The organism is Burkholderia sp. GW821-FHT14F03, assembly GCF_058803765.1.
Map to the genome: position 1 here is coordinate 15,022 of NZ_JBXAPG010000026.1, position 56,426 is coordinate 71,447.

Annotated in this window: 47 protein-coding genes and 2 tRNA genes (1 of these 49 running past the window's edge); 35 read left to right on the forward strand and 14 right to left on the reverse strand. The window is 69.0% G+C overall.

Annotated features, from left to right (window positions below):
* On the reverse strand, positions 1-1,261 hold a 1,261-nt coding region (locus AC1RQF_RS18650), incomplete at its 3' end, for a collagen-like triple helix repeat-containing protein (RefSeq protein ID WP_492872667.1).
* Positions 1,262-1,895: 634 nt separating this feature from the next.
* Between AC1RQF_RS18650 and AC1RQF_RS18655 the strand changes: the two genes are divergently transcribed.
* From AC1RQF_RS18655 to AC1RQF_RS18720, 14 genes are all read left to right on the forward strand, one after another.
* Entirely contained in the window at positions 1,896-2,066 is a 171-nt protein-coding gene (locus AC1RQF_RS18655) for a Flp family type IVb pilin (protein WP_274003555.1), read from the forward strand.
* 82 nt (positions 2,067-2,148) lie between these two features.
* The gene (locus AC1RQF_RS18660; RefSeq protein ID WP_274003553.1) at positions 2,149-2,649 is read left to right on the forward strand and encodes an A24 family peptidase; all 501 of its coding nucleotides are present in this window, start codon (positions 2,149-2,151) and stop codon (positions 2,647-2,649) included.
* Entirely contained in the window at positions 2,646-3,116 is a 471-nt protein-coding gene (locus AC1RQF_RS18665; protein ID WP_274003551.1) for a TadE/TadG family type IV pilus assembly protein, read from the forward strand. The genes AC1RQF_RS18660 and AC1RQF_RS18665 overlap by 4 nt, the downstream gene beginning before the upstream one ends.
* Before the next feature lie 96 nt (positions 3,117-3,212).
* Positions 3,213-4,103: a Flp pilus assembly protein CpaB gene (cpaB, locus tag AC1RQF_RS18670; protein ID WP_274003549.1), complete on the forward strand. Its 891-nt coding sequence runs from the start codon at positions 3,213-3,215 to the stop codon at positions 4,101-4,103.
* A gap of 64 nt (positions 4,104-4,167) precedes the next feature.
* The gene (locus tag AC1RQF_RS18675) at positions 4,168-5,496 is read left to right on the forward strand and encodes a type II and III secretion system protein family protein (RefSeq protein ID WP_274003547.1); all 1,329 of its coding nucleotides are present in this window, start codon (positions 4,168-4,170) and stop codon (positions 5,494-5,496) included.
* A gap of 90 nt (positions 5,497-5,586) precedes the next feature.
* On the forward strand, positions 5,587-6,825 hold the full coding sequence (locus tag AC1RQF_RS18680; protein ID WP_274003546.1) for a fimbrial protein: 1,239 nt from the start codon (positions 5,587-5,589) through the stop codon (positions 6,823-6,825).
* A gap of 3 nt (positions 6,826-6,828) precedes the next feature.
* Complete coding sequence (locus AC1RQF_RS18685) at positions 6,829-8,181, forward strand: TadA family conjugal transfer-associated ATPase (protein WP_274003544.1); 1,353 nt, start codon at positions 6,829-6,831, stop codon at positions 8,179-8,181.
* Entirely contained in the window at positions 8,174-9,160 is a 987-nt protein-coding gene (locus tag AC1RQF_RS18690) for a type II secretion system F family protein (RefSeq protein WP_274003542.1), read from the forward strand. Before AC1RQF_RS18685 ends, AC1RQF_RS18690 begins: the two co-directional genes overlap by 8 nt.
* Before the next feature lie 5 nt (positions 9,161-9,165).
* Positions 9,166-10,179: a type II secretion system F family protein gene (locus tag AC1RQF_RS18695; protein WP_274003539.1), complete on the forward strand. Its 1,014-nt coding sequence runs from the start codon at positions 9,166-9,168 to the stop codon at positions 10,177-10,179.
* Positions 10,180-10,204: 25 nt separating this feature from the next.
* On the forward strand, positions 10,205-11,050 hold the full coding sequence (locus AC1RQF_RS18700) for a tetratricopeptide repeat protein (RefSeq protein WP_274003537.1): 846 nt from the start codon (positions 10,205-10,207) through the stop codon (positions 11,048-11,050).
* A gap of 91 nt (positions 11,051-11,141) precedes the next feature.
* Complete coding sequence (locus AC1RQF_RS18705; RefSeq protein ID WP_492872668.1) at positions 11,142-11,456, forward strand: DUF3613 domain-containing protein; 315 nt, start codon at positions 11,142-11,144, stop codon at positions 11,454-11,456.
* 7 nt (positions 11,457-11,463) lie between these two features.
* Positions 11,464-13,218 carry a TadG family pilus assembly protein gene (locus tag AC1RQF_RS18710; RefSeq protein WP_274003533.1) on the forward strand — a complete coding sequence of 585 codons (1,755 nt, stop codon included), beginning with the start codon at positions 11,464-11,466 and terminating at the stop codon, positions 13,216-13,218.
* A 15-nt stretch (positions 13,219-13,233) separates the two neighbouring features.
* The gene (locus AC1RQF_RS18715) at positions 13,234-14,625 is read left to right on the forward strand and encodes a sigma 54-interacting transcriptional regulator (RefSeq protein ID WP_274003531.1); all 1,392 of its coding nucleotides are present in this window, start codon (positions 13,234-13,236) and stop codon (positions 14,623-14,625) included.
* A 52-nt stretch (positions 14,626-14,677) separates the two neighbouring features.
* Positions 14,678-15,406: a DUF2968 domain-containing protein gene (locus AC1RQF_RS18720; protein ID WP_492872669.1), complete on the forward strand. Its 729-nt coding sequence runs from the start codon at positions 14,678-14,680 to the stop codon at positions 15,404-15,406.
* A gap of 125 nt (positions 15,407-15,531) precedes the next feature.
* Here AC1RQF_RS18720 and hfq read toward each other — a convergent pair whose 3' ends face one another.
* The 5 genes from hfq to AC1RQF_RS18745 all read right to left on the reverse strand — a co-directional run bounded on the left by hfq (position 15,532) and on the right by AC1RQF_RS18745 (position 21,510).
* Positions 15,532-16,092, reverse strand: a complete 561-nt coding sequence (hfq, locus tag AC1RQF_RS18725; RefSeq protein WP_274003526.1) for an RNA chaperone Hfq — start codon at positions 16,090-16,092, stop codon at positions 15,532-15,534.
* A gap of 382 nt (positions 16,093-16,474) precedes the next feature.
* Positions 16,475-17,398: a DUF1571 domain-containing protein gene (locus AC1RQF_RS18730; RefSeq protein WP_492872670.1), complete on the reverse strand. Its 924-nt coding sequence runs from the start codon at positions 17,396-17,398 to the stop codon at positions 16,475-16,477.
* 33 nt (positions 17,399-17,431) lie between these two features.
* Positions 17,432-19,183, reverse strand: coding sequence for an AMP-binding protein (locus AC1RQF_RS18735; protein ID WP_492872671.1), 1,752 nt, complete (start codon positions 19,181-19,183; stop codon positions 17,432-17,434).
* Positions 19,184-19,272: 89 nt separating this feature from the next.
* The gene (locus AC1RQF_RS18740) at positions 19,273-20,079 is read right to left on the reverse strand and encodes a TetR/AcrR family transcriptional regulator (protein ID WP_274003522.1); all 807 of its coding nucleotides are present in this window, start codon (positions 20,077-20,079) and stop codon (positions 19,273-19,275) included.
* Between the two features lie 213 nt (positions 20,080-20,292).
* Positions 20,293-21,510: an MFS transporter gene (locus tag AC1RQF_RS18745; RefSeq protein WP_274003520.1), complete on the reverse strand. Its 1,218-nt coding sequence runs from the start codon at positions 21,508-21,510 to the stop codon at positions 20,293-20,295.
* 270 nt (positions 21,511-21,780) lie between these two features.
* On the opposite strand from AC1RQF_RS18745, the gene AC1RQF_RS18750 reads away from it, so the two are divergent.
* The 4 genes from AC1RQF_RS18750 to AC1RQF_RS18765 all read left to right on the forward strand — a co-directional run bounded on the left by AC1RQF_RS18750 (position 21,781) and on the right by AC1RQF_RS18765 (position 25,747).
* A complete protein-coding gene (locus tag AC1RQF_RS18750; RefSeq protein WP_274003519.1) occupies positions 21,781-22,326 on the forward strand; it encodes a GNAT family N-acetyltransferase in 546 nt (181 codons plus the stop codon).
* 82 nt (positions 22,327-22,408) lie between these two features.
* Positions 22,409-23,035 (forward strand): ParB-like protein, encoded by a 627-nt coding sequence (locus tag AC1RQF_RS18755; protein ID WP_274003517.1) that lies wholly within the window; start codon positions 22,409-22,411, stop codon positions 23,033-23,035.
* Between the two features lie 33 nt (positions 23,036-23,068).
* A complete protein-coding gene (locus AC1RQF_RS18760) occupies positions 23,069-24,775 on the forward strand; it encodes a SulP family inorganic anion transporter (RefSeq protein WP_274003514.1) in 1,707 nt (568 codons plus the stop codon).
* A gap of 318 nt (positions 24,776-25,093) precedes the next feature.
* Positions 25,094-25,747 carry a ProQ/FinO family protein gene (locus AC1RQF_RS18765; protein WP_492872672.1) on the forward strand — a complete coding sequence of 218 codons (654 nt, stop codon included), beginning with the start codon at positions 25,094-25,096 and terminating at the stop codon, positions 25,745-25,747.
* 167 nt (positions 25,748-25,914) lie between these two features.
* Here AC1RQF_RS18765 and lhpI read toward each other — a convergent pair whose 3' ends face one another.
* Positions 25,915-26,832 carry a bifunctional Delta(1)-pyrroline-2-carboxylate/Delta(1)-piperideine-2-carboxylate reductase gene (lhpI, locus tag AC1RQF_RS18770; RefSeq protein ID WP_492872673.1) on the reverse strand — a complete coding sequence of 306 codons (918 nt, stop codon included), beginning with the start codon at positions 26,830-26,832 and terminating at the stop codon, positions 25,915-25,917.
* 310 nt (positions 26,833-27,142) lie between these two features.
* Between lhpI and AC1RQF_RS18775 the strand changes: the two genes are divergently transcribed.
* From AC1RQF_RS18775 to lhpH, 5 genes are all read left to right on the forward strand, one after another.
* Complete coding sequence (locus tag AC1RQF_RS18775; RefSeq protein WP_274003509.1) at positions 27,143-27,877, forward strand: FadR/GntR family transcriptional regulator; 735 nt, start codon at positions 27,143-27,145, stop codon at positions 27,875-27,877.
* Positions 27,878-28,144: 267 nt separating this feature from the next.
* A complete protein-coding gene (locus tag AC1RQF_RS18780; protein ID WP_492872674.1) occupies positions 28,145-29,404 on the forward strand; it encodes an aconitase X in 1,260 nt (419 codons plus the stop codon).
* Positions 29,385-29,858: an aconitase X swivel domain-containing protein gene (locus AC1RQF_RS18785; protein ID WP_274003505.1), complete on the forward strand. Its 474-nt coding sequence runs from the start codon at positions 29,385-29,387 to the stop codon at positions 29,856-29,858. The genes AC1RQF_RS18780 and AC1RQF_RS18785 overlap by 20 nt, the downstream gene beginning before the upstream one ends.
* 175 nt (positions 29,859-30,033) lie before the next feature.
* Positions 30,034-31,149, forward strand: a complete 1,116-nt coding sequence (locus tag AC1RQF_RS18790; protein WP_492872675.1) for a branched-chain amino acid ABC transporter substrate-binding protein — start codon at positions 30,034-30,036, stop codon at positions 31,147-31,149.
* 64 nt (positions 31,150-31,213) lie between these two features.
* Positions 31,214-32,212 (forward strand): trans-3-hydroxy-L-proline dehydratase, encoded by a 999-nt coding sequence (gene lhpH, locus AC1RQF_RS18795; protein ID WP_492872676.1) that lies wholly within the window; start codon positions 31,214-31,216, stop codon positions 32,210-32,212.
* Between the two features lie 100 nt (positions 32,213-32,312).
* Here lhpH and AC1RQF_RS18800 read toward each other — a convergent pair.
* Together AC1RQF_RS18800 and AC1RQF_RS18805 are read right to left on the reverse strand one after the other, a co-directional pair.
* Positions 32,313-32,399: transfer RNA gene (locus AC1RQF_RS18800), tRNA-Leu, on the reverse strand.
* 239 nt (positions 32,400-32,638) lie between these two features.
* Positions 32,639-33,271: a TetR/AcrR family transcriptional regulator gene (locus AC1RQF_RS18805; RefSeq protein WP_274003500.1), complete on the reverse strand. Its 633-nt coding sequence runs from the start codon at positions 33,269-33,271 to the stop codon at positions 32,639-32,641.
* Positions 33,272-33,329: 58 nt separating this feature from the next.
* On the opposite strand from AC1RQF_RS18805, the gene AC1RQF_RS18810 reads away from it, so the two are divergent.
* Positions 33,330-34,847: an FAD-dependent oxidoreductase gene (locus AC1RQF_RS18810; RefSeq protein WP_492872677.1), complete on the forward strand. Its 1,518-nt coding sequence runs from the start codon at positions 33,330-33,332 to the stop codon at positions 34,845-34,847.
* Between the two features lie 59 nt (positions 34,848-34,906).
* Here the strand turns inward: AC1RQF_RS18810 and AC1RQF_RS18815 are convergent, their stop codons facing one another.
* From AC1RQF_RS18815 to AC1RQF_RS18830, 4 genes are read right to left on the reverse strand one after another with little or no spacing between them, the layout of a single operon-like run.
* The gene (locus tag AC1RQF_RS18815) at positions 34,907-35,728 is read right to left on the reverse strand and encodes an ABC transporter ATP-binding protein (protein ID WP_492872678.1); all 822 of its coding nucleotides are present in this window, start codon (positions 35,726-35,728) and stop codon (positions 34,907-34,909) included.
* Positions 35,721-36,785, reverse strand: a complete 1,065-nt coding sequence (locus AC1RQF_RS18820; protein WP_274003493.1) for a FecCD family ABC transporter permease — start codon at positions 36,783-36,785, stop codon at positions 35,721-35,723. The genes AC1RQF_RS18815 and AC1RQF_RS18820 overlap by 8 nt, the downstream gene beginning before the upstream one ends.
* A complete protein-coding gene (locus AC1RQF_RS18825; RefSeq protein WP_492872679.1) occupies positions 36,782-37,723 on the reverse strand; it encodes an alpha/beta hydrolase in 942 nt (313 codons plus the stop codon). Before AC1RQF_RS18825 ends, AC1RQF_RS18820 begins: the two co-directional genes overlap by 4 nt.
* A 1-nt stretch (position 37,724) precedes the next feature.
* Entirely contained in the window at positions 37,725-38,822 is a 1,098-nt protein-coding gene (locus AC1RQF_RS18830) for an ABC transporter substrate-binding protein (protein ID WP_274004318.1), read from the reverse strand.
* A gap of 267 nt (positions 38,823-39,089) precedes the next feature.
* Between AC1RQF_RS18830 and AC1RQF_RS18835 the strand changes: the two genes are divergently transcribed.
* From AC1RQF_RS18835 to AC1RQF_RS18880, 10 genes are all read left to right on the forward strand, one after another.
* Positions 39,090-39,968, forward strand: coding sequence for a helix-turn-helix transcriptional regulator (locus tag AC1RQF_RS18835; RefSeq protein WP_274004317.1), 879 nt, complete (start codon positions 39,090-39,092; stop codon positions 39,966-39,968).
* 113 nt (positions 39,969-40,081) lie between these two features.
* Positions 40,082-42,190, forward strand: a complete 2,109-nt coding sequence (locus tag AC1RQF_RS18840; RefSeq protein ID WP_492872680.1) for a TonB-dependent receptor domain-containing protein — start codon at positions 40,082-40,084, stop codon at positions 42,188-42,190.
* 94 nt (positions 42,191-42,284) lie between these two features.
* Positions 42,285-43,469: an isochorismate synthase gene (locus AC1RQF_RS18845; protein ID WP_492872681.1), complete on the forward strand. Its 1,185-nt coding sequence runs from the start codon at positions 42,285-42,287 to the stop codon at positions 43,467-43,469.
* On the forward strand, positions 43,466-45,097 hold the full coding sequence (locus tag AC1RQF_RS18850) for a (2,3-dihydroxybenzoyl)adenylate synthase (RefSeq protein ID WP_274003486.1): 1,632 nt from the start codon (positions 43,466-43,468) through the stop codon (positions 45,095-45,097). Before AC1RQF_RS18845 ends, AC1RQF_RS18850 begins: the two co-directional genes overlap by 4 nt.
* A gap of 54 nt (positions 45,098-45,151) precedes the next feature.
* Positions 45,152-46,033, forward strand: a complete 882-nt coding sequence (locus AC1RQF_RS18855; protein WP_492872682.1) for an isochorismatase — start codon at positions 45,152-45,154, stop codon at positions 46,031-46,033.
* Positions 46,034-46,086: 53 nt separating this feature from the next.
* Entirely contained in the window at positions 46,087-46,371 is a 285-nt protein-coding gene (locus tag AC1RQF_RS18860) for a DUF2218 domain-containing protein (RefSeq protein WP_274003483.1), read from the forward strand.
* 48 nt (positions 46,372-46,419) lie between these two features.
* Positions 46,420-50,316, forward strand: coding sequence for an amino acid adenylation domain-containing protein (locus AC1RQF_RS18865; protein WP_492872683.1), 3,897 nt, complete (start codon positions 46,420-46,422; stop codon positions 50,314-50,316).
* 17 nt (positions 50,317-50,333) lie between these two features.
* Complete coding sequence (locus AC1RQF_RS18870) at positions 50,334-51,125, forward strand: 2,3-dihydro-2,3-dihydroxybenzoate dehydrogenase (protein ID WP_274003480.1); 792 nt, start codon at positions 50,334-50,336, stop codon at positions 51,123-51,125.
* 25 nt (positions 51,126-51,150) lie between these two features.
* Entirely contained in the window at positions 51,151-52,272 is a 1,122-nt protein-coding gene (locus AC1RQF_RS18875; protein WP_492872684.1) for a 3-deoxy-7-phosphoheptulonate synthase, read from the forward strand.
* 30 nt (positions 52,273-52,302) lie between these two features.
* Positions 52,303-53,541: an MFS transporter gene (locus tag AC1RQF_RS18880; RefSeq protein ID WP_492872685.1), complete on the forward strand. Its 1,239-nt coding sequence runs from the start codon at positions 52,303-52,305 to the stop codon at positions 53,539-53,541.
* A 172-nt stretch (positions 53,542-53,713) separates the two neighbouring features.
* Here AC1RQF_RS18880 and AC1RQF_RS18885 read toward each other — a convergent pair.
* Positions 53,714-53,800: transfer RNA gene (locus AC1RQF_RS18885), tRNA-Leu, on the reverse strand.
* A gap of 219 nt (positions 53,801-54,019) precedes the next feature.
* Here AC1RQF_RS18885 and rnr point away from each other — a divergent pair.
* Positions 54,020-56,426 carry the 5' portion of a ribonuclease R gene (gene rnr / locus AC1RQF_RS18890; RefSeq protein WP_274003473.1) on the forward strand. 41 nt of this gene lie beyond the right edge of the window, so only the first 2,407 of its 2,448 coding nucleotides appear in the window; its start codon is at positions 54,020-54,022; its stop codon lies off the right edge, out of view.

Here is a 56,426-nt window from a genome sequence, read left to right on the forward strand (position 1 = left end):
CGCCGCCCGTCGCACCGCCGAGCGCACCGGTGACGGTCGAGACGAGGCCGGTGACGGGGGCGAGCGGGTTGGCGCCGCCTGCGCCGCCCGTCGCACCGCCGAGTGCGCCGGTGACGGTCGAGAGGAGGCCGGTGATGGGGGCAAGCGGATTGGTGCCGCCGCTCCCGCCGCCGACGCCGCCGCCGAGCGTGCCGGTCAGGCCGTTGACGATGCCGGTGATCGGCGCGAGCGGATTGGCGCCGCCGGTGCCGGACAGCAGGCCGCCCACCGACTTGACGGTGTTGCCGGTCGCCGACACGGTGCCGCCGAGCCCGGTCGTCACCGGGTTGCCGCCCGTCGATGCGAGCAGGGCGCCGGCCTGATTGAGGCCGTTGCCGATGGTGCCGAGCAGGGTGTTGACCGGCGCGCCGAGGCCGGTTGCGTTGCCGACCGTTTGCGTAGTATTCCCGACCATCGTCGTGATCGGCGTGATGGCGGAGCTGACCGTTTGCGTCAGTTGCTGCACCGGGCCGGTCGACAGCGCGACGCCGAGATTCGTGCCGGTCGTCGTGACCGAGTTGCCGAGCGAGGCGACGAGCCCGCCGACGGCCGAGGTGACGGGCGCGAGCGGTGCGAGCGGGCCGCTGCCGAGGCTGGTCACGAGGGCGCCGGTGCTGGTGACCGCGTCGCCGAGCTGTCCGACCACGTTGCCCGTGCTGGCCAGCGTGGTGCCGAGCGGGTTGGCGGTGGCGCCGAGCTGGCCGAGGCCGCTGTTCAGGCCGTTGCCGAGCGCGCTGACCGCGCCGCCGACATGCTGGACGACGCCGCCGAGCGATTGCGTCGTCTGGGGGCTGACGCCGGGCAGCGATTGATTGGCGACCACGGTGCCGACGCCGGATACCGTTGCGCCCACATTCGTGACGATGTTGCCGGTGCCGGCGAGCACCGAGCCGACTGCGTTGACCGATGCGCCGGTGCCCGAGCTGGTGCCGGAACTGGTTCCCGAACTCGTACCGGAGCTGGTGCCCGAGCTCGAGCCCGACGTGCCCGAGCTGGAGCCGGACGTCCCGGAGCTGGAACCCGAGGTGCCGGAACTGGAGCCGGAGGAGGTGCCCGACGTCGTGGTGGTCACGCCGCCCGACGTACCGGATCTGGAGCCGCCGCCGAGCCCCGAGCTGAGCGTGCCGGAACCGCCGCAAGCGGTCAGGGTAAGCATGGTTGCCACGGTGGCCGCGATCAAAGTCGTCCGGAGCGTGCCATGTACAAAAGTCAGGGTGTCCATATCATCCTCGCGTTGCTGTCATGTGGTGTGTGTGTGGTTACCGCGATATCCACCCTGCAACTGCCGTGCCACACCATTCGACTGTCTGTTCGGAACACGCGAAAAACGGACGATCGTCCTTGTCCAGCAAGGATTTCCCTACCCTGCGGCGCGAGGAGAAAACCAGATGAAATGAACAATACGACGATACGTCGCACGGGGTACGTAACGTAACGCCGAGGGTTTTGCGTTACGCACATCGCGTAACGCAGTCAGTGCTTCGAAATTTGAAACGATTGTTTTATAGATGGATTAGGCTGGCAGATCTAACCTATCGTAAGTCCTATGTGTAAGTGCTACCGAAAAGCCGTACAAATAAGGTGTACGTGACGTTGGATTGTCTGAACGAAATGTATAAAACAAGTTGGAAGGCAAAGAGGTTCGGATATAAGATTCGTCCGTGCAAGGTTTGTACGAATTGGTACACGAGGAGGACGCTATAGCGATGACTGTTAACTTGCTTCAAATTGTGAAGAGCTCCTGAAATACGAGCTATAACGAAATTGTCACGTCGCCGGGGACGACGATGCGGCAAAGTGGGCCGTTATGCGAGGCGCATTAGGGCCAACGAAAACTCCAAGGCACGAGGATCACCATGAAAGCACTGATGAATCGCTTCCTACGGGAAGAAACGGGCGTCACCGCGATCGAGTATGGTCTGATCGCAGGTCTGATCGCGGTCGTCATCGCCACCAGCGTCGGCACGCTCGGCTCATCGCTGAACGCCGTGTTCTCCAGCATCGTTGCGAAGCTGCCGACGGCATAACGCACTGGATTGTTACGCGTTATTACGAATCGCGGATTGCTTCGGCAATCCGCGTACCGTTGCGTGGGCGATTGAGGCTGAAATGGTTCACTTATTCAGTGTTGCTTTCTTTTTCGCCTGGGCTACCGCAGTCGCGATCGACGATTGCCGCGACCGCCGTATTCCCAATGCGCTCGTGATTTCCGGATTGATTGCGGTTTTCATATTTACAGCTGGCCGACATAATCCATTCGGTACCACGCTTTCCGGCGCGTTGTTGGGCGGCGGTATTGGATTGGTCTCGCTGTTTCCATTTTTTGCATTGCGCGTCATGGGCGCGGCCGACGTGAAGGTCTTTGCCGTCCTGGGCGCCTGGTGCGGCATCAGCGCGCTGCCGTGGCTGTGGATTGTCGCAAGCATCGCCGCGGGGCTCCACGCGCTCGGCGTGATGCTGCTGACCCGGACTTCGCTCGTCACGCTGTGGCGGGGCGGCACGCCGACCTTCGCCCTGGGCGCGCGGCGCTCGACGCCGTATGCGGCGTGCCTGGTCGTGCCGGCAGCCTGCTGGCTCGCCTACCTTACTTACACCGGGGGGGCGCAATGAAGCCTGCCATCACGCCACGGCTGTGGAGCCGGCGCCAGCGAGGCGCGACGGCGGTCGAATTCGCGATCCTGTTCCCGCTGTTCTTCGTGATCTTCTACGCGATCGTCACCTACGGGATGATCTTCGCCGCGCAGCAGAGCCTGACGCTCGCCGCGACCGAAGGCGCGCGCGCCGCGCTCAACTACCAGGTGGCGACCACGCCCACGGCTGCGCTCGGCCTGCGCGCGACGGCCGCCTGCACCGCCGCCAACGGCCTGACGGGCTGGCTGTCGACCAATGCCACCTGCACGAGCGTCGCGCAGCAGCCGTGTTCGTTCGACGCGACGATGTACTGCGTGCAGGTCACGATCACCTATCCGTATGCGAGCAGCCCGCTGGTGCCGACGATCGCGCTGTTCACCGGCGCATTGCCGACGACGCTGACGAGCCAGGCGACGGTCGAGATCAATCCCGCCACGATCATATGAGGAGCCCGCCCTTGCGCCGTTAACGGCACGCTCGCCGCGGAACCTGACGCGACCGGTTTGTTTCAGCCTTTCTTTCGCTGTTCCGACAACAACACCATGGCCAACAATCTGACGAAGATCATCGCGGGACTGCTGATCGGGATCGCCGTCCTCCTCGGCATCTATGCGTGGGTGCTCGGCCGCAAGCCGGCGCAGCCGGCCCCGACGACCATCGTGCAGGCGGTGCCTGCGCACAGCTTCCCGCTCGTCGTCGCGGTGCGCGCGTTGCCCGCCGGCCAGCCGATTCCGCTCGATGCGCTGAAGATCCAGCAGGCGGGCGCGTTGCCGCCGGGCGCGTTCGGTGATCCGGCGGCGGTCGCGGGCCGGATTCCGGTCAATGCGATCGCCGCGCAGGCGCCGGTGGTCGAGACCGCGCTGATGTCCGGGCTCGCCGACCAGATCGCGCCGGGCGAGCGCGCGGTCGCGGTCAAGGTCGACGAGGCCAACGCGGTGGGCAGCCGGCTGCGGCCCGGCAATTTCGTCGACGTGTTCGTGAGCCTGAAGCGCGAGGGCGGGTTCGGCATGAGCGGCTCGGAAATCGCCAAGTCACAGGCGCGGCTGCTGTTGTCGCGGGTGCGGGTGCTCGCGTTCGGCGATGCGACCGCCGATCGCGACGGCACCACCGGCCCGACGGGTTCCGCCGCGCGGACCGCGGTGCTGGCCGTGCCGACCGCGCAGGTCGACGCGCTGACGCTCGCCGAGGCGAGCGGCCGGCTGGTGCTTGCATTGCGCAGCCCGCGCGACGAGGAGGTCGCGGCGCAGACGGTCGCGATCCGCGCGGCGCCGAGCCAGAGTCAGTCGGCGCAGGCCGCGCTGGGGCTCGTGCTGGGTGATCTGTCGCACAGCGACAGCGCGCCCGCGCCGAAGCCGCGCGTGAACGCTGCGCCGCGCCAGGGCGGCAGCATCGAGGTCATACGGGGTGGGCGGGCCGAGACGGTCGCCTATTGATCGAGGTGGTGGGCAGTTGAACCAGTGACGGTAGGGAGAAGGCCGCAACGCGGTCTCCGACACAATGAAAAATAAATTGATTGCATTGGTCATTGCGGTATGTGCGCTGCTCGTCGTGTCCGGCGCGGGCGCGGCGGGCGAGAGCACGATCGAGCTGTCGGTCGGCGCGCAGCGTCAGCTTGCCGGCGGTCGCGACCTGCAGCGGGTCGCGGTCGGCGATCCGAGCGTCGCGGACGTGCTGGTCGTCAAGGGCGGACGCGGCGGCGTGCTGTTGGTCGCGAAGGCAGCGGGTTCGACCAATGTCATGGTGTGGGAACGGGGGCGCGAAGAGCCGATGGTCTACAACGTCAACGTCGTCAGCGGCGCCGCGCGCGCATTGTCCGGCCAGGGCGGGCCGAGCGTGAGGTCGTTCAACGGCACCGCGGTGGTGACCGGCTCCGCCGCGTCGGCTGATTCGCACGAGCACGCGCTGGCGATCGCCAGGACCATGGTCAGCAAGGACGGCGCGGTGATCGACGCGGCGACGATCGCGGGCAAGAGCGTGGTGCAGGTCGACGTGCGGGTGGTCGAGTTCAGCCGCTCGGTGATCAAGCAGGCCGGTATCAACCTCTTCAAGCAGAACAACGGCTTCACGTTCGGCTCGTTCGCGCCGTCCGGGTTGCAGTCGGTGACGGGCGGGACCTCGTCGACGGCCTCGATCAACGCGAACATTCCGATCGCATCCGCGTTCAACCTGATCGTCGGCTCCGCGTCGCGCGGGCTGTTCGCGGACCTGTCGATCCTCGAGGCGAACAATCTCGCGCGCGTGCTCGCGCAGCCGACGCTCGTCGCACTGTCGGGCCAGAGCGCGAGCTTCCTCGCGGGCGGCGAGATCCCGGTGCCGGTGCCGCAGTCGCTCGGCACCATTTCGATCGACTGGAAGCCCTACGGCGTCGGGCTCACGCTCACGCCGACCGTATTGAGCCCACGGCGGATCGCGCTGAAGGTCGCGCCGGAGTCGAGCCAGCTCGATTTCGTGCACTCGATCACGATCGACGGCATCCAGGTGCCGGCGCTCACGACGCGGCGCGCCGACACGACGGTCGAGCTGGGCGACGGGGAAAGTTTCATGATCGGCGGCCTGATCGATCGCGAGACGACGTCGAATCTGAACAAGGTGCCGTTCCTCGGCGATTTGCCGATCATCGGGGCGTTCTTCAAGAACCTCAGCTATCAGCAGAACGACAAGGAGCTGGTGATCATCGTGACGCCGCACCTGGTCGCGCCGATCGCGCAGGGCGCGCCGCTGCCCGCGACGCCGGGCGAGTTGTCCGAGCAGCGCGACGGGCCGGTGTGGCGGTCGTATCTGGGCGGCGTGCTGTCGCCGGATATCGGCCCGGGATTTTCGAAATGAGCGCGCTGCGCCGCGATGCCAGGGGCGCAGCGGGATTGCGTGCCGCTGCGCGGGGCGCGGGCGCGCCGCGCGTAACCGGAGGTGTTCAACATGAACGCGAGAACCCAGTCATTGGCTGAACCCGCCGTCACCGACTATTTCGTGTGTGCCTCGTCGCATGACGAGCACGTGCGCTGGCTCGCGCAGACACTGGTCTCGGCGGGCGCGGTGGAGGCGTCGCCGCTCGACCCGGCGGCGCTCGCGCAGCGCATCACGGGGCTCAATCCGGCGCTGGTGTTCATCGACTTCTCGGCCGATCGCGCGGCGGCGGCCAGCATCGCCGCCGCCGCGGTGCGCGCCGCCCACCCGGGCTTGCCCGTGGTCGCGCTCGGTTCGCTCGCGGAGCCGGAGAGCGCGCTGGCCGCGCTGCGCGCCGGGGTGCGCGACTTCGTCGACTTCGGCGCGCCGGGGGAGGATGCGCTGCGCATCACGCGCGGTCTGCTCGACCATCTCGGCGAGCCGGCGATCCGGCACGGCAAGGTCACGGTCCTGCTCGGCGCACGCGCGGGCATGGGGGTGAGCACGCTGGCCGCGAACCTGTCGGTGCTGCTGCAGAAGCGTTCGGCGAGCCAGGGGCGGCAGACCGCGCTCGTCGATCTCGGGCTGCCCGCGGGCGACGGCGCGCTGTTCCTGAACACGCGCTGCGAGATTCATTTCGTCGAGGCGGTGCGCAATCTGCGCCGCTTCGACCGCACCTTCGTCAATACGGCGCTCGCGCGTCATCCCAGCGGCGTCGCGCTGACCACGTTGCCGCCGAACCTCGCCGACCTGCGCGACGTATCGTATGCCTCGTGCGTCGGGCTGGTGAACCGGCTGCGCGCATTCTTCGATCACCAGATCATCGACCTCGGCGGCTTCTCGAACCGCGAGTTCGTCTCGCAGGTGACCAATGTCGCCGACGAGGCCTGGCTCGTGTGCGATCAGGGGGTGGCCTCGGTCGTGTCGGCGGTTGAACTGCTCGACGGGCTGCGCGAGGCCGGGGTGCACGCCGAGACGATCCGGCTTGTCGTGAACCAGTACGACCCGGCGCTCGGGCTCGCGTCCGCGCAGATCGCCGAGCGCCTGAGCCTGCCGCTCGTCGCGACGCTGCCTGCGCGCCGCGTGCCGATCGGCCATGCGGCGAACCAGGGACGGCTGATCGTCGAGACGGCCGAGCGCGATCCCTATGTGCGCGCTCTCGAGCCGCTCGTCGAGCGCCTCGCGAGCGGCGCCGCGCCGCGCAGCCCGCGTGCGGCAAGCGGTCTGTCCGCGCTCAAGCGTTTCATTCAACTCTCGTCCAAGCGGTCTTAAGCGATGGCACACGACATCCAATTCGCCGACGGCGCCGCGCCGTTCTCGCAGTCGCAGCAGTTCCACGACATCAAGAACGCGGCGCACGAACATCTGCTGACCCGCATCGAGGAGCTCGGCGCGGAGTTCGGCCGCTGGTCGCGGCAGGCGATCAACCAGTTCGTCGACCTGGAGATGGACAGCTTCGTCCGGCTGCGCCGGATTCCGCTCAACGAGAACGAGGTGCGGACGATCGCCGAGGCCCTGACCAAGGAGCTGGCCGGGTTCGGGCCGATCGAGGACCTGCTGGCCGATCCGCACGTCGAAGACATCCTGATCAACGGCTACAACGACATCTATGTGTCGCGCCACGGGATCCTCGAGAAGCTGCCGGTGCGCTTCACCGACAACGCGCACCTGCTGCGGATCGTGCGCCGGATCCTGGCGCCGATCGGGCGCCGGCTCGACGAGTCGAATCCGATGGTCGACGCGCGTCTGCCGGACGGCGGGCGGGTCAACGTCGTGATCGAGCCGCTGTCGATCGACGGTCCGATCGTGTCGATCCGCAAATTCCGCAAGGATCCGCTCAAGCCGTCCGACCTGCTCGGCAACGGGACCTACAACGACGAAATCGGCGCGCTGCTCCAGGCGGCCGTCGCCGCGCGCTGCAACGTCCTCGTGTCGGGCGGCACCAGCTCCGGCAAGACTTCGCTCCTGAATGCGCTCGCCTTTCATATCCCGGAGGTCGAGCGGGTCGTGACGATCGAGGATACGGCCGAGCTGTCGCTGAACCACCCCCACGTGGTGCGGCTCGAAAGCCGGCCGGGCGGCTTCGACGGCAGCGGCGTCGTGACGATTCGCGACCTGCTGCGCAACACCTTGCGGATGCGGCCCGACCGGATCATCGTCGGCGAAGTGCGCGGCGGCGAAGTGCTCGAAATGCTGCAGGCGATGAACACCGGCCACGACGGGTCGATGGGCACGGTGCACGCCAGCTCGCCGCGCGAATGTCTGTACCGGCTCGAAATGCTGGCGGGCTTCGCGGGCTTCCAGGGCACCGAGTCGAGCCTGCGCCGGCAGATCGCCAACGCGATCGATTTCATCGTCCAGATCGGCCGGCTCTCGAACGGGCGGCGTCGCATCCTGTCGGTGACCGAAGTGACGGGCCTGTCCGACAACATCATCGCGACCCAGGAGCTGTATCGCTACGAGCCGCGCGTGATGGCCGACGGCGAGGAAGTCGACGCCTGGGAGTCGCTCGGCATCCATCCGCATTCGCCGAAGCTCACTCGCTTCCGCCAGACGCTCGCGCCGGCGGGCGGCGCGGCCGCGGGCGACGGCTTCGGGCGCGGCGGCGGCGGAGGCTTCAATGTCTAGCGCCGCCCTCTGGGTGCTGGTCGTCGCGCTGGTGCTGGCGGCCGGCGCGCTGGCGCTGTGGCGGCGCGGCGACGCGCGCCAGGAGCGCGCGCATACCGCGCGCTTCATCGACAGCCGGCTCGAACCGATGGCGCGTCCGGTCGACAAGCCGGGCGCGGCGGCCGCTGCCGCCGCGCCGAAGGCGGCGGCGCGCCCCGCGAGCGCGGGCAAGACGCTCGCGGGCTGGGCGCGCTGGCGCGAACAGCTGCTCGAATCGTGGCTCAATTTCTCGAATCGCGCGGGTCTTGACGAGGTCCGGGGGCGGATCATCCTGCTGCTCGTGGTGATCGTCGTGCTGTCGCTGTGGGCGTGGGCGGAAGGGGGCCTGCTCGCCGCCGGCGCGACGCTGATCGGCGGCGTGACGCTGCTGGTGTTCTGGCTGGTGTCGCGCATGCAGCGGCGCCGGCTGCAGATCGTCCGTCAGCTGCCGTCGTTCCTCGACGGCATCGTGCGGCTCGTGACGCTCGGCAACAGCGTGCCGGCTGCGTTCCAGGCCGCGCTGCTGGTGACCGAGGCGCCGCTGCGCGGCTGTCTCGACCACGTGTCGCGGATGCTCCGCTCGGGCGTCGAGATCGATCGCGCGATGGTGTACATCGCGCAGCTGTACCGGGTGCGCGAATTCGAACTGGTGGGCTCGGTGCTGCGCCTGTCCGTGAAGTACGGCGGCCGCGCCGACGTGATGCTCGATCGCATGGCCGTGTTCATGCGCGATCTCGAACAGGCGGAGCGCGAGCTGATCGCGATGTCCGCCGAGACCCGGCTGTCCGCCTGGGTGCTCGGTTTGCTGCCGGTCGGGATCGGCTGCTTCGTGATCGCGACCAGTCCGCAATATTTCGGTGCGATGTGGTTCGACGAGTTCGGTCGCCAGCTGGTCTACGTGGCGTTCCTGTTGCAGATCGCGGGCGGCTATTGGCTGTACCGGCTTGCCCGCCTCAGGTGATGACGATGGATTCCAGCCGTCTTGGTGCGATTGCCCTCGGTCTCGGTGCGTTCGGCGTGCTGTTGCTGGCCGTGCTCGCCGTATTGCGGGCCGTGCTGGTCCAGCGCAGCGAAAAGGCGCTGGTCGAGGCGCTCGATCAGCGCGCGGCGGCGGTCGAGGCCGCCGCCGCGCGCGCCGTGCAGGCAGGTGCGCCGGCCGCGCGCGCGCAGCCGGCCGACGAACCGCCCGCCGGGCGGCAGCGCTTCGCCACCTTGCTCGATCGCGCGGGCAAGATCGGCATGGACCTGCTCGATACGCGGATCGGCCAGCGGATCGTCGCGGAAGAGGACCGGCGGCTGCTCGAACAGTGCGGCTACGTCGACACGCGCACCCGCGGCATCTTCCTGAGCGCGCGGATCGTCTGCGCGCTCGCGCTGCCGATCGTGGTCGCGGTGCTGATCAGCGGGCGCGTGCAGGAAAGCCGCTGGACCCTGTGGGTCGGCGTCGCGATGATCGTCGGCTTCATGCTGCCGAAGGTCTATATCCGGCGCCGCGCGAATGCGCGCCGCCAGTCGGTCGTCGACGAACTGCCGCTGCTCGTCGACATGCTGCGGCTGCTGCAGGGCGTCGGCCTGTCGCTCGACCAGAGCATGCAGGTCGTGATCAACGACTTCAAGGGCATGCTGCCGGTGCTGTCGTCCGAGCTGGGGATCGCGCAGCGGCAGTTCGGCGCCGGGCGCACGCGCGAACAATCGCTGCAGCGGCTCGCGACGAGTTTCGGCAACGAGGATCTGCGCGCGATCGTGCGGCTGCTGATCCAGGTGGATAAACATGGCGGCGCGGTACAGGAGCCGCTCAAGCAGTTCGGCGACCGGCTGCGCGACGTACGGCGCTCGATGCTGCGCGAGCGGATCGGCCGGCTGACCGTGAAGATGACGGGCGTGATGATCCTGACCTTGCTGCCGGCGCTGTTCATCGTGACGGCCGGCCCCGGGATGCTCGCCGTATTGCATACGCTTGGCCAGGCGGCGAGCCATTGAGCGCGCCGCGCAACGAGAGGACATCATGAAACGATCCGCTTCATCGCCCATGCTCGCGGGACTCGCGCTGTGCGCGCTGGCGCTGGCCGGCTGCGCGTTCAAGGAGCAGGGCTACGGGATCGGTCCGCAGGCCGAACGGGCCGCGCTGATGCAGGCGGCCGCGGACAAGAACGCGACGCCCGACACGCCCGGCATGTACCTCGGGCTGATCGGGCGGATGCAGGCGCAGGGGCTGTACTACGCGTCGCTCGCGCACATCGACGCCTACGAGAAGCAGTACGGCGTGCTGCCCGACACGATTCTGCTGCGCGCCGACGCGCTGCGCGCGACCGACCAGCCGGTCGCGAGCGCGGCCGCCTACCAGCAGCTGCTGAACACGCCGCTCGCCGCGCGCGGATATCGCGGGCTGGGATTGCTGGCGGGCGCGTCGGGCGACTTCGCGCGGGCCTCGCGCGAACTGGCGCAGGCGTCGGTGCTTGCACCGACCGACCCGCTGACGCTGTCGGATCTCGCCTATGCGCGGATGCGCGAGGGCGATGTGGCGGGTTCGCGGGTGCCGCTGATGAAGGCGGCGGAGCTGGACCAGAGCAATCCGAAGATCCTGAGCAACCTCGCGTTGTTCCTGAGCGCGAACGGGCATGCGCGCGAGGCCCTCGGGCTGATGAACGAGCAGAAGCTGGCGCCCGAGGTCCGCGCGCAAATCCGCGACGACGCGGCGAAGATCAGCGCGGCCATGCGCGCACGGGAACGCGCCACCGCGCCGCAGGCGCCGCTGGCCGGCGCGCCCGCGGCGGCCGGGGCTGGGGCAAGCGGGGTCAGCACGCAGGCCTTCGATCCGACGGTGCCGCTGTTGCAGCGGTTCGCGCGCTGAGAGGGTGGCCATTTACCGGGGGATGATCATGACGCACGTATTCGACCATGCGACGAACCGGGCCGCGACGCGGCGCCGGTGGATCAGTGCCATGCTGTTGGTGGGCGCACTCGGCGCGTCGGGCGCGCAGGCGCAGGCTCAGCCCGCCCAGGCCGCGCCCGTCAACGCGACGCCGCCCGCCTCGGAAATCGGCCACGCGACGCTGGCGTGGCTCGACCTGCAGGGCAGCAACCGGGCCGCCGTGCAGGAACAGCCGATGCTCGGCGCGGCTGCGTCGCTGGCGTACCAGCGCTATCTCGATTCGTTCAAGAACAAGATCCCGGAATTCTTCGGCTCGGCGGCGTCCTCGAGCGGCGGCGGAGGCAGCAGCAGTTCTTCGCTGACGCCGGCGTCCTCGTCACAGTGAGGCGATCATGTCCCACGCCCGCACCTTGAAACGCCGGCCGCCACGCGGCAGCCGGCGTGAACGCGGCTCGCTCGCGGTGATGGCGGTGTTGTGGCTGCTCGTCGCCACCATCGTGCTTGGTGTCATCGACATCGGCAATGTGTTCTACGTGCGGCGTAATTTGCAAAGGGTCGCCGACATGTCGGCGCTTGCGGCCGCGCAGAAGATGGACGACCAGTGCATCCAGCCGACCGCGACCGCACAGCAGAACGCGACCGCGAACGGCTTTTCCAGCACGCTGCAGGTCGCGTGCGGGCGCTGGGATATCCAGAACAACGCGCCGCCCAGCTATTTCTCGGTGGGCGGGACGCAGCTGAATGCGGTCCAGGTGACCGTCTCGCAGAACGTGCCGTACTTCTTCATGGGGCCGGCCCGCACGGTGCAGGCGGTGTCGACCGCGCGCGCCACCAACACCGACCAGTTCACGATCGGCACGACGCTCGCGAGCCTGCAGAACGGCGCGGTCAACCAACTGCTCAACGCGCTGCTCGGCACGAGCCTGAATCTGAGCGTGGCGTCGTATCAGGCGCTCGTCGGCTCGACGATCAAGATCCAGGATCTGATGGTGGCGGCGGGCGTGGGGACGGTCGATCAACTGCTCTCGCTGCCGGTGACGGCGGGGCAGTTCATGCAGTTGATGCTGAACGCGCTGACGCGCACGCAGGTCGTCAATGCGAACCTCCAGGCTGCGATCGGCGCGATGCAGACGATCGTCAATGCGCAGGTTCCGGGCGGCAACCTGATCAATGTCGGCAGCAGCAACGGCGGATCGGGCGTCATCGCAGTCGGGCTCGCGAATACGCAGGCGGCGGTCGATGCGCAGATCAACGTGTTCGATGCGATCATGGTCTCGGCCGAGGTGGCGGCGGCGGGCAAGCCGGCGGTGCAGTTGGCGACAGGGCTGCAGTTGGCGGGGCAGGGCGTGACCTTGCAGGTGCAGATCATCGAGCCGCCGGTACTGGCAGTGGGCGAGGCTGGGATGAATCCGTCGACCGGCCAGTGGCGGACGCTGGCCCGGACGGCGGCGGTGCGGCTGTACCTGAATATCGGGCTGGGGACGGCGAATCTGGCGACCGCCGGGTTGGGCTTGCTGGGAGCGATAGTCGGCAACTTGCTCCCGATCAGCGTCCAGCTGCCCGTGGCCTTGCAGATCGCCCCGGGTACGGCCTGGTTGCAGTCGACCAACTGTGCGACCACGACCGCCGCCAGCACGGCGGTGGTCGGCGTGCTGCCCGGGCTCGCGAACCTCTGCATCGGCACGCCGCTCGGCCTGAATGCGAGTCAGGCGTTTGGCTGCAACAGCGCAACGATCGTCTCGATTCTCAATTTGATCACGATCCAGGCGAATATCCAGGCGATCGCGACCTTGCCGCAGTCGAGCGCGGCCACCTTGACGTTCAATGGGATCACGGGCGATTCGGATGATTACCAGACGGCGAACTCGAACGCGGTGGGTTCCGTGCTGGGCAACGCGGTGCAGAGTCTTGCTCAGGGCTTGAGTTCGCCAAACGGCCTGACGGTGACGATCCTGGGACTGCCGCTCGCCTTGGGGGCGCAGGGCTTGGGTTCGATCATCAGCGCCCTGACGCCGCTGTTGACGCCGCTATACAGCACCCTCGACGCGCTCGTCGTCCCGCTGCTCAACCTGCTCGGCGCCCAGATCGGCTCCGCCACGGTCCACAACGAGGCGCTGACCTGTCGCGCATCGCAAACGGTTTATTGAAGATAGTCGCTTACGATGAGAAACACGAACGCAATCGAAGAGCTTGATCTGTATGTCTGGGAAGGCAAGGCCGATATCGTCGACCGGGTCGCCCGCTGCATGGCGAGCTTCGATGTCGAGGTGATCCGCGCGGACAGCGTCGTGCTGTCGCCGGAGCGCACCGCGCTGCGCCCCTCGCTCGCGATCATCAGCGTCAGCATGATCGAGAGCGGCGCGGCGTTCCTGCGCGACTGGCAGGCCAACATCGGCATGCCGGTCGTGTGGGTGGGCGCCGCCCGCGGCCACGACGCTTCCCAGTATCCGCCCGACTACTCGCACATCCTGCCGCTCGATTTCACCTGCGCGGAACTGCGCGGCATGATTTCGAAGCTCGCGACCCAGCTGCGTGCGCACGCCGCGAAGACGCTCGCGCCGAGCGCGCTCGTCGCGCATTCCGAATGCATGCAGGCGCTGTTGCAGGAAGTCGACATGTTCGCCGACTGCGACACCAACGTCCTGCTGCACGGCGAAACCGGCGTCGGCAAGGAGCGCATCGCGCAGTTGCTGCACGACAAGCATTCGCGCTACCGGCTCGGCGAATTCGTGCCGGTCAATTGCGGCGCGATCCCCGATGGCCTGTTCGAGTCGCTGTTCTTCGGCCACGCGAAAGGCTCGTTTACGGGCGCGGTTGTTGCGCATAAAGGGTATTTCGAGCAGGCGGCGGGCGGCACGCTGTTCCTCGACGAAGTCGGCGATTTGCCGCTTTACCAGCAGGTCAAGCTGCTGCGGGTGCTGGAGGACGGCGCGGTGCTGCGGGTCGGCGCGGTGACGCCCGTGACGGTCGATTTCCGGCTGGTCGCGGCGAGCAACAAGAAGCTGCCGCAACTGGTCAAGGACGGGCTGTTCCGCGCGGATCTCTATTACCGGCTTGCGGTGATCGAGCTGTCGATCCCCTCGCTCGAGGAGCGCGGCGCGGTCGACAAGATCGCGCTGTTCAAGTCGTTCGTGGCGTCGGTGGTCGGCGAGGAGCGGCTCGCCGCGCTGCCGGATTTGCCGTACTGGCTCGCCGACGCGGTCGCCGATACCTATTTCCCGGGCAACGTGCGGGAGCTGCACAACCTGGCGGAGCGGGTCGGGGTGACGGTGCGGCAGACGGGCGGTTGGGACGCGGCGCGGCTGCAGCGGCTCGTCGCGCACGCGCGCAGCGCCGCGCAGCCGGTGCCCGCCGAGAGCGCGGCGGAGGTCTTCGTCGATCGCAGCAAATGGGACATGACGGAGCGCAGCCGCGTGATCGCCGCGCTCGACGCGAACGGCTGGCGGCGCCAGGACACCGCGCAGCAGCTGGGCATCAGCCGCAAGGTGCTGTGGGAGAAGATGCGCAAGTATCAGATTTTCGACGAAGAGCCCGAAGCCCGCGAAAGTGAGTGATAATAGGAAGCTTGTAGGCAGAATTAAAATTAATCTGTGCGGGAATCTCTAAATGAGCCATAAAAGGGTATTGGGGAGCGCATTCATTGCGCTGGCAGCGCTGGCAGCGATGGGAGGGATGCAAGGCGCTCAGGCGCAGGCATTGGACAGCGATTCGGCAGCCGCGCCCGCAGCGGCCGCGGCGCCTGCCGCCGGTGTGCTGAACCTGTCGACGGCCGCCCCGCAACCGTTGCCCGCGACGAACCCGCAGCCCGTGCAGCCCGACGCGAGCGCGCAGAGCACGATCGACGATCTGCAACGCCAGATCCAGTCGCACGACCTGACCGAGATGCGTACTGCGTACAACGGCAGCTACGGCGCGAGCCTGTTGTTCAATATCAAGGAAGGCACCTATTTCGTCGCGCTGTTCCAGCAAAAGGCATTCTGGCGCGTGATCAAGACCACCAACGAGGTGCGCGCCGAGGCGATCTACCGCGATTTCTCCCGGCAGGCGGAGTCGTTGGCCACGACCGAATTGCAGTCGGCCCGGCTGGAATCGCAAAAGGCGCAGACCGATCGCCAGATCGCGGTCGTGCAGCAGCGGGCGAGCCGCCTGCAGGCCGACTTGAGCGTCGCGCGCGAGCAGCAGACGGCGGTCGCGAACCGCCAGAAGGCGACGCGCAACGAAGCCGCGGCGTTGCAGGCGCAGAAGGAAGCGTTGCAGGCGCAGCTGCGGCAGTTGCAACAGCAGGTCCGTTCGCTGCAGCGGCAGGCCGACGCGGGTTTGCCGAACACGCACTGAGCGGGGTCTGAAAACGGGGAACGAAGCCTGCGGGTTTCGTTTCATCGGACCCGCGGCAAGCGAAACAGCCGGACAAAAAGAAAAGGCAGGCCCGATGGCCTGCCTTTTTTGCTGCCGCGCGCGGCTTATTCGCTGTCGGTCGGGCCGAGCGGGCGGCGGCGGCGCGTGACGATCACGGGGCCGGCGCCGTTGTTGCTGCGCTCCGGCGCGGACGGGGCGCCGCCCGCGCCATCGTGCGGCGCGCCATACGAGGTGTCGCGGGGCTCGCGCGGGGTGTAGTCGCCGCGCGGCTCACGGGGCTCGCGCGGGGCGTAGCCGTCGCCGCGGGATTCGCGCGGCGGGTAGCCGTCACCGCGCGATTCGCGACCGCCGCCATGCGAGCCGTACGGGCTGTGGCCACCGCCTTCGCGGCCGCCGGGGCGGCCACCGCCGTGACCACCCGTGCGCGGCCCGCGCGGGCCGCCCGGGCGGGAACCGCCGGTGTCGAGCTGGATCGTCGAAATTGCGCGCTTGTAGATGCCTTGCAGACCGACGGGCGTGCGCAGCATCACCAGGTACTGATCGAACGACTCGATGCATCCCGTGAGGCGAATGCCGTTGACGAGATAGATTTCGACGCGTTTGCGCTCCTTGCGCGCGGCGTTGATGAAGTCGTTTTGCGGATGGGATTCTGCAGGATTGGCCATTGAGAAGCGGCAGGAGCCGGCGTCAGATGAGAGTTATGCGTTAGCGCGGCGCGCAAAGCGCACCGTGTTTGGCGGGATTTTACCCTGTTCGACCCAGGTGCGTGCGCGTGTGTTTGTGTCTAACCGTTACCCACTATAGACGCTTGGGCCGGTTTGCGCGATTTGTCCGTTCGGCCGAACGCCGTCCGGCGGGGCGCGACGGCGATGTGACCGTGGCCGCGACGGCGCGGGCCGCGCGCGCCCGTGACAGGGGCGTGACGGCGAGGCGGACCGGCTGCGCCGTGCTTGCGCCGGGCGCGACGCGCGGGGGCGAACGGGCGCGGGCGGCCCGCCTCGCGGCGTGGGCGGCGGCGCGGCCCGATGTCGCGTCGTATGGCGGCGGTCAGAACTTGTACTCGGGATTCTTCGGGTCGAAGGTCGCATCGTCGAAGGGTTTCGGCGCGATCTTCTCGAACACGATCCGCTCGAAGATCCGTCCGTCGTTGTCATAGGACTCGACGGTCCGGAAATAGGGCTGGCGCAGGTCGAGCCCGAGCGTTTCCTTCTTCGCATAGAACTGCGGCCGGCCGGTCGGCGTCTCGTAGGTCAGCGCGACGACGCGCACGCCGCCGAGCGTCTTCACTTCGACATGGGTCGGCCGGCTCACTCCGGCTTCCAGGTACTTCTTCCCTTCGGTCAGGTATTGGTTGGCGATGTACTCGGTGCCGAGGTCGCGAACCTGATGGTTCGACTGCGAGCGCGCGAGTGTGCCGTCGATCGCGGTCCACATGGGGATCTTGCCGAGCAGGCCGCCCAGGTGCCCGTACATCTCGTCGCTGCGCTTGGTGGCGTCGTAGATCGTTTCCTGGCCCGCGTGCGCGCCGTCCGGCAGCCATTTCGCGTAGATCCGCAGCGGCTCGCGCGTGGTCCGCACGAGCATGTGGTCCGGCGTATCCGGCCATTTGCCGCGGATCCGCTCCTCGCGCCGCATCGTGAATTCGTAGGACGGGTAGCCATTCGGACCCGCGGCGATATAGCCGGGCACAGCGAGCGGATCGAGCGCGGTGAACAGGGCGGTCAGCGTCGCGTCGTCGAGTTTTTCCAGCGTGCCCTGGCGAGCGGCCGTGCGCAGCCAGCGCGATTGCTGCTCGACCGGCAGCTTCACGACCTTCGCGAGGTCCGGCGGCAGGGCGGCCGCTTCGGCGGCGGGCGTTGCGTCCGCCGCCGCCGGGCCTGCCGCGAGTGCGAGGGCGCCCGCCAGCGCCGTGGCCGCGAGCCGCTTGCGCAGCCGTTGCGCGGACGTGCCGCGTGCTTCGATCTGTGTCATCCCTGCCTCCCGGAAATAGGCCGACAAAACTGCTTAGTGCTCCTTTCGGCTCGCAAGTTTCGCCAGCGCCTCATCGCGCAGCGCGCGGCGCAGGATTTTCCCGACGTTGGTCTGAGGCAGCGCGTCGCGGAACTCCACCAGTTTCGGGGTCTTGTAGCCGGTCAGGTTCTTGCGGCAGTGGGCGAGCACCTCGTCGACCGTCAGCGACGCGTCGCGCGGCACCACGAACACCTTGACCCGCTCGCCCTGCACCGGGTCCGGCACGCCGATCGCGGCCGCTTCCCGGATGCCGGGGTGCATCACCAGGACCTCCTCGATCTCGTTCGGATAGACGTTGAAGCCCGACACCAGGATCATGTCCTTCTTGCGGTCGATCAGGCGGACAAAGCCCTTGTCGTCCATCACGCCGATGTCGCCGGTCGAGAACCAGCCCTCGGCGTCGATCACCTTCGCGGTCTCGTCGGGGCGCTGCCAGTAGCCGCGCATCACCTGCGGCCCCTGCACGCACAGCTCGCCCGGTTCGCCGAGGTTCGCCCAGCTGCCGTCCTCCTTGCGCAGGCGCACCCGGGTCGACGGCGCGGGCAGGCCGATCGAGCCGCTGAAATCGTGCATGTCCTGCAGGTCGACCGGGTTCATCGTGACGATCGGCGAGCACTCGGTGAGCCCGTAGCCTTCGACGATCGGGCAACCGGTGACCGTCTTGAAACGCTCCGCGACCGAGCGCTGCATCGCCATGCCGCCCGCCATCGCGAGCTTGAGCTGCGAGAAGTCGCGGCGCCGGAATTCCTCGTTGTCGAGGAACGCGTTGTAGAGCGTGTTGATGCCGGTGATCCCCGTGAAGGTTTCGTTGCGCAGGATCTTCATCACCATCCTGGTGTCGCGCGGATTGGCGATCAGGATGTTGCGGCCGCCCAGGCCGATGAAGATCAGCGCGTTGAGGGTCAGCGAGTAGATGTGATAGAGCGGCAGCGGCGTCAGCACGGTCTCGACGTCGCCCGTCATCTGGTCCGAGACCCACGACTTGGCCTGCAGCAGGTTCGCGATCAGGTTGCCGTGGGTGAGCATCGCGCCTTTCGCCACGCCGGTCGTGCCGCCCGTGTACTGCAGGAACGCGAGCGCGTCGCGGGTCAGCGGCACGGGCGTGGCCGGACGGCGCGCGCCCTGCGCGAGGGCCGTCCGCAGCCGCACCGCCCCGGGCAGGCGATAGGCCGGCACGAGCTTCTTCACGCGCTTGAGCACGAAGTTGATCAGCCGGCCTTTCGCATTGAGGCCGTCCGCGAGCAGGTCGCCGAGCGCGGTCACGAGCACGTTCTCGATCACGGTGCCGGGCAGGGCCTCTTCGAGCGTCTTCGCGAAATTCTCGAATACGACGATCGTTCGCGCGCCGCTGTCCTTCAGCTGATGCGCGAGTTCGCGCGCGGTGTAGAGCGGGTTCACGTTGACCACCACGGCGCCGGCCTTCAAGGCGCCGAACAGCGTGATCGGATACTGGAAGGTGTTGGGCAGCATGATCGCGACCCGGTCGCCGGGCCGCACGCCGATGCGTTGCAGGTACGACGCGAACGCGTCCACCTTGCGCGCGAGCGCGCCGTAGCCGAGCTTCGCGCCCGCGCTGAGATAGGCGGTCCGATCCGTGTAGCGCGCCGTGCACTCGTCGAAATACTGGACCAGCGATTCGTACTGCGTGAGATCGATCTCATGCGGCACGCCGCGCGGATACGAGGCATACCAGACGCCATCGGTGTTCGGCGTCTGGGCCGCGGCGGATACGACGGGGGCGGTCATCGGAGTCTCCTGGCTGATGATCTCGACGCGCCGGCGCGCGACGGCGCCGGGCTGCGCGGCGTGCGCCGCGCGCTGCGGGGTGGGGTGGGTCAGGTCGTGTGCGGCTCGGGCGTATCGGCGGGGGCGCTCTGGCGAACCGGCGCGATGCTCTGGGCAAGCGGGCACAGATCGGGCGGCAGCGTCGCGCCGGCCGCCGCCGCATCGCCGAGCACGGCGGCGAAGATCGCGAGCTGGGTCGCGTCCGGCATCGGCGCCTTGAGCGCGGCGACGATCAGCGACGACAATCGCGCGATCAGCTGCACGTCGTTCATCGTGCGGCCCTGCGAGAATTCCTCGATCAGGCTGTCGGTCTCGGCGCCCGCGAGCGCGCCGGACAACGCACCGATCGCGTAGTGCAGCCGCCAGCCGAGTTCGGCGCGCGGCAGGTTCGGCAGCGCGCGCTGGAACGCATCGAAGAAGCGGCCCGCGACGCTGGCGTAATGCGCGGTCAGGAAACTGCGCACGAACGTCGACGGATCGGTGTAGGCGCGCCCGATCAGCCGCAGGAACGCGCGGCCGCCGCGCTGCGGATCCCGCGAGGCCTGCAGCGCGGGAATGAACATCGCCCCGAGCACGTGCTCGCAGGTCACGTTCGCGCCGAGCTGCGCGTCGAAGCGATCGAGCAGCCGCAGGCGCTCCTCGTTGAGCTGATCGAGCCGCCGCGACAGCATGGCGTGGATCAACGCCTCCTTGCTGCCGAAGTGATAGTTGACCGCGGCGAGATTCACCGCGGCGCGCGAAGTGATCTGCCGCATCGACATCGCCTCGAAGCCATGTTCGATGAAGAGATCTTCGGCCGCATCGAGGATGCGCGCCTTCGTCCCGCCGGATTGCCGGCTGGCTTGACGAACTGCCATGTTCCGCCTCCCATGCCGGTTTCCCGGCCCGCGAACAAGCGATTCAAATATGTAATTGAAACAACCGTTTTTATTAAGATAAAAAGCGTCGAGGGTCGGCGGCAAGCATCTTTGTCGATAGATTCCTCTAGAGTTTGAGGTGCGTTGCAGCATGAAAAGGCGCGGGGCGCGCCGTGGCGCGCCCCGCACGATGATGCACTGCACTTCGTGTGGCTAGGCGGCGGTGCTGGTCGCGGCGGACTGCGTCATGTCGATGCCGCGCCGTTCGCGGCTGAACAGGATCAGCACGGCGATCACGACCGCGACGATGCCCGCGACGATCGCGAGCGCGAGCCCATAGTTGTTGTCGTGGCTGACCGCGATCTGCGCCTGCCAGGTGGCGTTGCCGGCCGCGAGCAGATTGCCGAGCTGGTAGACGAAACCGGGGAAGGTCGCGCGGATCTCGTCCGGCGAGATCTCGTTCAGGTGGACCGGGATCACGCCCCATGCGCCTTGCACCGAGATCTGCATCAGGAACGCGCCGATCGCGAGCGCGACCGCGCCGCTCGAGAAGGCCCACAAGGGCAGCACCGGCAGCGCGATCAGGGCTGCGATGAAGATCGCGCGGCGCCGGCCGATTTTTTCGGAAAGCGAACCAAAGGTCAGCCCGCCGACGATCGCGCCGATATTGAGCACGATCGCGATCAGCGACACCGTGTGCGGATCGAACTGATGCTGTTCGCGCAGGAAGGTCGGGTAGAGATCCTGGGTGCCGTGCGAGAAGAAATTGAACGCGGTCATCAGCACGACCGCGTAGACCGACAGCTTCCAGTTCTGCCGCAGCGTGGCGACGAGGCTCGGGCGCGGGCGCTTCTCCATCTGCTTCCAGGCGGGCGATTCGGGCACGTGCGAGCGCACGTAGAGCACGAGCAGCGCGGGCAGCACGCCGACCATGAACATGCCGCGCCAGCCGATGTACGGGTAGAGCACCCCGAACACCACCGAGGCCAGCAGGTAGCCGCTCGGATAGCCGGCCTGCAGCAGCCCGGACACGGCGCCGCGCGAATGGGTCGGCACGGTTTCCATGGTCAGCGCCGAACCGACGCCCCATTCGCCGCCCATCGCGACGCCGAACAGCGTGCGCAGCACGAGCAGCGCCGCGAGGCTCGGCGCGAAGCCGGACGCGAGTTCGAGCAGCGAGTAGCAGGCGATGTTGACCATCAGCGTCGGCCGGCGGCCGAACCGGTCGGCGAGACGCCCGAAGATCAGTGCGCCGATCGGACGGGCGGCGAGCGTGAACGTGACCGCGAGCGCGACGGCCGGTATTTTCGTATTGAATTCGGCTGCGATATCTTTCAGCACGAACACCATCAGAAAGAAATCGAATGCATCGAGTGTCCAGCCGAGATAGGCCGCAATCGTGACGTTTCGTTGTTCTCGGGTCCAGCTCATGACTGCGGTCTCCTGGTGAGGCGCGCCGGAATCGCTTGCGCCGTCCCGCTGCGCGCGCGGCGGGCGGTACGTCGAGTGTACGCCGCCCATCGCACGGTCGTGGCTTTTGCCGGTTCCGATCGGGATTAATCCCTATGAAAATAAGCCGGGTGATATGCGAGAGCTTAAATCGGGTGATCGCGAATGAAAGAAATGTATTTTTAAATTAATATCGAGTTAATTTAATTGAAAGAATTGGAATGCGTGGACCAGGAATGCAAGGAGCGCGACATGCACGCTGTTGAAGGGCCGGCGCTGCCGGTGTTCGAGACCGGGCGCCTGTGGCTGTGCCCGAGGCGGCTCGCCGATCTCGAGGCCTGCCTCGCGATGGACCGCGATCCCGAGGTGACCCGGCACATCGCGGGCCCGTGGGCGGATCCCGTCGAGCATCGGCGCTTCGTCGAGCATCGAATCCTGCGCGACTATCCGGCCGGGCTCGGCTACTGGTCGATCTTCGAGAAAGCCGACCCGGCGCGCTTCGTCGGCTGGGTCCTGCTGATCCCGGATTATTCCGAAGGTGGCCGCGAGGTCGAGATCGGCTGGCGTCTCGTGCGCGAGGCCTGGGGGCGCGGCATCGCGAGCGAGGCCGCGGCGCGGATCGTCGCGCACGCGTTCGGGACGGTGCGGCTGCCGCGCATCATCGCGGACATCGCGGCCGAGAACGCAGGCTCGCTCAAGGTCGCCCGCAAGCTCGGCATGCGCCGCGTGGAGATCGTGCAGGACGGCCGGCCTTACGTCCGGCATCGCCTCGAACGCGGGGATCTCGCGCAAGATTGACGTCCCCGGGGCCACAACGGATTAACGGCCGCGCGATTCCGCGGTATCGTTGCCGGCATTCTCGTTTCGGAAGGACTCCATCATGGCGCTTGGCAACGATGTGCACCTGGTTCCCGCAAAACTCGAGGCGCTGCGGCCCACGCAGATGACGGTGGGCTATCGCGAGGTGAAGGCGAAGCGCAAGCACTGGAAGAGCCTGAGCAAGAAGGCGCGCAAGGCGGCGATCGAATCGCACTGGTTCCCGGCGGTGCTCGGGCCGGACCAGCAGTACTTCATCGTCGATCACCATCACCTCGGCCTGGCATTGATCGAGGAGGGCGTGACCGACGTCAAGGCGATGCTGCTCAAGGATCTGTCGTGGCTCGACGAGACGATCTTCTGGCGCATCATGGAGCATAACCAGTGGGTGCATCCGTTCGGCATCGACGGGCAGCGCCATGATTTCACCCGGCTGCCGAACGTGCTGACGGGCCTCAAGGACGATCCGTATCGCAGTCTCGCCGGCGAGCTGCGCACGGCGGGCGGCTATGCGAAGGACGCGACGCCGTTCAGCGAATTCCTGTGGGCCGACTACCTGCGCCCGAAGATTCCGCTGGCCAGCATCCGGAAGGATTTCGCGAAGGCGCTCGAGGCGGCGCTCAATCACGCGCATGCGCAAGACGCGCGCTATCTGCCCGGCTGGTCCGGACTGATCGTGCCGAAGGCCTGACGCTCCCTGTTCCTTTCGTACGCCGAGGCCCGCATGGACACTCCGAACCGCCCCGATGCCGGGCCGCAGCATGTCACGCATTTCGCCGCGCTCGATACGCCGCCGGCGCCGCGCGGCGAGCAACTGGCGCGGGACGCGCTCGCCGGCGTGTCGATCGCGGGCTTGCTGATTCCGGAGGCCGTGGCCTATGCCGGCCTCGCGAACCTGCCGCCGCAGGCGGGCCTGATCGCGCTGCTGGCGGGGCTCGTGGTCTATGCGCTGACAGGCAGCAGCCGGTTCGCGATCGTGTCGTCGACCTCCTCGTCGGCCGCCGTGCTGGCCGCGACCGTGCTGTCGGAGTCGGGCGGGGGGGCGGCGGCGCAGCTTGCGCTCGCCGCGGCCCTCGTCGCGACGACCGGGGTGCTGTTCATCCTGGCCGGGGCGGCGCGGCTCGGCGGCATGTCCGATTTCATCGCGCGCCCGGTGTTGCGCGGCTTCACGTTCGGCCTCGCGCTGACGATCGTCATCAAGCAATTGCCGAAGATCCTCGTGGTGCCGGTCAGCCATAGCGACACGCCGCATGTCGCGCTCGATCTGCTGACGGGCCTCGCGCATGCCAACACCTACAGTCTCGCGCTCGGCGCGGCGGCGTTGGCGATCCTGTTCGTGCTCGGGCGCCGCTCGCGGGTGCCGGCGACGCTGATCGTCATCGTGCTCAGCATCGCGCTCGGCTACTGGATCGACTGGTCGCGCTATGGGATCGCGGTGGTGGGGCACATCGACCTCCAGCATCTCGCCTTCGGCGTGCCCGCGCTCGACCGGGCGGCATGGATGCAGACCGCCGAGCTGGGCTTCGCGCTGATGCTGATCCTGTACGCGGAATCCTACGGCTCGATCCGCAATTTCGCGCTCAAGCATGGCGACACGGTATCGCCGAATCGCGATCTCGTCGCGATCGGCTGCGCGAACCTCGTCTCGGGCCTGTGTCACGGGATGCCGGTCGGCGCAGGGTATTCGGCCACGTCCGCGAACGAGGCCGCGGGCGCGCAGACCCGGGTGGCGGGGCTGTGCGCGGCCGTGGTGATCGCGTTGATCGTCTGGCTGCTGTTGCCGCAGCTCGCGCGCACGCCGGAAGCGGTGCTGGCCGCCATCGTGATCTTCGCGGTCAGCCATTCGCTGCACCCGGCGGTATTCCGGCCATACTGGGCGTGGCGCCGCGACCGCCTCGTCGTGCTCGCGGCCCTGCTCGCGGTGATCGTGCTCGGCGTGCTGCACGGCCTGCTCGCCGCGATCGGCGTGAGCCTGCTGCTGACCCTGCGCAAGCTGTCCGAGCCGAACGTGAGCGAGCTGGGCCGGCTGCGCGACAGCCACGACTTCGTCGATATCACGATGCATGCCGATGCGAAGCCGATCCCGGGCGTGCTGATCGTGCGGCCCGAGGCGCAGTTGTTCTTCGCGAACGCCGAGCGCGTGCTGAATCGGGTGCGGCAACTCGCGCACGAGGCCGCGACGCCGGTCGACACGATCCTGCTGAGCCTCGAGGAGTCGCCGGATGTCGACGGCACCACGATCGAGGCGCTCAAGACCTTCGCGGCCGAATGCGACGCGCGCCATTGGCGGCTGGCGCTGGTGCGGCTCAAGCCGAGCGTGCTCGAGGTGCTGCGGCGCGCGGGCGACGACACGCTGAAGCCGACGTCGCTGTCCGAGCTGAGCGTCGACGAAAGCCTGCAGATATTGGCGCGCGCGGGTGCGGCCGGCTGAGGCGGCCGCGGCCGCTGGACCCGCGGACGGCCCGCCGACGGGGCGTGCGACCGGCTCGTGCGGCGCCCGGGCAGACGGCGCGGCGCCTTGATTACGGTTGACCGGCGCGTCGGGATGCGCATAATCCAAGGCGGGGCGGCCCGCTAGGCGTAGAATGCGCGCAGCCGTTGCGGCAGGCCGGTTGCAGCGGGCGATCCGGATGAGAAACGCGCAGGGATACTGTACAGTGCTGTTCCGTGACCGTGCATCAGGCACGGGACGGGTGGCGCTTCCCACATGCGCTTCCGGCGATATGAACCAAACAGACTGAATTGCACGATGGGTTTTGAACAACTTGCCGAGTTGAAAAAGCAACTCGCGGCGCAAGCCAAACAGACGAAACAGGCGAAGCAGGGTCAGTCCACCGGGCAAGCCCGGCCGGCTGACGGCAGGCCGAAGCGGCCGGCCGAGAGCAAGCCGAAGGCTGCCGCGCCGCGCGCGAGGGCGCGCGAACCGCGTGAGCCACGCGAGCCACGCGAGCCGGTCGATCCGCTGGTCGAATCGATCTGGCACCTGCAGAAACAGTTTCCGCAAGCATTCCCGAAAAAGCCTGCCGCCAAGGTGCCGCTCAAGCTGGGCATCCTGAAGGACGCCGCGCAGCACCTGGAAGCGCTGGGCATGACGGAGGCCCAATTGCAGCAGGCGATTGCGACCTGGTGCCAGGGCAGCCGCTATTGGGCATGCCTCGTCGAGAATGCGGTGCGCGTCGATCTGCAAGGGCAGGCCTCGGGCACGGTGACCGCTCAGCAGGCCGCGCACGCGCGGCGGCTCGCGTCGCGCCGGCCGCAGGGCAAACGGCCCGCCGGCCAGCGTCCGGGCACGGACAAGGCTGCTGCACCGGCTGCCGCTGCGGCCCAGCCGGCGAACGAAGCCGGTGTGGACGCACCGCAAGCGGTCGACGCAAGCGCGGCATCGCCCGCCGACGCAAGCTGAACCGCCGCTCGGGGAGCCGTGGCGCGTGCCGCGGCTCGTCGGACGGGCCGCATGCGTCCTGGAGCAGGGCTTCGACCCTCTTGCCCGTCTGCTCCGCGAATTCACACCGATCGTTGCCTTGCGTGCGTCGTCACGTCCGGCGCCGCTTCGTCGCGCGCCGGCCATGCTCAGCCCAGCGCCGCATGCGCGACCCGGCAAGCGGCCAGATCCCAGGCCGCGCAGCCCACGCTCTTGAAAAGCCAGGGCGCGCGCGTGTCGATATCGCTCTCCTTCAGTCGCTCCGCAAGCGCGGCGACCTTGCTCCATGCCACGTCGGCCTGGATCAGGTCGCCGGCCTCGTGCCGCGCGCCGTCGGGATCGTCGACCACGATGCGGCTGCCGCGCACGGTGTGCGACGCGATCTCGGCCGCATCCGGCGTGAACGCGCCGACGCCGACGACCAGCCGTCCCGGGCGGGCGTCTTCCGTGTAGACGGGCGTCTTGCTCGTCGTGAGCGTCACGACGACGTCGACGGACGCGGGGATCCGCGCCGTTTCCAGCGCGCGCAGGCCCGGCGCCGCTGCGCGGTGGCGCGAGACGAAGGCGCGCGCGTCGTCCGGGGAGCGGCTGTGCACGTACAGGACCGCATCCGGAAACAGCGCGCCGAGTGCGTCGGCGTGACAGGCGGCTTGCCCGCCGGCGCCGATCAGCAGGATCTCCCTGGGCGACTGAGCGCACAGTGTGTCGATGCCGAGCGCCGTCATGACGGCCGTGCGGCGTCCGGTGACCGTCGGGCCGTCGAGCGCGAACGCGATCTGTCCGCTGTGCGCATCGCAGGCGACGACCTGACCGTGAATCGTGGGCAGCCCGCGCGAGGCGTTGCCCGGGCAAACGTTGATGAGCTTGTGGATCGCGAGGTCGTCGCCGCGAGCGGGCATCGAGAGCATCACGCCGCCGCCGTGCAGCGGGACGACGAGCCGGGCGGGGCTGACGACGCGGCCGGCGTCGTATTCGAGAACGGTATCGCGCAAGGTGGCGAGAAGTGCGTGGTGGTCCAGCAGTGCGGCGGTTTCCTGGGCATCGAAGTTGCGTTCGGAACGAGGCATGGGGTTGACCTGGGGCGGAGTGGGGGGCGCACGAGCCGACCGCGCTCATGCGAGGCTTGCGCTGAATTTAGGCCACTTCTGGTACGAGAATAATCCAGATTACTCCTGATGGTTAGGTGTTGGTATCGTCTGGAGTCCATCGGCGGCATCCAGGCGCGCTGCATACGATCGACTGATGCGCGCGCGTTCACCATCGGGGCTTTGCGTTAAGATTTCGCCATAATTGGTTGTGTCTGGAACCAATGTCACAACCCGTGCGTTTCCGGTTGCGACGTGGCTTGCCCCTCTGTTTCCCGTCCGGTCAAACACCATGACTCCATCTAGCTCTTCCGTCGACGCGGCGTTCCGCCCCTTGCAGATCTACGAACAGGTCGCGGCGAAGCTGCGCGCGGAAATCCGCGCGGGGCATGTCGAGGCGGGCGCGCGCCTGCCTTCGGAGCGCGAGCTTGCGACGCGCTTCGGCGTGGGCCGGCCGGCGGTGCGGGAGGCGCTGGGCGCGCTGGCGAACGAGGGGCTCGTGCAGACCCGGCGCAACTCCGGGACCTACGTGGCCGACGACGCCGTCAGCCGGCTGGCGGCGGGAAGCGCCGCCGGGCGCGTCGAGGCGGCGGACTACAGCCCCACCGCGACGCTCGGCGTGCGGCTGATTCTCGAGCCCGCGATCGTGCGGCTCGCGGCGGCCAGGCGCAAACGGGACACGCTCGCCGAGCACTATCTCGAACAGATGGAGTCGATCGTCGACGTCTCGGATCCCGTGCAGCAGGCGCTGTGGAATGAGAGCGATCGCCTGTTTCATCGGCAGCTTGCGATCATGACCGGGGATGCGCTCATCGCGAAGATCGCCGACGAGATCGCGGCGACCATGGACCAGCCGCTGTGGCGACGGCTCAAGGAAGACGGCATCTACGATCCCGCGCGCATCCGCTTGTACGTGGCCGAGCATCGGTTGATCTACGAGGCGATCCTCGACGGCAATGCCGACGCCGCCGCGTTTTACGTCGAGCAGCACATACACCGGGTGCAGCGCGATATCGCGCCCAAGTGAGGAGGAGGGGCTTCACGCTGCGGGGCTATCGATGTTGGTAAGAGCGGATCCAGTTTTCATGAAATTGGATCTTTTCTTATCCAGATTGTCGAGGCAATTTCCTTGATCTTGCGGCTATTTTGAGATTTATTCGTGGATGTGGCCTGGCGGCGGTTGGCGAAGTGGTATAAATAAAAACCACTATGGTTGGCTTGATCGGTCTCCCGTACAGTGTCCGTGACGTCACCTCGCGGAGGTGAGGCGAATCGGACACCACGGGACGGCCAGATGCTTCAACTGAGCGGGCGCGACAGCGCAATGCTGGACGGTGCGCACGGCGAGGGCGTCGCGCGGGCGATGCGGATCGTGGCGCGTACGGCGGATGTCATGTCCGCCCCGCGCTTGATCGACGTGAGCGCCGCTCATATCGACGGTTGTCTGTATCACGGCCAGGCGAGTCTCGATTTCGTCGAGTATTTCGTCGCCAGCGGCGCGCGCGTTGCCGTGCCGACGACGCTCAACGTCGGCTCGCTCGACCTCATCCATCCCGAGCTGTATCGCGGCGACCAGCAGGTGCGACGCGACGCGCAGCGGCTGATGGATGCCCATCTGCAGATCGGCTGCGAAGCGAGCTTCACCTGTGCCCCTTACCAGCTTGCCCGGCGTCCGGCGCGCGGCGACCAGATCGCATGGGCGGAATCCAATGCGATCGTGTTCGCCAATTCGGTGCTGGGCGCGCGCACCAGCCGCTACGGCGATTTTCTCGATCTGGCGGCCGCGATCACGGGCAGGGTGCCCTATGCGGGGCTGCACGTCGAAGCGAATCGCGCCGCGCAAATCGTCGTCGAGGCGCCGGACTTCGCGCGGCTGCCGTCGCGCGACATCTACTTCGCGACGCTCGGGCTGTGGCTCGGCAAGCGCGTGGGGGCGACCGTGTCCGCGATCGTCGGCCTGCCGGCCGACACGACCGAAGACGAACTGAAGGCGCTCGGCGCCGCCGCGGCGTCGAGCGGCGCGGTCGCACTGTTCCACGCGGTCGGCCTGACGCCCGAGGCCCCCACGCTGGACGCGGCGCTGCAAGGCCGGGCGCCGCTGCAAACGGTGGCGGTCGCGATGGCCGATCTCGTCGACGTGCGGCGTCGGCTGAACAGCGCGTCGCCCGGCGATCCGCTCGTCGCGGTGGCGCTCGGCACACCGCACTTCTCGCTGGCCGAATTCGAGCAGCTCGCGGTCTTGCTCGCGCCGCTCGACGGCCCGCTCGGCTGCGATTTCTATGTGAACACGAGCCGCTTCGTGCTCTGGCAGCTGACCGAGGCCGGCATGCTGGCCGGCTTCGAGCGCCTGGGCGTGCAGATCGTCGTCGACACCTGCACCTACATCACGCCGGTGATGAAGCAGATGTCCGGGCGGGTGATGACCAATTCGGGCAAGTGGGCGTCCTACGCGCCGGCGAATATCGGCGTGAGCGTCGCATACGGCAGCCTGCGCGAGTGCGTGCGGTCCGCGATCAACGGAAGGGTGTGGTTCGATGACGAAACGATTCGATAACGCGGGCGCCGGCGCGGCGTGGTCGGGTGCCGCGCTGGTGGCGGGGCGCGCCTGCGCCGACCTGATCGTGCTGGCGCAGCCGCTCAGCTTCTGGGGGGGATACGACTCCGCCTCGGGGTTGATCATCGATCGGCAGCATCCGCTCGCCGGACAGAGCCTTGCGGGCAGGATCATCGTCATGGCGCGCGCGAAAGGCTCCAGTTCCAGCAGCAGCGTGCTGGCGGAGGCCATTCGCCATGGCACGGGGCCGGCGGGCATCGTGTTGCAGGAGCGGGACCTGATCCTGGCGATCGGCGCGATCGTTGCGGCCGAGTTGTACGACCTCCACGTGCCCGTGGTCTGCCTCGATGCGACGGACTTCGAGCGGCTCGCGGCAGCGTCGGGGCGGCTCCGGATCGATGCGCCGGCGGCGCCGGGCCGTGCGTGGCTCGCGCTCGACGCCGGGCCGGTATAGCCCGCGAATCAGCCGCGAGATCGGGATCGGATCTCGCGGCTTATGTTTCGTCATCCATATCGATTCGATCCGTCGATGCCGCGGCGACGGGTGTCGCGACATCCGCATCCGCGCGGTGTCGCGAGGGCCCCTTTGTCCTGGCCCGGCCGGCGGCGCGCAAACCTGGAGGGGTGTGATGGGGAAGACGCCGATTGTCGTTGCCTGCCTGCTGATGGGGGCGATAGGGAGCGCGGCCCGCGCGGAGCAGGTCGTGAGCATTGCATTGTCCGGACCGCTGACGGGACCGCAGGCGGTCAGCGGCAAGGACGACGAGAATGGCCTGCGGCTCGCGATCGAGGGGCTCAACCGGAATCCGGTGGTGGTCGGCGGCCAGCCGGTCCGGTTCAGGTTGTTGTCGGAGGACGACCAGGCCGATCCGAAGACGGGCGTACAGGTCGCGCAGCGCCTGCTCGACCAGGGGCCTGCCGTGTTCATGGGGCCGCAGAACTCGGGGGTGGCGATTCCTGTGGCGCGCCTCACGAGCGCCGCGAGCGTGCCGATGCTGTCGGTGGCGTCGAATCCCCAACTGACGAAGCTCGGCTACCGGAACATCTTCAGAACGGGCGCGACCGACCGGACGCTGGGCGCATCGATGGCGACCTTCGCGGTGGAACGGCTGCAGGCGCGGACGGCCGCCGTCGTCGACGATCGCACGGCCTACGGTCAGGGGCTGGCCGACGAGTTCGTCGCGCAGGCGAAGCGCCTCGGGCTCGCGATCGTCGCGCGCGAATTCACGCATGCGCAGGCGAGCGATTTCATGGGCGTGCTCACGACGATCAAGGGCCGGAAGCCGGACGTGATCTTCTTCGGCGGCTACACGCCACAGGGCGCGCCGATGGCCCGGCAGATGGCGCAGCGCGGCGTGACCGCGAAGCTGCTGGGCGGGGATGGCATCTGCGCCGACGACATGGGCAGGATCGCCCGCGACGCGTCGGCGAATGTCTTTTGCGCGATGAGCGGGACGGGGCTCGCGGCCACGCCGGCGGGGCGCGACTATGCCGCGCGTTATCGGAAGCGTTTCGGCAGTGACCCGCAGGCTTATGGGATCACGTACTACGATGCCATGATGCTGGTCGCGCACACGATGGCGGCGGCGCAGACCGTCGAGCCCGCGAAGCTCCTGCCCGCCTTGCGCGCCGGGTCGTATCGGGGTGTCGCGGCGACCTATGCGTTCACGCCCGAAGGCGAACTGGCGCAGGCGCCGACGACGGTGTTCACGTTCCGGGACCAGCGGCTGGTTCCGGTCGAATGATCAACCGGCCGGCGGCGCGCGCGGTTGCGTGCCGTCCGTCGGCCGGATCTGAAGGAGCGATCGCATGAAGACGTTTTCGACCGTCGAGCTGCACACCGCGGGGGAACCCTTTCGTCTCGTCACGGAGGGGCTGCCGCGCATTCCCGGCGCGACCATCGTGGAACGGCGGCGCTGGTTGCGCGCGCACGCGGATCCGTTGCGGCGCGCACTGATGCACGAGCCGCGCGGACATGCCGACATGTACGGAGCCTACCTGACCGAGCCGGTCAGCGCGCACGCGGATTTCGGCGTGATTTTTATCCATAACGAGGGATACAGCGATCACTGCGGTCACGGCGTGATCGCGCTGGCGACGGCGGCCGTCGCGCTGGGCTGGGTGACGCGCGTCGCACCGGAGACGCGCGTCGGCATCGACGCGCCGTGCGGGTTCATCGAGGCGTTCGTGCAGTGGGATGGCGAGCGCGTCGGCGCGGTGCGCTTCATCAACGTGCCTTCGTTCATCTGGCAGCGCGATGTGACGGTGCGCACGCCGTCGTTCGGCGCGGTGACGGGCGATATCGCGTTTGGCGGGGCGTTTTATTTTTATGTGGACGGGCGCGCGCACGGGCTGCCGATCCGCGAATCCGCGCTGGGCGACCTCGTGCGCTTCGGCGCGGAGGTCAAGGCGGCCGCCAATGCGACGTTCACGCTCGCGCATCCGGAGATGCCGGACCTCAACCACATCTACGGCACGATCATCGACGGCGAGCCGCGTCATCCGGGCTCGACGCAGGCGAACTGCTGCGTGTTCGCGGACCGGGAAGTCGACCGTTCGCCGACCGGGTCGGGCACGGCGGGGCGCGTGGCGCAGCTTTATCTGAGGGGGCGTCTTGCGCGCGGCGAGACGCTGGTCAACGAATCGATCATCGGCACGGTGTTCAAGGGGCGCGTGATGAGCGAGACGACGGTGGCGGGGAGGCCGGCCGTGATTCCGGAGATCGAGGGGCGGGCGGCGATCTGCGGCCACGCGCGCTGGACCATCGACGAGGACGATCCGCTTGGTTATGGGTTTTTGCTGCGATGAGCGCGGGCTGCGTGCGTATGTGCTGAATAGCGAAAAAGCCCGCTTGCGCGGGCTTTTTCGCTATTCAGCACGCTTTCGAAAAAGCCGCTGAAGAAATAAATGGTGCCCAGGAGAGGACTCGAACCTCCACGGTGTTGCCACCGCTAGGACCTGAACCTAGTGCGTCTACCAATTCCGCCACCTGGGCACGTCTTGCATCAATCAAGCAAGACCGCAATTGTATATGAGTGATGGAACATGTCAACAGTATTTTAGGGTGAGACCACAAAAAACTTGGCAAGGGCATACGCGGCGTTGATCGCGGAGGTTCCGGCGGGCGTTCCCGTGCAATCGCCGAGGCGAGGGCGGGGCGGCGGTAACCGATCCCCATTGGCCGCGAGGATCGGCGGACGCGCGCCATGCCGTGCTCGCGCGGACTTCCCGTGTTCAGGCGTAAGGCGTGCCGGCCAGGGCCGCGTTCAGGCCGGCGCTGCCCTGGTCGACCAGGGCCAGAAAGGTCGCTTCGGCTTGCGCCGCATCCTGCCCGTCCCGAAAGGCGCGATGCGCTTCGATGAGCGCGACGGTCCATGTCGCGAGCAGCAACCCGGCCGCCAGATGCGCTGCAGGATCGCCGGGCGCCCGTCCGACGCACTCGGTCAGCGCCGCCGCGACGGTTTGCGCGATCTCGCCGCGGATCGCGCGGGCCCGGGCCTTGAGGGTTTCACTGCCTTCGATCGTCGCCACGAAGCCCTGGCTTTCGGGCGAGAAACGCACATAAGGGCTGCGCTCGGCCACGAGCCGATGCGCGAGCAGGCGCAGCACCTCGATCGGCGCGACCCGCGGGTCGCGCGCCCGCAGCGTTTCGAGCAGAACCGCACGGCCTTCCTCGTCGCGATCGAAGAACATGTCCTCCTTGCGCGGGAAGTGATTGAACACGGTCATCCGGCCGACGTCGGCGGCGGCCGCGATCTCGTCCACCGTGACGTGCTCGAAGCCCCGTTCGAGAAAAAGCCGGGTCGCGACATTGGAGATGCCTTGCCGCGTGGCGAGGCGCTTACGGGATCGACGATCAGGTGGCATTGACATGGCGCTGACGATAGCATAGTTTGTATACTCAGTACATATTTTGATTAAGTATATGAACGAGACGATCGACGTGGTGATTGTGGGCGCGGGGCCGGTCGGACTGTTGACCGCGATCGAACTGACCCTGGGCGGTGCACGTGTGCTGGTGCTGGAGCGTCTGGCCGCCGCGAGCCGGGCCATGAAGGCCTTGTCGCTCGGCGCGCTGGGATGCGAAGCGCTGGCGCGGCGTGGCATGGCGGAGGCGATCGCCTCCGCCGAGGCGCGCAGCATGGCGACGATGGAGGCGTTCGCGGCGCAAAGCGGGGTGGATCTGCGCAGTCGCGCGTCGAAGTTCAGCGGTCATTTCGCGGGCCTGGCCTTGATCCGCAGGGATGCGCAAAAAGAGCCGCAGCGGCGCGGGCGGGCCGTGGATCAGCCCGACCTCGAAGCCATGCTGGCCGACCGTGCGCGGTCGCTCGGGATCGAGGTGCGGCGCACATGCGAGGTCACGCGCCTCGCGCAGCGGGCGGACGGCGTCGAGGTGGCGTGGTCCGCTCCGGCAGGCGGCGGCCGGGCGCACTGCGCCTATCTCGTCGGCTGCGACGGCGGGCGCAGCCTCGTGCGCAAGCTCGCCGGTTTCGATTTCCCCGGCACCGCGCCCACGATGACCTTCTATCAGGCCGTCGCCGAGATCGATCCGCCCGGATGCCTGCCGTCGTTCGGCTGGTATCGCACAACCGGTGGCGTATTCGCCTATGGGCCGCTCCCAGGGCGCTTGTTCATGCTGGACTTCAGCGGTCCCCCGGCGGATCGGCAGGCAAGCATCACGCGCGAGGAAATCGAGGCGGTCCTGCGCCGCGTCAGCGGCGTCGACGTCCGGGTGAATGCGCTCGAAAGCGGGAGCCGATGGGCGGACAACACGCGGCTCGTCGACCGCTACCGCCGGGACCGCGTGCTGCTTGCCGGCGATGCGGCGCATGTCCATTCGCCGTTCGGCGGCCAGGGCCTGAGCCTCGGTCTCGGCGATGCGGCGAACCTTGGCTGGAAGCTCGCCGCCGTCATTCGCGGCGAGCAGCCGGACAGCCTGCTCGATACCTATACGAGCGAGCGCCGGCCGGTGGCCGAGGCCGTGATGGCGAACACGCTGGCCCAGGTCGCCATCCTGCGGCCGGATCCGCAGGCCGGCGCGATGCGGGACCTGATGGCGCACCTCATGCAATTCGATGAGGTCAATCGTTTTGTCGGCGAGATGATGAGCGGCCTGTCCACCCGCTACGATCTCGGGTCGGCGCTCGACGAGGTCGGGCGTTCGATCGGCGACCGGCCGATCGAACGGGGCGACGGTGAGGGTTCGCTCTACGCGCTCATGCAGGACGGCCGCGGCGTCTTTCTCGATGCGTCGCTGGACGGGGCGGCGTCCGGACGTGTTGCGGCCGCGACCGGACGGGTGCGTTGCATCGCCGTCGAGCGGGGGGCGTCGATGCTGATCCGCCCCGATGCCTGCGTCGCCTGGGCCGGCGACGAGAACGACATGGACGGGCTGGAGGCCGCGCTTCGTCGCTGGTTCGGTTCGCCCGCGGTCACGGCGTGAGCGGTTCACCCGGCGGGCGAACGCCTCGTGGTGGCCGCCGGGCGAGGTCCCTGCGCACGTCACGCGACCGGATCGACCTCGATCTCGGCGGCAGGCGCGAGCGCGCGCTCGGCCAGGACGACGCAGTCATCGCTCGCGGTGCGCTCGATCCGTGCCTCGACCTGATAGGCGCGCCGCACGTGCTCGACCTGCAGCACCTCGGCCGGGCTGCCGCAGGCGAGCAGGCCGTGCGGCCCCAGCAGCGCCATCCGGTCGCAGAAACGCGACGCGAGGTTCAGGTCGTGCATCGCGACCAGCACGATCGCGCCGCGCCGCCGCGCCGCGTCGCGCATCGCTTCGAGCGCGAGCAATTGCCAGCGCAGGTCGAGCGCGCTCGTCGGTTCGTCGAGCAGCAGCAAGGGCGTGTGACGGATCAGCACCTGCGCGAGCCCGACCATCTGACGCTGGCCGCCCGACAGCTGGTCGAGCGACTTCATCGCGAGCGGATGCAGGTGCAATTGCGCGAACACCGCTTGCACGCGCGCATCGTGCTCGTGCTCGCCCAGGCCGCCGCAAGTGGCGCGCAACGCGCCGCTCACGGCTTCGTAGACGAGCAGCGACGAGGCTTGGGGCAGGCTTTGCGGCAGGTAGCCGACGCAGCGCAGATGGTCGCGCCGTGCGCAGCGCAGCAGGTCGGTCGGCCCGAGCATCGCCTCGCCGCGCGCGGGGAGCAGGCGCGCCAGCGCGCGCAACAGCGTGGATTTTCCGACGCCGTTCGGGCCGAGCACGGCGACCATGCAGCCCGGCGCGATGGGCGGCAGCGCGAGGCGCTCGACGATCGTGCGCGCGCCGTACGCGACGCTGACGCCGACGATGCGCAGTGTGGGGTCGACGTTATGCATCGCGCCTCCGGCGTCGGGTGATCAGCAGCATGAACAGCGGCACGCCGACGAGCGCGGTGATGATGCCGATCGGCAGCACGACGCCGCTGATCAGCGTCTTGCTCAGGATCGACGCGCCCGACACCATGATGGCGCCGGCCAGGACGCTGCCCGGCAGGTAGTAGCGATGATCCTCGCCGACCAGGAGGCGCGACATGTGCGGGCCGACCAGCCCGACGAAGCCGATGGTGCCGACGAACGACAGCGCGGTGGCCGACAGCAGGCTGATGCGCACGAGCGTCAGGAGCCGCAGCCGCTCGACCGCGATGCCCATGCTGCGCGCCTGTTCCTCGCCGGCGCGCAGCGCCGTCATGGTCCAGACCTGGGTGCCCGACCAGAGTCCGCACAGCGCGAGCACGCACGACAGGATCGCGATCTTGCTCCAGCTCGCGCGGGCTAGGCTGCCCATGCTCCAGAACACGATCTGCTGGAGCGCGTTGCTGTCCGCGATGAACTGGAGCAGCCAGAGCAGGGCCTCGAAGCTGAACATCAGGCCGATGCCGAACAGGACGACGGTCTCGGTGGTCGCGCCGTGCCGCCACGCGAGCCAGATGATGAGCAGCGTCGCGCCGACCGCGCAGCCGAACGCGCCGAGCGACAGCGCGAGGTTCTCGTTCCACAGCACGAGCTGCCAGCCGCTGATCACGACGAGCGACGCGCCGACGCTCGCGGCGGCCGACAGGCCGAGCGTGAACGGGCTCGCGAGCGGGTTGTTCAGCACGGTCTGCATTTCCGCGCCGGCCAGGCCGAGCGCGCTGCCCACGAGCACGGCGAGTACCGCGTAGGGCAGCCGCACGTCCCACAGGATCACGTGTTGTTCGAGCGCCAGCCGTTCCGGATGCAGCAGGCCGGCGACGAGGTCGCGCAGCGGGAACGGCGAGGGGCCGGTCGCGAGATCCGTGGCGAACAGCGCGGCGAGCGTGACCGCGAGCAGGCCCAGCGCGGCGAGGCGCCGCAGCGCGACGGCGCGATAGCGGCCGCGCAGCGAGCGCTGCGCGGCGACGGCGGGCGCGCTCATGCCGATGCCTCCGTAGGGGCGCAGGCGACGCCGAGCGCGAGCGCCGCGCTGCGCGGCATCACGCCGCCGTGGTCTTCGCCGTCGAGCAGGCGGAACGTCGCCCGCAACTGAGGCACGCGCTGCAGGCTCCGCACGAGTTCGCGCGCGGAGCTGACCTGCCGGCGCTCGGCCTGGCGCCGCGCGCGTTCCGGATCGGGATGCGGCGCGCCTTCCTCGAGACCGCCTGCGGTCACGAGCACGGTGGTCGGGGCGGCGAGCGGCGCGGCCTGCCCGATGAAGCGGTCGCGGTAGGGCAGCAAGGCGCGCTCGCCCCACCAGATCGACGGGCTCGCCGCGACATGGCGGCTGAACAGCGCGGGGCGCGTGAACAGTGCGTACAGCGTGAACAGTCCGCCGTACGAATGGCCGAACAGCGTCTGGCGATGCGGATCGAGCGACGCCTGCCGGGCGAGCCAGGGGCGCAGCCCGTGTTCGAGGAAATCGAGCAGGGCATCCGCGCGCGGGCGGCCGGCGTGCGGCGCGAGCGTGTAGTCGTTGGTGCGCGCGTCCATGTCGTAGGCGGCATCGGTGGCGTAGCCGAGGCCGACCACGATGGGCGGCGCGCCCCGCAGCGCGCCGGGGCGCGCGGCGTACTGGCGCGCGAGCGGCGCGAGGAGCGGGAACGACGCATTGCCGTCGAGCGCGTACAGCACGGGATAGCCCTCGGGCGGCGCGTGCTGCTCGGGCAGCGCCACGAAGATGCGCCGCATGCGGCCGTCGAACGCGATGTCGAACTGATGGCTGCCGGGAATCGTCACGGGGCGGGCGGCGCTCAGGCCGGGCCAGTCGCCGTTGCCGGCGGGGCGCGGCAGCGACGCCACGGGCGCGATGCAGCCGGACAGGGCGCCCGCGCTCGCGAGCAGCAGCGCGCGGCGCGTCGGATGGACGGGATGCGGCATCTCAGCGCCCGACGCTCGTCCAGTATTCGCCTTGCAGCGCGATCGGCTGGAAGCGGCGATACATCTCTTCCTGCGTGCGGCGCGGATCGAGATCGGCGAACAGGTCGGGATGCAGCCACTTGGCCATCGCCTGCACCGCCACGACGTTGAACGGCGAATTGTAGAAGTGATGCCAGACCGCATGGGCGCGGCCCTCGCGCACGGCGCGCAGCGACGCGATCTTCGGCCGCTGCAGCACGTGTTCGAGCGAGCGCCGCGCGACGTCGGCCGGGACGCCCGCGCCGAGCGCGATGCGTTGCGGCGCGCTCTGCACGGTCTGCATCGAGCCGACCGCGGTGCCGATGTAGACGTCGGGCTGCTTGGCGAGCAGGAATTCCGGATTGAGCGTGCCGTGCTCGCCCGGGATCAGCGGCTTCGCGATGTTGTTGCCGCCCGCCGCGTCGAGCAGGCGCCCGAGCATGCCCGTCATCGTGTCGCAGCAGCCGCTCGACAGGCCGACCCGGCTTTCGAGGAACACGGTGGGGGCGGGCGCCTTTGCCTGCTTCAGGCGCTGCTGGACGAGATCGAGCTGCTGCTGCCAATAGGTGTTGAACGCCGCCGCCTGCTTGGGCGCGCCGAACACCTGGCCGAGCAGGGTCATGCTGCGCGGCGTGTTGCCGAGCGGGTCGTGACGGAAATCGACGAACACGATCGCGACGCCGGCCGCCTCGAGCCGCGCGAGTGTTTCGCGATCCCGCTCGCTGGGGCCGTGGCCGCCGCCGAGCCCGAAGATCGCCACTTGCGGCCGCAGCGCGAGCGCGCGTTCGTCGCTGAAGCTGCCCGACTGCGAACGCCCGATGCGCGGTACGTCCTTCAGATGCGGAAAGCGGGCCTGCCATTGCGCGTAGCCGGCCGCGTCGAGTTGTTCGAAATCACCCATCATGCCGACGAGGCGGCGGCTCGGATCGCCGCTTTCGACGATCGCGAGCGCGGGCAGCATGCGGCCCTCGCCGAGCAGCACCCGGTCGACGCGGTCGGGAATCTTGACGGTACGGCCCGCCAGGTCGGTAACGGCGACGTCCGCGTGGGCCGCGGCCTGGAGGAACAGGCTGCCCAGCATCCACGCGCAGGCCGCCAGCCAAAATTTGCTTGTCTTTATCACGCCAATCCCGATACGATAAATGATAATGATTCGCATTTTATTTTAACCGGACAAGCGTGTCGCAGCGATGCGGTTTTGTTTGGCAAAACAACGAAATGATTTGCGCCAGCCCTATTGACGGGCGCGGCGCGAACGTAGCCGGGGGCTGGAAAAATGGGTGTGCAACGGGAAATCAACGGGAACCACGAGCCGGGCCATGCCGCGCATGTCGCGAAGCTGCGCGAGGTGCGGCCGGGCTTGAGGGTGCATGCGGACGACGCGATGGACGAATTCGATGCGACGGTGTCCGGGCAGTGTTCGCCCGGGCTGCATCTGGTGCTGTTGCTGGAGGGGCGGCTCGACGTGTCGTACGGCGACCGGCGCGTGGTCCTGGCCACCGCGGCGCGGCGCGGCGCGGCCGAGCGCTCGCAGTCGTTCCTCGTCAATGCGGTCGAGCCCGAGATCTTCCGGCGCCGGATCAGCAAGGGCGGTTATGCGCGCCGGCTGAGCCTCGGCATGTCGGGCGAGTGGCTGCGGCACCTGCAGGCCGCGAGCCACGCGGCGATGCCCGAGCGGCTCGGCTCGCTCCTGTCCGGGCATCTGTCGATCGAATTCTGGCGACCGACGCCGCGCGCGATGGCGCTCGCGGAACAGATCGTCCGTCCGCCCGCCTACGCGCCGATGCTGCAGGCGATCTATCTCGAGGGGCGCGTGCTCGACCTGCTGGCCGAAGCCTTCTCGTCGCTGCAGATCGAGGCGGTCGCGCCGGCCGCGGAGCGGGACGCGCCGCTCGACTCGCGCGCTTACCGGCGCATGGCGGAATTGCGCGTGTTCCTGGGCAGCGACGCCGCGCACGCGATGTCGCTCGACGACATCGCGCGCCACGCCGGCATGAACGCGAACGCGATGCAGCGGCAGTTCCGCCGCGCCTACGGCACCACCATCTTCGATTTCCTGCGCGAGCAGAGCCTGCAGCGCGCGCGGCTCGCGCTCGAGCAGGACGCGATCAGCGTCAAGCAGGCGGCGGCGCTCGCGGGCTACACGAGCGCCGCCAATTTCGCGACCGCCTACAAGCGCCGCTTCGGCGTGACGCCGAAACTCGCGCGCAGCAGCGGGCGGCACTGAACGGCGCGGCTTACGGCAAACAAATTCGTTTCTTACGCAAACATTCCGGCTGCTTTCATCTTCGATAATGTAAATGAGAATCAATTTTATTTATCGTTATCGAAAGCACCGTCATGTCGAATCATGTCTCAAGCTTTGCCTTGAAGCCGGCCGTCGTGGCCGGCTTGTGCGCGCTCGGTGCGTCGGGCGTCGCCGCGCAGGCGGCCGATCCGGCGCTGCCTGATCACGCGCTCGGCACCGTCGTCGTGACGGCCAGCCAGCGCGAGCAGGCGATCAAGGACGCGCCCGCCAGTATTTCCGTCATCACCCGCGAGGACATCGAGGCGAAGCCGTACACCTTGGTCGCCGAGATCGTCGGCACGGTGGAGGGCGTGAGCGTGGTCGGCGCCACGCCGAACGACCAGGACATCTCGATTCGCGGGATGCCGGGCGAATACACGCTGATCCTCGTCGACGGCCGCCGCCAGAACACCCGCGAGACCATGAATCGCGGTTCGTCGGGTGTGCAGGCCAGCCTGCTGCCGCCGCTCAGCGCGATCGAGCGCATCGAGGTCGTGCGCGGCCCGATGTCGTCGATGTACGGCGCGGATGCGATGGGCGGCGTGATCAACATCATCACCCGCAAGGTGCCGAAGAAGTGGGGCGGCACGGTCACCGCCGGCAGCGTCTGGCAGCTGGAGTCGGATCAGGGCGATACGCAGAGCGTCGATTTCTGGGTGGGCGGTCCGCTCAAGGCCGATGTGCTCGGCCTGCAGGTGTCGGGCCGCGCGCTGCATCGCGGCGAGGACCACATCTACTATCCGCTCAGCGCGACGGGCGGCGCGAACGGCCAGCGCATCGGCAGCTTCGACGTGAAGCTGACCGCCAAGCCGGCGCGCAACCAGGATCTCAGCATCAATGCGGGCCGCGAGCAGCTCACCTACCTGAGCACGCCCGGCGAGAGCATCGCGCCCGTCACGCCGCGCACGCTCGCGACGACCGTGACCGAGACGCGCCACGTGCGCGACTACTGGGGCATCACGCACAACGGCCGCTGGGACTTCGGCCAGTCGACGCTGTCGCTGTACGGCGAGCGCGGCACGCAGGACCAATGGACGTCGCTCGCGCGTTCGCCGATCAAGCCGGCGATCACCGATACGGTGCTCGAGGGCAAGCTCGAGGTGCCGTGGTGGGGCGAGCGCAACATCCTGACGGTGGGCGGGCAGCATATCTGGTCGAGGCTGTCGGGCGCGGGCATGCAGGACGCGGTGCCGAAGGGGTACGCGGGGAACTCGGACAGCATCAAGCGCAATGCCTGGGCGCTGTTCGGCGAGAACGACTATTTCTTCAACAGCCGCTTCACGCTGACGACCGGCGTGCGGCTCGACCACGACGAGCGCTACGGCAGCCACGTGAGCCCGCGCGTGTACGGCGTCTACAAGCTGACGCCGACGGTGACGGTGCGCGGCGGCGTGTCGACCGGCTTCAAGCCGCCGACGCTGCGCCAGAGCACGGCCGGCTACTGCATGACCTCGGGCGGCGCGGCGGGCGCGGTGGCGGGCACGCTGTGCGGCAATCCGGCGCTGAAGCCCGAGACCAGCCTGACGGAAGAGCTGGGCGTGCGCTACGACAGCGGCGAGAGCCACGCGAGCCTCACGCTGTTCAACAACCTGTTCAAGAACAAGGTGGTCAGCTACGACACGGGCGTCGCCGACAGTCGTTCGCCCGGCCGCAACATCTATGTGTACGACAACGTCGATCGCGTGAAGCTGTACGGGCTGGAACTTGGCGCGGGCACGCGCGTCGCGAAGCAGTTCCGGATCTCGGGCACCTACACGCTGACGCAGTCGCGGCGCGAGGGCAGCGGCGAGCGCGCGTTCAACGGCGGGTCGCTGAACGGCTATCCGCTCGACAAGACGCCGCGGCACAAGTTCAACGTGGAGCTGGGCTGGACGCCCACGCCGCAGCTGGATCTGTACGCGGACATCAATTACATCGGCAACGAATACTGGGCGGCGTTCCGCAACGGCGCGCAAGGCGTGCGCGAGCGGCCGTCGACCACGACCTTCGATCTCGGCGGCCGCTACCGGATCTCGAAGCATTTCTCGCTCAACGTCGCGCTGCTCAACGTCACGAACCGGATGGTGCCGGTGGACGACCGCAGCCGGGCGAGCGGGTTGAGCGGCAACTGGCTCGTGGATCAGGGGCGCCGCGTCGCAGTCAGCCTGACGGCGGAGATGTGACGCGTCCGCCGGCCGCTGTTCGGGGCAACCGGCAGCGGTCGGCAGGGCGGGCGATTCCATCCCGGTGAATTTCATTTTTTTGGAGGTGCATGGCATGAACGCCGTATCCGATATGCCTTTTTCATTGGTAGAACTGAATATAGACGATGACTATCATCCCGCGACGCCGCTCTTTCTTGCGACGCCCGCGCATGTGCTGTTGGCGCGGGACGTCGTCGCGGAGGTCCCGCACTCGGATGCGCCGCTCGGCGAGCGTGTGCGGCAGGCGCTGACGCGCGCGCGCGAATCCGGGCATGCGGACGCCGCCGTGGTCGGCGCCGTGCCGTTCGATGTCGAGCGGCCGGCGGCGCTGCGGGTGGCGCGCTCGCTGGCGCGCGCGCGGCCTGCCGTCACCGCGGCCGTGGCCGCGCAGCCGGCGGGCGCCGGCCGCTACCGCACGCGGCCGGTGCCCGCCGGCAACGATTACGCGGCAGGGGTCGCGCGGGCGGTCTCGAACATCCGCGCGGGCCATCTCGACAAGGTCGTGCTGGCGCGCACGCTGGAGCTGACGGGCGAGGCGCCGGTCGATGCGCGCGCGCTGCTGGCGCGTCTCGCGGCGCGCAATCCGCATGGCTATACGTTCTCGGTCGATCTGGGCGGCGGGCGGACCTTGCTCGGCGCGAGCCCCGAACTGCTGGTCAGCCGCTTTCAGGGCGTGGTGCGGGCCAATCCGCTGGCCGGCTCCGCGCCGCGCAGCAGCGACCCCATCGAGGACCGGCGGCGCGCCGAGGCCTTGCTCGAATCCGCGAAGGACCTGGACGAGCATCGCGTCGTGGTCGACGCGGTGCGCGATGCGCTCGCGCCGCTCTGCCGTACCCTGCATGTGCCGGCGCGGCCGTCGCTGGTCCATACGCAGACGATGTGGCATCTGTCCACGGAAGTGACAGGCGAAACGGACGCCGACGCGCTGACGCTCGCGCTCGCGCTGCATCCGACCCCGGCCGTCTGCGGCTACCCGCGCAGCGTCGCGCGCGAACTGATCCTGCAGACCGAGCCGTTCGACCGGGGCTTCTACACCGGGATGCTGGGCTGGGTCGACACGCGCGGCGACGGCGAATGGATCGTCACGATCCGTTGCGCGGAAGCGGAAGGCGCGGCCTTGCGCCTGTTCGCCGGCGCGGGCGTGGTCGGCGATTCACTGCCGGACAGCGAACTGGCCGAAACGAGCGCGAAGTTCCGCACGATGCTCGACGCGATGGGCGTCGCGCACGGCGCGGCGGACCAGCAGGAGGCGGCATGACGCTGGCGCTCGGCACGCCGTGGCCCACCGCTTGCGCGGACGCGTATCGACGCAAGGGCTATTGGCAGGGGCAGTCGTTCGATCAATGGCTCGCGCAGCAGGTCGAGCGTTTCGGCGCGCGCACCGCGCTCGTGCACGGCGGGACCCGCTGGAGCTACCGGCGGCTGGCCGACGAGGCGGAGCGGCTGGCGCGCGGCTTCGTGTCGCTCGGCATCGGGCCGCGTGATCGCGTCGTCGTGCAGTTGCCGAACCGGGTCGAGTTCTTCGCGGTCGTGTTCGCGCTGTTCCGGATCGGCGCGCTGCCGGTGTTCGCGTTGCCCGCGCATCGGCGCCAGGAGATCGGCTACTTCTGCCGTCATGCGGAGGCCGTCGCCTACGTGGCGGCCGATTGCCACGACGGCTTCGACTATCGCGCGCTCGCGACCGAGGTGCGGGCCGAGGCGCCGACCCTCGCGCACGTGCTGATCGTCGGCGAGGCGGGCGAGCACCGCGCGCTCGACAGCCTGCGCGACGCGCACGCGCCGCTGCCCGCGAGTCCGACGGCGGGCGAGGTCGCGTTTTTGCAGTTGTCGGGCGGCAGCACGGGCACGCCGAAGCTGATTCCGCGCACGCACGACGATTACCTGTACAGCGTGCGCGAAAGCGCGCGCATCTGCGGGCTGGACGAACGCAGCGTCTATCTGTGCGTGCTGCCCGCCGCGCACAACTATGCGCTCAGCTCGCCGGGCTCGTTCGGCGTGCTGCATGCGGGCGGCACCGTCGTGCTGTGCGACGGCGGCAGCCCCGAGGCGGCGTTCGGGCTGATCGCGCGCGAACGGGTGACGATCACCGCGCTGGTTCCGCCGCTCGTGCCGGTCTGGCTGTCGGCCGCGGCGCGCGGGCCGGCCGCGCTGACGAGCCTGCGGCTCGTGCAGGTCGGCGGCGCGCGCTTCGACGAGACGCTCGCGCGACGCGTCGACACCATGTTGGGCGCGCGCCTGCAGCAGGTGTTCGGGATGGCCGAGGGGCTCGTCAACTACACGCGGCTCGACGACCCGCGCGAGGTCGTCGCGCAGACCCAGGGCCGGCCGATTTCGCCGGACGACGAGATCCGCATCGTCGACGACGAGGACCGGCCGGTCGCGCCGGGCGCGATCGGCAACCTGCTGACGCGCGGCCCCTACACGATTCGCGGCTATTACCGCGCGGAGGCGCACAACGCACGCGCGTTCACATCCGATGGGTTCTACCGGACGGGGGACCGGGTGCGCATGACGGAAGACGGCTATCTGGTCGTCGAGGGGCGCGCGAAGGACCAGATCAATCGCGGCGGCGAGAAGGTGTCGGCGGAAGAGGTCGAGCATCTGCTGATCGCGCATCCGGGCGTCGTCGATGCGGCGCTCGTCGCGATGCCGGATCCGTATCTCGGCGAGAAGAGCTGCGCCTACGTGATCCGCGCCGACGCGGCGTTGCGCGCGCCGACGCTGCTGGCATTCCTGCGCGAGCAGGGGATCGCCGCCTACAAGATCCCCGACCGGATCGAATTCGTCGACGTGTTTCCGAAGACCGCCGTCGGCAAAACCAACAAACAGGTGCTGCGCGCCGACATCGCGGCGCGCCTCGCCGCGTTCGAGCACGCGGCCGGGTGAGCGCCGGGCGGGCCGCGCCCGCGCTTGCCATTCCTACTTTTCCTTGTGACGACCATGGCTATTCCCAAGATCCTTTCCTATCCGATGCCCGCCGCGCTGCCCGAGAACCGGGTGTCGTGGCCGTTCGAGCCGCGTCGCGCGGCGCTGCTCGTGCACGACATGCAGGACTATTTCGTCGATTTCTACGATCGCGCCGCCGCGCCGATTCCCGAGCTGCTCGCCAACGTCGCGCGCTTGCTCGCGTTCGCGCGCGCAGCGGGGATGCCGGTGTACTACACCGCCCAGCTGCCGGAGCAGACCGCCGAGGCGCGCGCGCTGCTCAACGACATGTGGGGCCCGGGCCTCACCGCACACCCGGAGCGCGCGGCGATCTGCGAGGCGCTCGCGCCGCAGCCCGGCGACCAGGTGCTCGACAAGTGGCGCTACAGCGCCTTCCAGCGTTCGGCATTCGACCAGCTGCTGGGCGATGGCGGACGCGACCAGCTCGTGATCTGCGGCGTCTATGCGCATATCGGCTGCCTGATGACCGCGTGCGAAGCGTTCATGAAGGACATCCAGCCGTTCTTCGTCGCCGATGCGCTGGCCGATTTTTCCGCGCATGAGCACCAGATGGCGCTCGACTATGTCGCGCGCCGCTGCGGGATGGCCGTGCGCACGGCGGACCTGACCGACGCCGCCGCGCGCGCCGCGGGCGCCGCGCCGAATTCGCTCGACGCGCTGACGGCCGAGGTTGCGCGCAGCCTGCGGGTCGCGGCAAGCGAGCTGCGCCCCGACGACAACCTGATGGATTGCGGACTGGACTCGGTGCGGCTGATGGCCTTCGTCGAGGCGTGGCGCGGCGCGGGGCGCGACGTCGAGTTCGTGCAGCTCGCGCAGACGCCGACGCTCGCTGCGTGGTGGGCGCTGCTGCGGCGTCCGGCCGCGGTGCCCGCGTGATCCGCGCCCGGGCGGAACGATTGTCCTCACCCTCTTTGCCAACCCTGATCCCCATGCTCGTCAGTACCGCTGAAATCACCGTGCCACAGGCCGACCGCGTGCTCTTCAAGATGTGCAAGCACTACGCAATCAAGGTGCCGGTCGTGTTCGACGACACGCGCGCCGCGATCGATTTTCCCTATGGCAAGTGCCACGTCACGCGCGCGGACGACCGGCTGAGCCTGCGCTGCGAGGCCGACTCGACGGACAAGCTGGAGCAGATCCAGTACGTGATGGACGAGCACCTGGCGCTGATGGCGCGCAACAAGCAGCTCGTGATCGATTGGCAACGCGGCTGACGGACGTGGCGCGCATGTTTTCCCTCTTACTTCGCGGATACCTGTCCCATGCAGCACATCACTGAACGTCTGCGCGCGACCTCGGCGCAATACGGCATCTGGGTCGCGCAGCAGGTCGATCCCGACGATCCGGGCTACCTGACGGCGGAAGCGATCGAACTGGACGGCGCGCTCGACGCGGCCGCGTTCACACAGGCCGTGCAAGCGGTGCTCGATTGTGCGGACAGCCTGCACATGCGCTTCGAATGGGGCGACGACACGCTCTGGCAATGCCGCGTGCCGGCCGCGGCGCAAGTGCCGCTGGTCGACCTCGGCGCGCACGCCGATCCGCGCGAGGCCGCGCTTGCCTGGATGCAGGCCGCGCTGGCGGTGCCGTGCGACGTCACCTCGGCGCCGCTGTATCGCACGGCGCTGCTGAAGCTCGGCCCCGCATGCCATTGGTGGTACCTGCAGGTGCACCACATCGCGCTCGACGGCTTCGGCTACAGCCTGGTCCAGCAGGCCGTCGCCGCGCGCTACAACGCACGGGCGACGGGCGTCGCGCCGCCGGCGCTGCCGGACTGGCGGATCGATCCGGTGGTGGCGGCGGAAGAGGCTTATCGGCGCAACGGCGGATTCGACCGCGACCAGGCATTCTGGCGCGAGCGGCTGCGCGACGTGCCCGCGCCGCTGCGGCTCGCGCCGCCGCAGCCGGCCGCGCCGACCGCGCTGCGCCAGACCTTGCAGTTCGACGTCGCGACGGCGGCGCGCTGGCGCGCGGCGGCCGAGGCGCTCGACGTGGACTGGGGCGCGTGGCTGCTGGGCGCGCTGGGCCTGTGGCTCGGCAAGACGGGCGGCCAGCGCGAGCTGACGCTGGGCCTGCCCGTGATGAACCGGCTCGGCACGCCGGCGCTCGCGGTGCCGTGCATGGCGATGAACATCGTGCCGATCAGCGTGCGCGTGCGCGAGGACGCGACGCCGCGCGCGCTGGCGGGCGAGATCGCGCGCGCGCTGCGCGAGATGCGCCCGCATCTGTATTACCGCTACGGCTGGATTCGCGGCGATCTGGGCCTGCTCGAACGCAACAAATTCCTGTTCAACCAGGCGGTCAACCTGATGCCGTTCGAGCGACAGGTCGCGTTCGCCGGCGTGACGAGCCGGATGCGCGCCGTCAGCGGCGGGCCGGTGAAGGATTTCAATCTCACGCTTGCCGTGCGCGAACGCACGTGGTGCCTGACGCTCGAGGCGAATCCGCACGCCTACGACCGCGCCCGCCTGGCCGGGTTGGCGGCCAGCCTGTCGGACTGGCTGCACGCATTCGCCGCCCATCCGGCCGACGCGCCGCTCGCGGCGCTGCTCGACGGCCTTCCCGCGCCGTCGATCTGCGCGGGTGCGCCGCTCGCGACGCCGCCCGTCGACGTGCTGGCGTTGCTGCGGCAGGCTGCGGCGCGGACGCCGGCCCAGCTCGCGATCGAGTCGCCGGACGCGCGGCTCGACTACGGGACGCTGCTCGCGCGCGTCGAGGCGCTCGCCGCGGTGCTCGCGCAGCGCGGCGCGGGGGCGGGCCGCCGGATCGCGATCCTCGCGCCGCGCTCGCCGGATGCGGTGGTCGCGATGCTCGCGGTGCTGTGGGTGGGCGCGGCGTTCGTGCCGGTCGATCCGGACGGGCCCGCGCAGCGCACGGCGGCGATGCTGGCCGATGCGGCGCCCGACTGGGTGCTGACGCGCGCAGCCTGGCGGCGGCAGGCCGGCGCGCTGCCGGTGCTCGATCTCGACGAGGCGGCCGCCGCGCCGGCGCCGCGCGTCGCGTGCTGCGGCGCGCCGCCGGCGGACCAGCCCGCGTACCTGCTGTACACCTCGGGTTCGACGGGCGCGCCGAACGGCGTGCTGGTCGGGCGCGGCGCGCTCGCGCAGTTCGTCGCGAGCACGCGCGGACTGTATGAGGTCGAGCCGGCGGACCGGGTGCTGCAGTTCGCGCCGCTGCATTTCGACGCGAGCCTCGAGGAGATCTTCATCGCGCTATGCCACGGCGCGACGCTCGTGTTACGCGACGACGCGATGCTCGATTCGGTCGCGTGCTTCGCCGAGGCGGTCGAGCGGCTCGCGATCACCGTGCTCGACTTGCCGACCGCTTACTGGCAGGTCGTCGCGCATGCACTGGAGACCGACGCGGCGCGACGTCTCGCGCGGGTGCGCCTGACGATCATCGGCGGCGAGGCGGCGTTGCCCGAGCGGGTCGCGCGCTGGCGCGAGCTGCTGCCCGCGCAGGTGCTGCTGAACACCTACGGGCCCACCGAAGCAACCATCATCGCGACCACGGCGCAGCTTGCCGGGCCGCGGCCCGACTGGACCCCGGGCGAACCCGTGCCGATCGGCGCGCCGCGTCCCGGGCTCGTCGCGCGGGTCGTCGACGAACGCCTGTATCCCGTCGCGGCCGGGCGGGTCGGCGAGCTGGTGCTGAGCGGTCCGGCGCTCGCGCTCGGATATCTGAACCGTCCCGAGCTGACCGCCGCGCGCTTCGTGAGCCTGCCCGACGGCGGCGAGCGCGGCTATCGCACCGGCGATCTCGCGCAATGGGAAGCGGGGCAGTTGCGGTTTCACGGGCGCATCGATCATCAGGTGAAGATCAGCGGCGTGCGGATCGAGCCGCTCGAAATCGAGAACCTGCTGCTCGGCATGCCCGGCGTGCGCGAAGCCGCGGTGGTGGCGCTCGCGCGCGGCGCGGGGCTGTACACGCTGGCTGCGTTCGTCGCGGGAACCGATGATGTGCAGGCGCTGCGCGCGCGGCTCGTCGAGGCGCTGCCGGCCGCGGCGATCCCCGACGTATGGCGCGTGCTCGACCAACTGCCGCGCAATCCGAACGGCAAGACCGACCGCAAGGCGCTGCAGCAGGCGGCGCAGCCGGAGGCGCGCGCGGCGGAGGGCGCGGACGACGCACAGGCGCCGCTCGAACGGCAGGTCATGCATGCGTGGCGGCAGGTGCTGGGCGATTTGCCGCTGACGCCGATGTCGAACTTCTTCGACCTGGGCGGCAAGTCGTTGCAGGCGATCCAGGCCGCCGCGCAGCTTTCGGTTGCATTGCGACGCGACGTGCCGGTGTCGCTGCTGTTCCGGCATGCGACCGTGCGCGCGCTGGCCGCCGCGCTGTCGACCCCGCTGCCGTATCGGGCGGGCGGGGCGGCCGAGCCGTTCGCGCCGTCGCTCGCGATCCAGCACGGGCCTGCCGGCGCGCCGTCGCTGATCTGTATTCATCCGGCCGACGGGCTCGCGTGGAGTTACCTGCGGCTTGCCCGGCACCTGCCCGACGTGACGGTGCACGGCTTGCAGCTGATGGTCGACGAAACCCGCGGCGCGGCCGATTTCGAGGCCCTGGTCGAGCACTACGTGCAGCGCGTGCGCGCGGTGCAGCCGGACGGCCCGTACTACCTGCTCGGGTGGTCGCTCGGCGGCGCGCTCGCGCACGGCGTGGCGGCGCGGCTTGCCGCGCAGGGGCGCGAGGTCGGCCTGCTCGCGCTGATGGACAGCTATCCGCCGCCCGCGTGGGCTGCACGGCCCCAGCCGGCGCTGCGCGATGCGCTGCAGATCCTGCTGACCGTCAACGGCGACTTCGATACCGCCGAGGCGACGGACGACACGCTGCGCCAGCGCCTGTTGCGCCCGACGAGCCCGTTCGCCGCGCTTGGGCCGGACGGACTCGACGCGTTCGTCGGCCAGACCCTGCGTCAGATGCGGCTGTTCCGCGCGAGCGCGACGCCCGCGTACGACGGCGAGCTGCTGCTGTTCCGCGCGGCGCGCAATCCCGCCGAGGCACCGGCGCCCGACAGCTGGCTGCCGCATGTGCGCCCGGGCCGCCTGCACTGCCGTGTGCTCGACTGTTCCCATGACGGCATGTCCGATCCCGCGCCGATGGCCGCGATCGGCGCCGAGCTGGTCGCGCGCCTGACGCGCGCGAACGGCGCTCAATAATCGATGGAGTGTTTGCTATGAATCGCATGACTGATGAATTTCCCGGCGCCGTGGCGGTGGTGAGCGGTGCGGCGCAGGGTATCGGCGCGGCCGTGGCGCGCGCGCTCGCCGCGCGCGGCGTGGCCGTCGCCGCGCTCGACATGCAGGCGGACGGGCTGGCGCGCCTCGCGGCCGAGGGCGCGGAAGCCGGGCAGCGCATCCAGCCGTATGTCCTCGATGTCTCGGACGGCGCGGCGGTGCGCGCGACGATCGAACGGATCGAAGCCGAGCTGGGCCCGATCGGGATGCTCGCGAATGTCGCGGGCATCCTGCGGCTCGCGACCGTCGACACGCTCGACGACGACGCCTGGCTGCGCAGTTTCGCGGTCAACACACATGGCGTATTCCACCTGTCGCGCGCGGTCGCGCAGCGGATGACGCCGCGCCGCGCGGGCAGCATCGTGACGGTCGGCTCGAACGCGGCGCTCGTGCCGCGCATGCAGATGGCCGCGTATGCGGCGTCGAAGGCGGCCGCGCACCAGTTCACGCGCTGCCTCGGGCTCGAACTGGCCGGCCACGGGATCCGCTGCAACATCGTCGCGCCGGGCTCGACCGACACCGACATGCAGCGCCAGCTGTGGCGCGACGAGACCGGCGCGGCCGCGGTGATCGCGGGCTCGCTGCCCGCGTACCGGACCGGCATTCCGCTCGGCCGCATCGCGGCCCCCGACGATGTCGCGTCGGTCGTGCTGTTCATGCTGTCGAACGCCGCGCGGCACGTCACGCTGGACAGCGTGACCGTCGACGGCGGCGCGACCTTGGGCGCATGACGTGACCTACCCGAGGCAAGCAGCGATGAAGAATCTTGAGTGGTATCTGGATGACGGCGGCAGCGGCGCGGTATGCGCGCCGAGCCGAGCGGAGCGGGCGGGGCGCCAGCGTGTCGGCGCGCCGCTGCCGACGCCCGAGGCGCTGCGCGGCCGCCTGCCGGCGACGCCGGTCGTGCGGGCGAACGTCGACAGCGGGCGGCGGCAATTGCAGGCGATTCTCGAACGGCGCGATCCGCGCCGGATGGTGATCGTCGGGCCGTGCTCGATCCACGACCCCGATGCCGCGCGCGATTACGCGCGGCGGCTCGCGGGCCTCGCACGGCGCGTGCGCGACGTGTTCTGCGTGGTGATGCGCGTGTACTTCGAGAAGCCGCGCACGACGGTGGGCTGGAAAGGGCTCATCAACGATCCGCGGCTCGACGGCAGCCACCGCATCGAGGAGGGGCTCGCGACCGCGCGCCAGCTGCTGCTCGACGTCAATACGCTCGGCCTGCCGGCGGCGATCGAGGCGCTCGATCTCGTGACGCCGCACTATCTCGGCGATCTCGTGAGCTGGGCCGCGATCGGCGCGCGGACCACCGAATCGCAGGTGCATCGCGAGATGGCCTCCGGGTTGCCGATGCCGGTCGGCTTCAAGAACGGCACCGACGGCGGGCTGGAGGTGGCGGTCCATGCATTGCAGAGCAGCCGGCGCGCGCATGCGTTCATCGGCATCGACCAACGCGGCGGGCCCGCGGTGCTGCATACCGAGGGCAATCCGCACGGCCATGTGGTGCTGCGCGGCGGCAACGACGGTCCGAACCACGACGCGGCGAGCGTGGCGGCGGCCGAGGCGGCGCTCGTCGCGCGCGATCTGCCGGCGAATCTCGTGGTCGACTGCTCGCACGCGAACTGCGCGAAGCAGCACGCGCTCCAGGTGGCGGTGCTCGACGACGTCGTCGAGCAGATCGGCGCGGGCAACCGGTCGATTCGCGGGGTGATGATCGAGAGCTTCATCGAGGCGGGCAACCAGCCGCTCGGGGCGGATCCGGCGTCGTTGCGCTACGGCTGCTCGATCACCGATCCGTGCCTCGGCTGGGATGCGACCGAAGCGGCCCTCGTGCAGGCGCGCGAACGCCTGCTCGCCCATTCGCGGCGCGCCGGCTGAGCCGCGCCCGCTTCACTTACCAGGAAATCCATGTCCACGACTTCTGTTGAATCCGCGCCAACCCTGAGCCGTTCCAGCCGGCAGTTGCGGCCGCTGCTGCTCGCGAACTTCGCGATGATGGCGGGCACCTATGCGTTCGTCGCGGTGGCGGGCCCGATGGCCCGCCTGATGCATCTGCAGGCCTGGCACGTCGGCTTCGTCATCGGCGTGGTCGGCCTCGTGTGGATCGCGACCTCGCAGCGCTGGGGACGCGCGGCCGACGTGCTCGGCCGGATTCCCGTGATGCGGATGGCGATCGTCGGCTTCAGCCTGTCCTTTCTGTGTCTCGCCGCTTACGTCGGATGGGCGTTGCGCGGCGGCGCGCAGCATCTGCCCGCGCTCGGGCTCAATCTCGCGGCGCTGCTGATCACGCGCGCGGCGATGGGGGGCTGGTTCGCGGGCCTGCCGGTCGGCGCGACCGCGTGGATTGCCGATCACACCGACGTCCGCTCGCGCGGGGCCGTGCTCGCGCGCTTCGGCGCGGCGGGCGCCGCCGGCATGGTGCTCGCGCCGCCGCTCGTCGGCTGGATCGGCCGTCATGACCTGGCCATCGCGCTGCTGGTGTTCGCCTTGCTGCCGCTGATCGGTCTGCCGGGGCTCGGCCGTCTGCACGATGCGAGCGCGCGGCAGGCGCGCCGCGCGCCGCCGGCGCGGCTGCGGGTCGGCGACGCACGGATCCGGGTGCCCTGGCTGAGCGCGCTCGCGCTCTACAGCGTCGTGATGATCGCGAACAGCGCGCTGGGCTTCTATGTCATCGATCGCCTGCAGGTGCCGGCGCGGGAGGCGGCCGCCGTGGCCGGCTATGCGCTCGGCAGCGCGGGGCTCGGCTTGATCGTCACCCAGGCGCTGGTCGGCCGCCTGCCGCGCGTCGCGCCGCTGCAATGGCTGCGCTGGGGCGCGCTCGTCGGCGCGCTCGGATTTGCATCGGTGCTGCTCGTCGAGCCGGCGCAGCCGGTCCTGATCGGCGTGAGCTATCTGGTGGCGGCGTTCGGGATGGGCGCGTCGTTCCCGGCGGTCGCGGCGCTGGCCAGCACGGCGGTGGAACCGGCCGAGCAGGGCGCATGCGCGGGCGCGATGTCGATGGCGCAGGGGGGCAGCATGGTGATCGCGCCGCTCGTCGGCAACGCGCTGTACGACCTGCAACCGGTCGTGCCGTACGCGCTGATCGGCGTGCTGCTGGTGATGGTGTTCTGCGCGACCTGGCTCAAGCGTCGCGCGCCGGCCGCCTGAGCGGTCGGCATGCGGGCGCGCGGCCGATCCGCGAGGATGGGTCGCGCGCAGGAGGGAAAGAAGACCGCGGAACGCAGGGCGGATTCGGAAAGCGACGCGGAAAACAAAAAACCCCGTAAGACAGAGTCTTGCGGGGTTTCTCGTTACCATCGACTTACGCCGAAACAGCTGATGGTGCCCAAGAGAGGACTCGAACCTCCACGGTGTTGCCACCGCTAGGACCTGAACCTAGTGCGTCTACCAATTTCGCCACCTGGGCCGGTGTGTTTGCTGCGAAGAACGTAATTATAGCTGGGTTGAAACACCTGTCAACACCTTTGTTTCCGTTTTGTTTTGTTTCGTGGGTTGCCGGTCGTGCGCCGGGCCCGCTGCCGCACGACCGGCGTTCGCCGCGACGGCGGGTGATAGAATGGGGCGGCATTCGGCGTCTGCCGTTTCAACGCAAGCCAACGCAACGAGAACAACCATCGACAAGCCCTTGAGCAAGTATCCGTATCCCATCCCTAGCCGTGAAGAGATTCTCGGCGCGCTGCGGACCAGCGACGTTCCGCTCGCCGCGAACGACATCGCCGAAGCGCTGTCGATCAAGCGCCAGGAGCGCGAAGGGTTTTTCCGGCGGGTCGCCGCGATGGAGCGCGACGGCCAGATCCGGCTCGACAAGCGTGGTCATTACCAGCTCACCCATCCGTCCAACTTCGTCGCGGGCCGCGTACAGGGCCATCGCGACGGTTATGGCTTCGTGATTCGCGACGACGGCCAGGACGATCTGTTCCTGCCGAACGGCGAGATGCAGAAGGTCATGCACAACGATCGCGTGTTGGCGCGGATCGTCGGCTACGACCGGCGCGGCCGTCCCGAAGGTCATGTGGTCGAGGTGACCGAGCGCGCGAACAAGCGCGTGATCGGCCGGCTGTTGAACGAGAACGGCGCGCTGATCGTGGCGCCCGAGGACAAGCGCATCAGCCACGACATCCTGGTCACGCAGAACGCGAAGAAGGCCAAGGTCGGACAGGTGGTGGTGGTCGAGCTGACCGATTTCCCGAGCCGTCATTCGCAGCCGATCGGGCGCGTGACCGAGGTGCTCGGCGATATCGACGATCCCGGCATGGAGATCGAGATCGCGGTGCGCAAGTACGGCGTGCCGCACGAGTTCAGCGCGGCCGCGCTCGGCGAGGCCGCGTCGCTGCCGGACAAGGTGCGGCCGATCGACCTGCGCTACCGGGTGGACCTGCGCGACGTGCCGCTCGTCACGATCGACGGCGAGGACGCGCGCGACTTCGACGATGCGGTGTACTGCGAGCCGGTCGCGGTCGGTCGCGGCGACGGCTTCCGCCTGATCGTCGCGATCGCGGACGTGTCGCACTACGTGCAGCCGGCCAGCGGCCTCGACGGCGACGCGGTCGAGCGCAGCACGTCGGTGTATTTCCCGCGCCGGGTGATCCCGATGCTGCCGGAGAAGCTGTCGAACGGCCTGTGTTCGCTGAACCCGCAGGTGGACCGCTGCGTGCTCGTGTGCGACATCGTGGTGACCGCGCGCGGCGAGATCAAGGCGTACCAGTTCTACCCCGCGGTGATCCATTCGGCCGCGCGCCTGACCTATACCGAAGTGGCCGCGGTGCTCGGCAACACCAAGGGGCCGGAGGCGGCGCGCCGCGCCGCGCTCCTGCCGCACCTGCAGAACCTCTACGGCGTCTACAAGGCGCTGCTCGCCGCGCGCCAGAAGCGCGGGGCGATCGACTTCGACACCACCGAGACCTACATCGTCTGCAACGCGCAGGGCAAGATCGAGCAGATCGTGCCGCGCCAGCGCAACGATGCGCACCGCCTGATCGAGGAATGCATGCTGGCCGCGAACGTGTGCGCGGCCGACTTCCTCAAGCGCAACAAGCATCCGGGCCTGTATCGCGTGCACGCGGGGCCGACCGCCGAGAAGCTCGAGAACCTGCGCACGTTCCTGCGCGGGATGGGGCTCACGCTCGGCGGCGGCGAGACGCCGCACGCGAGCGACTATGCCGCGCTGATGGCGCGCATCCGCGATCGGCCCGATGCGCAGATGCTGCAGCCGATGCTGCTGCGCTCGATGCAGCAGGCGGTGTACAGCCCCGACAACATCGGCCACTTCGGGCTCGCCTACGAGGCCTACGCGCACTTCACGAGCCCGATCCGCCGCTATCCGGACCTGCTCACGCACCGCGCGATCTACGCGATCCTGGCCGGCAAGAAGTACACGCCGAAGGCGCCGGACGGCGTCGAGCTGAACACCGCGCTGTCGCCGCGCGCCCGCGCGATGCAGCAGGCCGACGACGAGTCGCGCGGCCGGGCGCGTTCGAACACCGCGATCTGGGAAGAGCTGGGCCTGCACTGCTCGTCGAACGAGCGCCGCGCGGACGAGGCGTCGCGCGACGTCGAGGCCTGGCTCAAGTGCTATTTCATGCGCGACAAGCTCGGCGAGGAGTACGGCGGGATGGTGAACGGCGTCACGTCGTTCGGCATCTTCGTGCAGCTCGACACGCTGTTCATCGAGGGTCTCGTGCACGTGACGGAGCTCGGTTCCGATTATTTCCAGTACGACGAGATCAAGAACGAACTGCGCGGCGAGCGCACCGGGATCCGCTACCGCCTGTCGGACCGGGTGCGGGTGCAGGTGAGCCGCGTCGATCTCGATGCGCGCAAGATCGACTTCCGGCTCGTGCGCGATACGCCGGTGAAGACCGGGCGCACCGCGCCGCCGCCCGCGAGCGAAGCCGGCGGCCCGCGCGTGCGCGCGCTGCCGCCTGTCGACGAGCCGGCGCGCCGCAAGAAGGCCCCGAGCGCGCCGACGGCCGCCGTGAAGGACGCGCGCACAGCGCGCGGCGCGGCGCGCAAGAAGGGCGCACCCGCCGCGA

What these genes read in the sequence shown, in the direction of transcription:
- hfq (WP_274003526.1), bottom strand. Translation starts at nt 16,092, where the DNA reads ATGGCCAATCCTGCAGAATCCCATCCGCAAAACGACTTCATCAACGCC.
- AC1RQF_RS18685 (WP_274003544.1), top strand. Translation starts at nt 6,829, where the DNA reads ATGGCACACGACATCCAATTCGCCGACGGCGCCGCGCCGTTCTCGCAG.
- AC1RQF_RS18825 (WP_492872679.1), bottom strand. Translation starts at nt 37,723, where the DNA reads ATGCCGCATCCCGTCCATCCGACGCGCCGCGCGCTGCTGCTCGCGAGC.
- AC1RQF_RS18880 (WP_492872685.1), top strand. Translation starts at nt 52,303, where the DNA reads ATGTCCACGACTTCTGTTGAATCCGCGCCAACCCTGAGCCGTTCCAGC.
- AC1RQF_RS18840 (WP_492872680.1), top strand. Translation starts at nt 40,082, where the DNA reads ATGTCGAATCATGTCTCAAGCTTTGCCTTGAAGCCGGCCGTCGTGGCC.
- AC1RQF_RS18745 (WP_274003520.1), bottom strand. Translation starts at nt 21,510, where the DNA reads ATGAGCTGGACCCGAGAACAACGAAACGTCACGATTGCGGCCTATCTC.
- AC1RQF_RS18810 (WP_492872677.1), top strand. Translation starts at nt 33,330, where the DNA reads ATGAACGAGACGATCGACGTGGTGATTGTGGGCGCGGGGCCGGTCGGA.
- lhpH (WP_492872676.1), top strand. Translation starts at nt 31,214, where the DNA reads ATGAAGACGTTTTCGACCGTCGAGCTGCACACCGCGGGGGAACCCTTT.
- cpaB (WP_274003549.1), top strand. Translation starts at nt 3,213, where the DNA reads ATGGCCAACAATCTGACGAAGATCATCGCGGGACTGCTGATCGGGATC.
- AC1RQF_RS18765 (WP_492872672.1), top strand. Translation starts at nt 25,094, where the DNA reads ATGGGTTTTGAACAACTTGCCGAGTTGAAAAAGCAACTCGCGGCGCAA.
- AC1RQF_RS18860 (WP_274003483.1), top strand. Translation starts at nt 46,087, where the DNA reads ATGCTCGTCAGTACCGCTGAAATCACCGTGCCACAGGCCGACCGCGTG.
- lhpI (WP_492872673.1), bottom strand. Translation starts at nt 26,832, where the DNA reads ATGCCTCGTTCCGAACGCAACTTCGATGCCCAGGAAACCGCCGCACTG.
- AC1RQF_RS18710 (WP_274003533.1), top strand. Translation starts at nt 11,464, where the DNA reads ATGTCCCACGCCCGCACCTTGAAACGCCGGCCGCCACGCGGCAGCCGG.
- AC1RQF_RS18720 (WP_492872669.1), top strand. Translation starts at nt 14,678, where the DNA reads ATGAGCCATAAAAGGGTATTGGGGAGCGCATTCATTGCGCTGGCAGCG.
- AC1RQF_RS18735 (WP_492872671.1), bottom strand. Translation starts at nt 19,183, where the DNA reads ATGACCGCCCCCGTCGTATCCGCCGCGGCCCAGACGCCGAACACCGAT.
- AC1RQF_RS18855 (WP_492872682.1), top strand. Translation starts at nt 45,152, where the DNA reads ATGGCTATTCCCAAGATCCTTTCCTATCCGATGCCCGCCGCGCTGCCC.
- AC1RQF_RS18805 (WP_274003500.1), bottom strand. Translation starts at nt 33,271, where the DNA reads ATGCCACCTGATCGTCGATCCCGTAAGCGCCTCGCCACGCGGCAAGGC.
- AC1RQF_RS18705 (WP_492872668.1), top strand. Translation starts at nt 11,142, where the DNA reads ATGCTGTTGGTGGGCGCACTCGGCGCGTCGGGCGCGCAGGCGCAGGCT.
- AC1RQF_RS18865 (WP_492872683.1), top strand. Translation starts at nt 46,420, where the DNA reads ATGCAGCACATCACTGAACGTCTGCGCGCGACCTCGGCGCAATACGGC.
- AC1RQF_RS18665 (WP_274003551.1), top strand. Translation starts at nt 2,646, where the DNA reads ATGAAGCCTGCCATCACGCCACGGCTGTGGAGCCGGCGCCAGCGAGGC.
- AC1RQF_RS18785 (WP_274003505.1), top strand. Translation starts at nt 29,385, where the DNA reads ATGACGAAACGATTCGATAACGCGGGCGCCGGCGCGGCGTGGTCGGGT.
- AC1RQF_RS18780 (WP_492872674.1), top strand. Translation starts at nt 28,145, where the DNA reads ATGCTTCAACTGAGCGGGCGCGACAGCGCAATGCTGGACGGTGCGCAC.
- AC1RQF_RS18695 (WP_274003539.1), top strand. Translation starts at nt 9,166, where the DNA reads ATGGATTCCAGCCGTCTTGGTGCGATTGCCCTCGGTCTCGGTGCGTTC.
- AC1RQF_RS18830 (WP_274004318.1), bottom strand. Translation starts at nt 38,822, where the DNA reads ATGCTGGGCAGCCTGTTCCTCCAGGCCGCGGCCCACGCGGACGTCGCC.
- AC1RQF_RS18850 (WP_274003486.1), top strand. Translation starts at nt 43,466, where the DNA reads ATGACGCTGGCGCTCGGCACGCCGTGGCCCACCGCTTGCGCGGACGCG.
- AC1RQF_RS18730 (WP_492872670.1), bottom strand. Translation starts at nt 17,398, where the DNA reads ATGACACAGATCGAAGCACGCGGCACGTCCGCGCAACGGCTGCGCAAG.
- AC1RQF_RS18775 (WP_274003509.1), top strand. Translation starts at nt 27,143, where the DNA reads ATGACTCCATCTAGCTCTTCCGTCGACGCGGCGTTCCGCCCCTTGCAG.
- AC1RQF_RS18755 (WP_274003517.1), top strand. Translation starts at nt 22,409, where the DNA reads ATGGCGCTTGGCAACGATGTGCACCTGGTTCCCGCAAAACTCGAGGCG.
- AC1RQF_RS18655 (WP_274003555.1), top strand. Translation starts at nt 1,896, where the DNA reads ATGAAAGCACTGATGAATCGCTTCCTACGGGAAGAAACGGGCGTCACC.
- AC1RQF_RS18715 (WP_274003531.1), top strand. Translation starts at nt 13,234, where the DNA reads ATGAGAAACACGAACGCAATCGAAGAGCTTGATCTGTATGTCTGGGAA.
- AC1RQF_RS18690 (WP_274003542.1), top strand. Translation starts at nt 8,174, where the DNA reads ATGTCTAGCGCCGCCCTCTGGGTGCTGGTCGTCGCGCTGGTGCTGGCG.
- AC1RQF_RS18815 (WP_492872678.1), bottom strand. Translation starts at nt 35,728, where the DNA reads ATGCATAACGTCGACCCCACACTGCGCATCGTCGGCGTCAGCGTCGCG.
- AC1RQF_RS18675 (WP_274003547.1), top strand. Translation starts at nt 4,168, where the DNA reads ATGAAAAATAAATTGATTGCATTGGTCATTGCGGTATGTGCGCTGCTC.
- AC1RQF_RS18760 (WP_274003514.1), top strand. Translation starts at nt 23,069, where the DNA reads ATGGACACTCCGAACCGCCCCGATGCCGGGCCGCAGCATGTCACGCAT.
- AC1RQF_RS18845 (WP_492872681.1), top strand. Translation starts at nt 42,285, where the DNA reads ATGAACGCCGTATCCGATATGCCTTTTTCATTGGTAGAACTGAATATA.
- AC1RQF_RS18700 (WP_274003537.1), top strand. Translation starts at nt 10,205, where the DNA reads ATGAAACGATCCGCTTCATCGCCCATGCTCGCGGGACTCGCGCTGTGC.
- AC1RQF_RS18820 (WP_274003493.1), bottom strand. Translation starts at nt 36,785, where the DNA reads ATGAGCGCGCCCGCCGTCGCCGCGCAGCGCTCGCTGCGCGGCCGCTAT.
- AC1RQF_RS18680 (WP_274003546.1), top strand. Translation starts at nt 5,587, where the DNA reads ATGAACGCGAGAACCCAGTCATTGGCTGAACCCGCCGTCACCGACTAT.
- AC1RQF_RS18660 (WP_274003553.1), top strand. Translation starts at nt 2,149, where the DNA reads ATGGTTCACTTATTCAGTGTTGCTTTCTTTTTCGCCTGGGCTACCGCA.
- AC1RQF_RS18875 (WP_492872684.1), top strand. Translation starts at nt 51,151, where the DNA reads ATGAAGAATCTTGAGTGGTATCTGGATGACGGCGGCAGCGGCGCGGTA.
- AC1RQF_RS18750 (WP_274003519.1), top strand. Translation starts at nt 21,781, where the DNA reads ATGCACGCTGTTGAAGGGCCGGCGCTGCCGGTGTTCGAGACCGGGCGC.
- AC1RQF_RS18740 (WP_274003522.1), bottom strand. Translation starts at nt 20,079, where the DNA reads ATGGCAGTTCGTCAAGCCAGCCGGCAATCCGGCGGGACGAAGGCGCGC.
- AC1RQF_RS18790 (WP_492872675.1), top strand. Translation starts at nt 30,034, where the DNA reads ATGGGGAAGACGCCGATTGTCGTTGCCTGCCTGCTGATGGGGGCGATA.
- AC1RQF_RS18870 (WP_274003480.1), top strand. Translation starts at nt 50,334, where the DNA reads ATGAATCGCATGACTGATGAATTTCCCGGCGCCGTGGCGGTGGTGAGC.